Origin of the sequence: Nonomuraea sp. NPDC049695 (assembly GCF_040674955.1) — a bacterium.
In the GTDB taxonomy this organism is placed as follows: Bacteria; Actinomycetota; Actinomycetes; order Streptosporangiales; family Streptosporangiaceae; genus Nonomuraea; species Nonomuraea helvata.
Window position 1 is genome coordinate 57,672 of the sequence record NZ_JBFANV010000027.1, and the last position, 55,527, is coordinate 113,198.

Sequence of the window (55,527 nt, forward strand, 5' to 3'; positions counted from 1 at the left end):
CGTCCGGCCCGCTCGCGCCCGGCGCGTACACGGTCGTGGCCACCGCGGCCGGGTACACCCCTGCCGCCATGACGGCCATCGCCACCGGATCCGGTGCCGCCGAACTGGGCACGGTGGTGCTGGCCCGGCAGGGCGGCGCCGACCTCCCCCCGCCCGGCGTCTGGACGCTCGACCCCGCCCACTGCACGATCGCGGCGACGGCCCAGCACCTGGGGCTCAGCACGGTCCGGGGGCGGTTCACCGAGTTCGGCGGGCGGATCGAGATCGGCTCGACCCCGGAGAGCTCCGCGGTGGCCGCCGACATCGTGGCCGCGTCGATCGACACGGGGAACGGCATGCGGGACGACCATCTGCGTTCGCCCGACTTCCTGAACGTCGCCGCGTACCGGATGATCTCCTACCGCAGCACCGGGCTCACCCCCGCGGGCACCGACCGGTGGATCGTGCACGGGACGCTGACACTCGCCGGGGTCGCGCGGCCGGTCGATCTCGACCTGGCGTACCTGGGGACCGGCCCGGACCCGTGGGGCGGCCTGCGGGCGGCGTTCCGGGCCGAGACCGAGCTGCGCCGCGAGGACTTCGCGATGACGTACAACCAGGTGGTGCGGGCCGGGGTCAACCTGATCGGCGCGACGCTCAAGGTGGAGCTGGACATCCAGGCCGTACAGGGCGCGTCCCTGCCCTAACGGCACACAGTCGACAGCCGACTACCGATTGCTACGCTTTGCCGGTGACCACCGGCAGTTCACGGGGGCTGCGCGCCGACGCGGCCCGCAACTCCGAAAGGATCCTGCGCGCCGCCCGGCAGGTCTGGGCCGAACACGGCCCCGACGCGCACCTCGAAGAGATCGCGCGCCGCGCCGGCGTGGGCATCGCCACGCTCTACCGCCGCTTCCCGGACAAGGCGGGGCTGGTACGCGCCGCCCTCGACCAGAGCATCTCCGAGGACATCGCTCCCGCCATCGAGCAGGCGCTGAACGACGACGACCCGAGGCGTGGCCTGGTCACCGTGCTGGAGGCGGCCCTGTCCATGGCGGCCCGCGAACACAACACCCTGGCCGCCGCGCGCAACTCCGGCGCCATGACGGCGCAGGCCGGTACCCCGTTCTTCGACTCGCTGACGCTGCTGGCCCGCCGGGCGCAGGAGGCCGGTCTCGTCCGCGCCGACCTCGTCCCCGACGACATGCCCAGGATCATGGTCATGCTCCTGGGCGTGCTGTGGACCATGGACCCCCGAAGCGACGGCTGGCGGCGCTACCTCACGTTCGTGCTCGACGCGCTGTCTACGGAGACGCCCACTCCGCTGCCGCCCGTGGTGCCGCTCCAGCAGCCGGGCGACTGTTCCACGTGACATCCCGGTACGACACGGGCGCCCGTCCGTGGACGGGCGCCCGTTGCCGGTTACGGCTGTACGGCGGGCAGCTTCCCGAAGCCGACCTGGTCGGCCTCCTGGGCGCCGCTGCGGTCGTCCAGGGTGACGACCAGCCAGCCCTTCGCCGGCGTGGTGGCCAGTCTCGCCTGGTCGACCGTGAGCCGGACGGTGGCGGACGCGCCGGGCTCGAGCGGTGTGTACGCCCCCGTGGAGAGCGCCGGAGCGAAGGCGTCGAACGCCGCCGCCTCGGTCTCGTCCACGAGCCCGTCGGGAACCTTCGAGAACCCGGTCACCGCGTACGTGAAGCGCGAGGCGCCCTCGGCCAGCCCCACCTCGGAGGCGAGCACCGGCATCAGCAGCGTGCCGCCGTTCATGGGAGCCGTGGCGACCCACGCGTCCACCATGGACCCGTCGGCCTTGAAGACGAACGTGGCGAACCGCCCGTCGAAGTCGCCCGTGGTGACCAGGCCGTAGTCCGCGCCGACCAGGAAGTAGTCGGGCGATCCGTCGTTCGTGGTGTCGATCGACAGGTCGAACTCGTTGGCCGCGGCGTTGGACCAGCGGCCGGAGGTGTTGACCGCGAAGACCAGCGCCCGGTCGGTGTCGGCGCCGCCGAGCGCCGAGCCCGGGAGCGTCTGCACCCCGACCGTGCGGATGTCCATCGAGTCCTCGGCGCCCTTGACGTCGTCGGCGTCCGTGATGCCCCAGGCGTAGACGTCCGCGGCGCCGGAGTGGGCGCCGTCGTTGCGGACGCCGACGGAGGTCACGAGGCCGCCTTCGCCGGGCGTGTACGTACCCGGCCTCGACGAGCGCACCCGGGACTCGGCGTCGGGCACGAGCAGGAACGCCGACCGCAGCGGGTAGACGCCCTCGGCGGCCTTGCGCGGCGTGGCGGTCACCGCGCCCTGGATGTGGACGACCGTGCCGAAGTTGGACGTCTCGGCGGCGGGCAGCGCGGCCACGGCCTGAGCGCTGAGCGACAGCGTGACCTGGACGGTGCGGCTGCTCTCCCGGCCCACGGTCACGGTCGCGGGAGAGACCGAGACCTTCGCGCCGTAGGACTGACCGGTGAAGGCGGCGGCCAGGTCGTAGGTGACCGGGGTCTTGCCCTTGTTGTGGAGGGTGAGGCTCTCGCTCCGCCGGTAGGGGCCGTTCAGTTCCTTCAGGCCGAACGACAGGTTGGGGGAGCCGTCCCTCGCCTCACTGATCACCGAGGCGCCGACCGCCTGCCGTGCGGCCACCACACCGGAGCCGGCGACCCTGGCGGTGTAGTCCTTGATCTTGGACGTGGCGTCGGCGGTGCTGACGATCGCGGCCTTGATCTGGCCGGGACGCCAGCGGGGATGCGCCTGCTTCACGAGCGCCGCCACACCGGCGACCATCGGCGAGGCCATCGACGTTCCCGAGATCGTCGCGGGGCCGGAGCCGGTGCCCACCCCGGTCGAGACGACGGCGACGCCGGGCGCGGTCACGTCCGGCTTCAGGGAGCTGCTGACGTTCGCCGGGCCGCCGGAGGAGAACGAGGCGAGCGCGGCGTAGCTGGGGTTGGGCACGGTCAGCGCCGCCAGCGTGGTGGTCTTGCCGTCCAGCGCCGCGGCCGCGGCGCTGTCGGTGCTCCTGATGCCGAGGAACGGAATGGTGACCGTGTACGGCTCACCGGTGTCCGGGTCGGCCGTGATCGGTCCTTCCAGGGGCGGGAACGCGGCATCCGTGTTGATCATCGCGACCGCGGCGGCACCGGCCTGCTGGCCCAGGATGGCCCGCTTCACCCGCGCGCAGGAGCCGCGCAGGGTGATCACGAGCTTGCCGGTCACGCCGCCCGGATAGGCCGCGTAGTCGGCGGGGTCGCAGCCCAGCGAGAGCGCGCCGGACGGGTAACTCGTGCGGAGCACCGCGATCGGCAGGGCACCGGAGGGCAGGGCCGCCTCGTTGGAGTTCTGCGCGATGATCTCGGTGCCGTTCGCCGAGATCTTCGCCGCGGGCAGCTGCGCGCGGGCCGCGTCGAGGGCGGCGACGGCGATGGCCGTGGGGGCGATGGCGGGCGCTCCGACCAGGTAGGCGTTCTGCCCGGAGTTGCCGGCGGAGGTGACCACGGTCACGCCCGCGCGGGTCAGCGTCCGCACGGCCTGCGCCGAGGGCTCCTCGATGCGGCCGAAGGGCGAGCCGAGCGACATGTTGACGACGTCGGCGCCGTCCTTCAGCGCCCGCTCCATGGCCGAGACGATGACGTCCTCGCTGGCCGAGCCCTCACAGCCGAAGACGCGGTAGGCCAGCAGCGAGGCGGCCGGCGCCACACCCGGTCCGACCTTGAAGGTCCTGGTGTGCGTGGTGGTGTCGTACGGGCCGGTGTAGGTCTTGCCGTCCGCGGTCACGCCGGAGCCGGCCGAGCTGCCCGCCACGTGGGAGCCGTGGCCGTTGCAGTCAAGCGGGTCGGGGTCGGGCTTGGGCGTCGAGGCGGGGTCGTTGGCGTCGTAGTCGTCGCCCACGAAGTCGTAACCGCCGATCACTTTGGCGGTCGGGAACGTACCCGGCTCGATCACGGCGCCGTTGTTGTTCTTGAAGTCGGCCGGGTTGCCCGAACCGCCGAAGTTCGCGTGCGTGTAGTCGATCCCGGTGTCGATGACCGCCACCTTCACGCCTGCGCCGGTCTTCCCGAGGTCCTGCCAGGCCTGCGGGGCTCCGATGTAGGGGATGGCCGCGGTGTTGTCGGGCCGGAACGTACGCATCGGGTGCACGGAGAGCACTCCGGGAGCCTGCTGGATCGCCGGCAGGCTGCCGCGCGGGATCGAGGCGGCGATGCCGTTGAAGGCGTCGGTATAGGTGGTGAGGACCTTTCCGCCCTCGGCCTTCACCTTCTCCTCGACGCTCTGCTGTTTGTCGTGGAGCGCGGAACGTAAGGTCGGCCGGTCGACCGTCTTGCCGGCCTCGGCGGCATCGGCGGCGGCGTCGCCGACCGGCGTGCCGTCGACCTGGATGAGAACCTTGACCTGACGGGCCTGGTCGAGCGCGGCCGGCTTGAAGCCGGCGTAGCCGAACGCGCCGTCCAGATGCTGGAAGCGATCCGGACGGGCAGGTTCGGCGTTCGCCGTTGACGGCATCACGGTCAGCGGAAGCGCAATGCTCGTGGACGCGAGGACTGCGAGCAGCAGACGCCTCTTCAATGATCACCTCGGGGGTGCGTGGGACAGGGCTGATCAAAGAGTGAACCCGCCACAAACGCTTCAGATCGCACTTAGGTAACAAATGGAACACAGGATCTACAAAGCGATCAGCAGCTCAGATTCGGGCAGTTCAGCGCCAGCACCAGGCGGTCGCTCCCGTACGCGCCGGCATAGTCCCCGCGGAACTCGTTGACCAGCCACACCTCGCCGCTCGCCGGCCAATACGAGACGTTCTGAGCGTTGGCGGGAACGGTCGTCAGGTAGTGGACGTCGAGCGTGCCGCGGTCGGCGGAGATCGTGACGCGGTGCAGGCAGGACTTGCGGTAGTCGCCTGAGATGTTCGCCGTACCGCCCGGCATGTAGCTCACCGCGGGCGCGCCGTCGGGGCACAACCCCACGAGGATGCCGTTGCCGCCGGTGAACACGCCGCCCTGGAGTTCCCAGACCGGGCTGGTCCAGCCCTCGGTGGGGTGGACCAGCCCGTCGGAGCCGGTCTTGAGCAGCGCGGTGAGCGAGTCCAGGGGCCAGCGGAGGATCTTCCCGCCGGAGGCGCCCCTCTTGTATTCGACAGTGGTGAGATGGTCGGCGCCGCTGCGATCGAGCGAGACGCCGTTGAAGCAGGGCCTCGCCAGGTCGAGGCTGACGCACACCGACGGTGGGCCGAGCCGGTAGTAGCCGATCTGCGGCAGGGCGAAGCTCGAGTACGCGGCCGAGCAGACGCCGCCGGCGCAGCCGACGTTCCCCGACGTGGTGGAGTTCATTCTCCAGAAGTGGGTGAGGTCGAAGACCCGGATCAGCCGGTCGCCGCCGGACACGTCCGGGTCGCCGCCTGTAACGACGAAGAGCTTGTTGCCGTACCACGAGATGCCGTCGGCATGGGTGGCGATCTCGTGGAAGCCCTCGGCGCTTCCGTCGGGCTCGACCAGGACGACATGCCGGTACGGCGCCCCCGCCGTTCCGCCGGTGACGTCGACGAAGGTGACCCTGGCCAGCCGGTTGGCCCCGTACTCGTGGGAGGCGCCGCTGCGCCAGCTCACCGCCACGATCTTCCGGCCCGCGCAGCCGTCGCAGGGCGGGTAGAGCACGGAGCCGTTCATGCCGTCGCCGCTGCCCGTGATGCCCTGCGGGAACCAGTTCGCGGTCGTGTCGTCGGTGCTGTCCCAGCAGAATCCGTTGACCTGGACCGAGACGTGGAGGTCGGTGGGGTGGCAGATCGCGCGGGTGGAGTAGCCGCCGGCTATGACGGCGTCCATCCTCACCTTGGTCACCGGCAGGGTGGCGGCCACCGCGTCACGTTCCTGCATGGTCGAGGTGAAGGCCAGCGGCCGGACCTGGGCCAGTTGCGCGGCCGTCAACGCCTGGCCGGTGGCGGCGCCGGCGGGCAGGGGGACGGTCAACCAGGCGGCGAGGAGCAGGATCAGGGCGGCTAATCGCAGGATCACGTGGTTCTCCCGGCGTAATTACGAAGGTCTCCTTCATTAGCTACCTCAGGCGGGCGGGGAGATCAACAGGTCAGCACATGCATCAGGCCGACGAGCGGCTGCCGACTCCTAGGGCAAGAGCTGTCCTAGGTTGTCCGTAACGTGGCTTTTCCACACCAGTGCCACCACAACGGGACCGAACAGGGAGACGTGCTCGATGACCAACCGTTCCACCGCGATGGCGGGGCTGTCCTGGCCCGATGTATGGGGCCGACGGCTCGACCGGCATGGGCTGTCCGCCCCGATACGCGACGGCCGACCGGCGGATGCCGTTGCCGCCATGTGCGGGGCGCATGCTCAGGTGCTCTCCGCCGCCGAGGTGTCCATCGGGCTGCGCTCCGCCGGCCTCACCCGCAACGACGTCCGGTACGCGCTGTGGGAGGAACGCAGCCTGGTCAAGACGTTCGGGCCACGCGGCACCGTGCACCTGCTACCGACGCATGAACTGCCACTGTGGACCGGCGCGCTCGGCGCATTGCCCTCGACTTCGAACAGCATGCCCGCCGACGCGCGGCTGACCCCGGAGCAGACCCACGAGGTCGTCGCGGCCATCGCAGAGGCACTGGCCGACACGGAGCTCACCGTTGAGGAACTCACCGCGGCGGTGGCCACCCGCACCGGTCCGTGGGCCACCGACCCGGTGGTACCGGGGTTCGGGAGCATGCGGCCACGCTGGCTACAGGCGATCCACCTTGCCGCACACCGCGGGGTCCTGTGCTTCGGCCCGAACCGCGGGCGAAAGGTCACCTACACCAGCCCGCAACGATGGCTCCCAGGATTCCGGCCCTCCCCGGCACCTGACGCGCTCGCCGGCCTGGTCCGGCGCTACCTGCACGCGTACGGCCCGGCCACACCGCAGCAGTTCGCGCAATGGCTGTCCGCGCCCCGCCGCTGGGCGGCCGAACTGTTCGACTCCCTCGCCGATCAACTGGAGCAGGTCGAGGTCGCTGGGGCTGTTGCCTGGGTCCTGGCGGGCGACACCGCCCTGGCAACCGTGCAGGCACGCGGGGTGCGGCTCCTGCCGTACTTCGACGCCTACACCGTGGGCTGCCACCCGCGTGAGCGGCTTTTCCCCGCAGCTGCCGCGCAACGCGCGCTCTCCGGCGGTCAAGCCGGCAACTTTCCTGTACTGCTCGTCGACGGCACTGTCGCCGGGATCTGGCACCACCGTCGCTCCGGCCGCAGGCTGGACATCACGGTCGAACTGCTGACCACACTCACCATCGACGAGCACCGTGAACTCGCCGACCAGGTGAAGCGCATCGGGGAGATCCTGGAGGGCGAACCACGGCTGACCATGGGCAAGGTCGCCGTGGGCGGCCACCTGTAGTCCGCCGGTGCAGGAGCTGCGGGCGGCCGGCTCCCGCTCGGTTCCGCTCCGGGCGGTGGCCGGGTGCCGGGGCGGGGCGCGAAGATCGTACAGTCCCGTATGTGGAGGTGTGATGATGCCGCAGTGGCTTGAGGCGGGGCTGTGGGGGTTGCTGGCCGGTGGGGCACTGGTCCTCGGGGCCGGGTTCGCCTGGCTGGAGCGGGTTCCGGGGCGGGTGATCGCCATGATCATGGCTTTCGGGGCCGGTGTCCTGATCTCGGCGCTCTCGTTCGAGCTGATGGACGAGGCCGAGCGCTCCGGCGGGCTCCTGCCGACCGCCGCCGGCTTCCTCGCGGGCGCCTGCGTCTACGTGGCGGCCAACGCGCTGCTGGCCCGGCGCGGCGCCCGGCACCGCAAGCGTTCGGGCGCTCAGCAGCCGAGCGAGGCCGACGTCCAGGGGAGCGGTGCGGCGATCGCCATCGGCGCCCTGCTCGACGGCATACCCGAGTCCGTGGTGCTCGGCGTGTCCCTCGTGGGCGGTGGGGAGATCGGGCTCGCCGTCGTCGCCGCGGTGTTCATCTCGAACGTCCCCGAAGGGCTCTCCAGCGCCGCCGGGATGAAGCGGGCGGGCCGCGGCGCGCGCTACGTGTTCGGCATCTGGGGAGGCATCGCGCTGGCCAGCGGCGTGGCGGCGCTGCTCGGCAACCTGTCCATGCAGTCCGCCTCGCCGGCGGTCACCTCCGTCATCATGGGGCTAGCGGCGGGCGCGATCCTCGCCATGGTGGCCGACACGATGATCCCCGAGGCCTTCGAGCGCGCGCACACCCTCACGGGGCTCATCGCCACGATCGGTTTCCTGTCGGCCTTCGCCATCGAGCGCCTGGCCGAGTGATCTCGTCCTGAGGAGGGAACCGCGGGCGTCGGCCCGCTGGCCGGTCCCTGCTCTTGATCTACCGCCGTGCGCGCACCAGCATGGTCAACGGCAGCCGACGACAAGGGAGACGTGCCGGCGTGAACGACCACAGCGGGGACGCGCGCAAGGTCCGGCGCCCGGCCGCACACGAGACCTGCCCGGTCAGGCACGCCGATGACGGCACGTGGGAGGTCCGCGGTTACGCGCAGGCCCGCGCCGTGCTGCGCGGCGACGGCACCCTCCAGGCCGGGCTGGGCGTCGAGACCGTGGAGAAGCTGCCCGCCAGGATCCGGCGTCCCGTCCTCTACCGGGACGGGCCCGAGCACCGCGAGCACCGCCGGCAGACCGCGAAGTACTTCACGCCCCGCCGGGTGGACGAGGCATATCGCCCTCTGATGGCGGAGACCGCCGAAAGGCAGCTCGCCAGGCTGCGGGAAGCGGGCGAGGCGCAGCTCTCCGAGCTGAGCTTCGGGATGGCGATCGAGGTGGCGAGCGCGATCATCGGCCTCACCTCGAGCAGGCCGGGGATCCGCGGCAGACTGGAACGCTTCTTCCCGGAGAAGTTCGGCAGGCCAGGCCTGACCAGCCCGAGCGGGATCTACTGGCTGGTCAGGCAGAACGTCAACTGGCTGCGCGTCTACCTGGCCGACGTCCGTCCGGCGATCCGCGACCACCGCCGCGACCCGCGCGACGACCTCATCTCGCACCTGATCTCCGAGGGGTGCACGGCCGCCGAGATCCTCGGCGAGTGCCTGACCTTCGCCGCGGCCGGCATGGTGACCACGCGCGAGTTCATCTGCGTCGCGGCCTGGCACCTGTTCACCGATGACGCGCTGCTGGAGCGCTACCGCGCGGCCGACGAGCCCGGCCGCCTCGCCGTCCTGCACGAGATCCTGCGGCTCGAACCCGTCGTGGCGCGGCTGCGCCGGCGCACCACGGCCCCGCTCGAACTGCCCGGCACCGACGGGCCGGTCACGGTGCCGCCGGGCGCGCTGATCGACGTGTTCGTCGACGCGGCGAACACCGATCCCCAAGCCGTGGGCTCGCAGCCGCTGTCGATGTGCCCCGGCCGCGCCATCGACGGCGGCGGTACGGGCGCCGCGGCCCTGTCCTTCGGCGACGGCCCGCACCGGTGTCCCGGAGCGGGCATCGCCGTCCTGGAGGCCGACGTCTTCCTCAGCCGCCTGTTCGCCATGGACGGCGTCCGGATGGCGTCGGCGCCCCGGGTGAGCTTCAACAACGACATCGGCGGATACGAGATCCGCGGGCTGACGGTCAGAACGGGGTCGTGAGCACGGTCCGCCTAGTTCCAGATCCCCGGGGCCTGGTACGGCACGTCGTCCGCGACCTCCTCCCGGTCGATCACATCTCCCCGCAGCGGCAGGAGAACGGTGACCTGACGGCCCCAGTCCGAGTACCGGCTGCTCGACTCGATGTGGACGGAGCCCTTGGCGCGGGGCAGGACGGCCTTGGCGTACAGGCGCTCGACCAGGCCGGTCGGGCCGAGCCGCAGGGTGTAGGAGATCTTGCCGTCGCGGCCGCTCTTGAAGCGCGTCCCGAAGCGCGAGGCGAAGGAAGAGGAGACCGCGGCGAGCTTGCTGGTCCTGATCGATCCCTTCAGCACCCCGTCGCGGTAGGAGGTCCGGTGGGTCAGGAGCGTCTTGAGCGTGGCGGGCTCCAGAACCTCGAGCAGCAGATTGCTCGCCGGCAGCTTGGTCCGCCCGTAGCGCACCCAGCTCGTGCCCTGGGGCAGCGCGGCGTCGACCACCGGACCGGAGACGTAGCTCGCGTCCTCGGAGGAGATCATCCTGATCGGCCCTTCCTGCAGGGCCTCGGTCTCCTCCGGGTTCGCCCTCATCAAGTTGCGGAGCAGCTTCTTGCTGTACCGCAGGGTCTGGGCCACATCGGACGCGGTCGCGCCCCGAGAGCCGAACCCGATCGTGCCCTCCAGGTCGGAGGTGGTGACGAGGTCGCGCGCGAAGGTCACCTTCACGGTGGACCGGACGTTGACGGCCCTGCCGGGGGCTAACTCGGACGTGAGCGCCTTGACCGGGTCGATCTTGGTTGCCGCCTGCGCGGGCGTGGTGGCGAGCTGCACCATGCCCGCGACCACGACGACACCGACGATGGTTCGCTTCATTGGCTTCCTTGGGAACGGTCCTGAAAGACGCGAACAATCTGGTGCATCGAAGATCGTCCGTCAAGCCGTTCGCAGGGCCGTCCAAGGGCTGCGCCGGCCCGGAGGCGGGTCAGCGCAGGTGGGCCGCCGTCCAGCAGTCCACCGCGCCGGGCTTGCCGCACCTCACGAGAGCGTCGAGTGCCTTGCTCAGGCCGGCCGTTCTGGCGTTGCGCGGGTCGTTGGACTCCTCGCGTGGATCGGTGACGGTGTTGTAGTACTCGGGCGTCGGATCCCCCTTGTACTCGACATAGAGGTCCCCGGCGGTCCGCACGGCGTTGTAGGTGGGCGGACGGGAGTTGCCCTTCTTGAGGGCGTCCGCGTCGGGGTCGGGCTGGCCAGGCGCGTGCGGGGTCGGCTTGACGTGCTCGATCAGCGCCGCGTCGCGCCAGCCGGTGACCTTCTGGCCCTGGATGAGAGGGAGCAGGCTGCGGCCGTCGCGGCTGTCACGCGTCGCCTTGTCGACGCCGGCCATGTCGAGGAAGGTCGCGAACAGGTCCACGTTCTGGGCGATGGCGCTGGTCGCGAAGTCGCCGCGCGGCCCGGCGGTCGGACGCCTGACCAGGAGCGGCACCCGTACGTCGTGGTCGTAGGCGGTGGCCTTGCCGCGCACCAGGCGGTGCTGGCCGAGGTGGAAGCCGTTGTCGCTGGTGAAGACGATGTACGTGTTCTGCTTGTCCTGCTCGGTCAGCGCGGACAGGACGCGCTGCACCATGTCGTCGATCGACTGCACCATGCGGATCCGGTCGCGGAAGTCCTCGCGGAGCTGGTTGACGGTCTTCGGGCCGAGCGGCGCCCGCCGTACCCAGGAGGGCTTGTCGGCGGTGTCCTCGTTGAACGTGGGCAGGGAGGCCACGTCGATGCTGTTGCAGTCGGGACCCCCGCAGTCGCCGTGGGGGAACTCCCCGCCGGGGAAGCGGTCCTTCGGCCGGTCGCGCTCCGCGGGCGGGAAGCGCGGCTCCGTGTCGCCGGGCTTGACGTTGACCCGGTTGTGCGGCGAGAAGGGGGAGACCTGGAGGAAGAACGGCTCGCCCGGGGCGTACTTGCGGGAGCGCTCGATGAAGCCGACCGCCCGCTGCCCCAGCTCGTCCACCAGGTACTTGCCCCCAGAGGGATCGGTCGTCCGCCTGCTGCCCGATTCCTCCTTGATGTAGTGGGTGAGCCGGTACTTGTACTCGTTGTAGCCGCCGGCCGCGCTCACATGCCACTCGTCCCAGCCCGGCGGCACCTGGTAGCCGCGGCCGGCGGGATACTCGTTGATGTACTTGCCGAGGTAGCCCGTACGGTATCCGGCCTGGTGCAGGGAGACGGCGTACGTCCTGCCCTCATGCTTCCTGAACGCCGGGTAGCCGCCGTGATCGTAACCCTGGTTGGTGCGCACGCCGGTGTTGTGCGGGAACTCGCCGGTGAACATGGTCGCCCGGGACGGGCAGCAGAGCGAGTCGGCCACGTAGTAGTCGCCGAACGTGGTGCCGTCGTGGGCGAGGCTCTTGACGGTGTCCATGTACTGGAGCAGTTCGGCCGACATGTCGTCGACGAGGAAGAAGATGATGTTCGGCCGCTTGGGCGCGGACGCGGTGCCGGCGGACGCCGGGGACGCCATGGCCAAGGCAAGGACGATGGCGACCACCACTGCCCAGCTTTTCCTGATATTTCGGGACATCGCCATGACAAGCCTCTTTGGCACAGATAGGAGGGGTTGGGGGGCGCCGATGCACAGTAATTCATGACAAACCGCACAAACAACTCAATGTCGCCCAAAGAGGTATATTTCGCCGCATGTGGGGTTCGGTGCCGCCGTGAACGGCGGGCCGGCAGTGACGAGAGTGACCTCGCCGTCGGCGGCCGGCTCGAGGTCCCGGTCTCGGTCGGCCCGGCAGGCCCGCTCGCCGGCCTCGAAGGCGCCGGACCAGGCTTGATATCTCTTCCGTAATCGCTGGGCGATCTATATCAATATTGGACGAACCATGATCTGTTCTGGTCTGCTGGGCGGGCATTGACGTCCATCACGGCCGAGATCGCCGCCAGGTCCCCGGCCGGGAAAGCAGGTGTTCGCCCATGTCCTTCGGGCAGTCCGGACCGTCCCGCCGCGGCTTGCTGGGCGCCGCGGCCCTCCTACCGCTGATGGCGCGCCCGGCCGAGGCGTCAGCGGCCACCCCCAAGCAAGCGCAGGACTACTACGACCGCGCCGCCCGGCTGGCCGGTGCCGACCCGGTCCTGGGGGCCCTGGTCAAGGCGCTCGCACCTGGCCTGAAGACGCCGAACATCAGGCCCCTCGCACCGCTGAAGATCTTCGACGACGTCGCGGTGCTGGGCACCAGCTTCGTCCAGGCCACGGCGCTGCTCACCTCCCGGGGCATCATCCTCATCGACGCGCTCGGATCACCCGACGACGCTGAGAAGATCATCGTGCCGGGGCTGCAGGCCGTGGGAGCGGACCCAGCACAGATCAAATACGTGGTGGCCGCCCACGGCCACTCCGATCACTTCGGCGGTGCCCAGTTCCTCGCCGACCGGTACGGCGCCCGCGTCATGATGAGCCGGGCCGACTGGGACTTCATCGCCGCCGAACGCCCCGCCCACGCCCCCAAACGCGATCTGGAGATCGCCGACGGCCAGAAGCTGGTCCTCGGGGACACCACCGTCGCCTTCCACCACACCCCCGGGCACACACCGGGCACGGTCTCGCCGATCTTCCCGGTGCGCTGGAAGGGCCGGCGGCACACCGCGATGCTGTGGGGCGGAACGAACCCGCCCACCGCGACCGCGGACAAGCGCACCAACCTGTCCTCCGTGCTCGCCTTCGCCGCCACGATGCGGCGAGCAGGGGTGGACGTCGAGCTGAACAACCATGGCGGCGCCGACTACGGCCTGGCCCGCATCGAGGAGTTGCGCGCCGGGTCCGTGGGAGCCGAGAACCCGTTCGTCATCGGCCGGGCCCGGGCGCAGCGCTTCATGAAGGTCATGGAGGTCATGCTGCGCGGCCGTATCGTCCAGGACCAGGAGGCAGGCACCGGTGCCGCCGGAGCCGCCGCGGTGCCCGCACCCGGACGCTCGTCTCACAACTGCTGCTGATGAACGGCCGGGGACCCGGCAGGGCGCCGCACGGGGGCGTTCATGACGGACGCCCGGCTCGCGATGGCCGCCGCCGGCCGCCTCCGCCGCCTGCGTGACAGCGGTCGCGGCTGCCTGGTCGGCGCGGTCTTCGCGACGCTACGCGCGATGGCCGTGGTCGCGCCGGGCGCGCGTGACGAGGCCGAGGGCCTGATGGAGGCCCTGCTGCCCGTCCGTGACGTGCTGCCGGGGCCGCCCCACTCCCTCGCGCTGCGCCCGGTGGCGGCTCACTCCGGCTCGTTGTCGGCCGAGCCGCCCACGGTGAAGCGGGTGGTGACCCCCTCGTACATCAGGTGGGTGACGAGCCCCTGGGAGGCGTGGGGCAGGTTGTGGCAGTGGTCCATCCAGACGCCGGGGTTGTCGGCGACGAACGCGATCTCGTACGACTCGCCGGCCGCGACCTCGAGGGAGTCCACCCACCAGGGGCTGCCGGTGGCGGGCACGCCGTCGCGGCTGAGGACCACCGCGTGATGGCCGTGCAGGTGCATGGGATGGGGCTCACCGCTGTTGTTGGCGATACGCATCCGCACCACGTCGCCCTCGGCCACGTGGAACATGGGCACGTCGGGGTAGAGGTGGCCGTTGATCGTCCACCACAGCCCCGGCACCCCGTCGAGGAAGGCGGGACGGCGCCCCATGTCGTACTCGAACCGCCGGTCGGGCCTGCCGGGGTCGAAGCCGAGCCGCGCAGGGGTGCCGTACGTGAGCAGGTCGAGCGTCGCGGCCGGCCGGGGCACCGGGGCAGCGTCGTACGACGCCGAGCCGAGCACGACGCCGGTGGGGCCACCGAGGTGGATCCGGACGGGGGAGCCGTTCGCGGGCATGGTCACCTCGATGTCGGCGCGTCCTCCGGCGGCGACCCCCAGGGCCTTGCCCGTGACCGGCGCGGGCCCGTTGACCTCCGTGCCGTCGACGGCCACCAGCCGGTACGGGGCGCCGGCGACCCAGGCCGGCATGACGCCGTACTCGGTGTTGACGACCCGCACCCGCGCCCGTGCGCCCGGCTCGGCCTCGACGTGGACGTCGCCCTCGAGCCCGTTGACGGTGCGGACCCCGTTGTACAGGTGCACCAGCGCCACGGCGTCGGTGACCTCGCCCTTGCCCGGCCCCGGCTCGACCACCAGCGCCCCGAGCAGCCCCCCTCGGACCTGCTCGTGCGACATCTGGTGAGAGTGGTACCAGAAGGTGCCCGCGCGAGCGGCGACGAACCGGTAGGTGAACTCCTTGCCGATGCCGACCGCGTCCTGCGTGACGCCGGCGACCCCGTCCTCGGCGTTGGGCACGTCCACGCCGTGCCAGTGCAGCGTGATGCCCCCCGGCACCGACTCGTTGATCAGCCGCACCTGCACCAGCTGCCCCTTGGCCGCCTTGATGACGGGTCCGGGGGACTGGCCGTTGAGCGTGAAGCCGTCGAACGCGCGGCCGGAGGGCAGCCGGAAGGGCTGCTTGCGGGCGACCATGGTCACCGAGACGTCGGCCGGGCGGCCGGCGTCGGCGATCAGCTGCGTCACGTCGCGCCCGGCCCCCGGCCCATGGCCCCCATGGGCCGAGGCACCTCCCGCCGCATGCGTCTCGTGCCCTGAGGAGCCGTGCGGGCCGCCCCCGTGGTCGGCGTACCCCATGTCCATGACCGAGTACGCCTCCGGCAGCAGGCTGTCCTGCCAGAGCCAGACCAGCGGCCCGAGGACGGCCACCGTCGCGACGCCCGCGACGATGCGACGGACGCGGCCGCCGCCCGGGGACAGTCGAACCATCGGACCCGCCGTCAGCCCTGAGCCGCGGGCTGCACGGCGACCGGCCCGTTCACGGCCGCGCCACGACGCGCCGCGTAGATCGCCGAGCCGAACAGCAGCAGCGCGTTGATGCCGTGCACGGCGCCCACCAGCGGGATGTCGTGACCGAAGAGACCGAACGTGACCTGAAGGACGACGAGCACGAGCACCAGCCCGGCCGCCTTCACGGCTCCGGGGACCTTCGCCCAGAACGAGGTGATCAGCAGGAGCAGCGCGAGAGGCGGGATGACGAACATCCCGTTCATGCCGTGGATGACGACCCCCATGAACTCGGGGAACGGCGCCTGCCCGCTCTCGACGAGCGTCTTGTCGATGACGCCGCCCTCCCCGACCCACTTGCCGAGCCCGGCGTCGAACCAGACCACCATCGAGGCCTGTACGGCCACCTCGATCGCGATCAGATAGGCCAGGACCGTGTAGACCTGTCTCATGGATCCCCTCCCCTTGCGAGACCGGCCGCCGAGGGCCGGTGCCCTCACCGTAGGGAGCGCCAGTTGCAGGGGAATGGTGGACGACTTGGCGCGCACTTGGCGGAGGCCGGCCCCGGCCGGTGCCCCCGCCGGGCACACGGGCCGGCCGGCCGGCGCCCGCGCCGGTGCCTAGGCCACCACCGCGCCGGAGCTGGGCAGCCCCGCCTGGTCGGGGACGACGCGGGGCAGCCCGCGCAGCCATCCCTCCAGGTCAGCGGGCCACCACCGACCCGCCGTCAGCCGGCCCAGCTCCTCGGCGACGGCCGCCGCCGAGGCGTGCACCGGCACGACCCGTACGGGCGCGGCCCCGCCCAGCACCCCGAGCCACCAGTGCCGCCACGTCTCGGTCATCCCGTCGGCATCCAGCACCAGGTAGTAGTCGGGAAGCACCAGCCGGTCGGCCCGCAACTCGCTCAGCGCGGCCTCGACGGCCACCTCCAGGGCGCCGACCACCCCAGTGCCGTCGAAGAACTCCGTCCACGCCGCGGCCACGTCGGCCAGCGGATCGGCATCGTGGACCACGTACGTCGCCGCCGACCGCCCCGCGATCTCCATCACCTCGGCCGGCCGGCGCTCACCCCGGAGGATCGCCCGTACGTTGTGCAGCCTGTCGAGTCCGGCGACCACATCCGCGGCCCCGCCCCCCGCCACCACGACCACCGTACTGCTCAACCGCCGCATACCGGACAGCCTAATCCAGACGCCGAATGTTGCCCTGACGTCAGTGTCAGGGTTCTACGATCCGCTCCGTCCCTCGGAACGAGCAGAAGGAAACAGACGATGAAGTTCGGAGTCAGCTACAGCACGCCTCATCAAGGGGTCGATCCGGACAAGATCGTGGCCTTCGCCCGGCACGCGGAGGAGTGCGGCTTCGAATCGCTCTACCTGCCCGAGCACATCGTGCTGTACCCCGGTGCCGCGGTGGGGCCGTACGAGCTGCCGCCCACGCTGCCCTACGTCGATCCGCTCGACTGCCTGAGCTTCGTCGCCGCGGCCACGGAACGGATCCTGCTCGGCACCGGCGTGCTGCTGCTGCCGTACCACCATCCGGTGATCCTCGCCAAGCGCCTGGCCACCATCGACGTGCTGTCCAAGGGCAGGATGCGGCTGCTGACCGTGGGGCTGGGCGCGCTCCCGGGTGAGGCCCGGGCGGTCGGAGTGGAGTACGCCACCCGCGGCCGCCGCGCCGACGAGGCGATCGACGTGCTGCGCCTGCTGTGGGCCGGCGGCGAGGACGGTGTCAGCTACGCCGGCGAGTTCTTCTCCTTCGAGAACCTGGTCAGCTTCCCCAAGCCCCACGAGGTCGCCCAGCTGCCCGTGCACATCGGGGGGTCGAGCCGGGCGGCCGCGCGCCGGGCGGGGCGGCGCGGCGACGGCTACTTCCCCGGCGGGGCGCTGGACGCGCGGGAGCGGGCCGTCCAGTGGGAGCTCGCGCGCTCCAGCGCCGCCGAGGCCGGCCGTGACCCGGACGCGCTGGAGTACACCCGCATGGGCTCGATCGACATGCCCGTCGAACGGGTCGAGGAGCTCGCCGCCCAAGGGGTCACCCGCCTCGTCGTCAGCATCGCCGCCACCGAACCGGAACAGCAGCGCGACGAACTGGCCGCGTTCGCCAAGAGATTCGGCCTCCCCCAGTAGTACGTCCCCATTGGAGATCTCATGTCGCAAGCACCATCTGACGCGGAGCTGGCGCGTTCGCTGGAGGGCGGGTTCGTCAGCAGCCATGCCGACGTCAACGGCGTCCGCCTGCACTATGTGATCGGCGGCCGGGGCGAGCCGCTGGTCCTGCTGGGCGGGTGGCCCCAGACCTGGTGGGAGTTCCACAAGATCATGCCGCCGCTGGCCGAGCGCCATCGCGTGATCGCCGTTGACCTGCGGGGGATGGGCGGCTCGGACAAGCCCGCCTCCGGCTATGACAAGAAGACCATGGCGGGCGACATCCACGCGCTGACGCGTCATCTCGGCTACGACGCGGTCGACATCGCCGGGCACGACATCGGCGGGATGGTCGCCTACGCCTTCGCGGCCAACCACCCCGAGAGCACGCGGCGGATCGCGCTGCTGGACATCGCGCACCCTGACGACCGTTTCTACGACTACTCCCTGCTGCCGCGGCCCGGGCGCCAGCAGATCGACGGCGACATCCATGCGGGTCCCGGGCGTTTCCTGTGGTGGTTCGCGTTCAACCAGGTCCCCGGCCTGCCCGAACGCCTGCTCGCCGGCCGGTCACGCCTGCTGGTCGACTGGATGTGCGACTACCTGATCGAAGATCCCACCGCCATCGGCGACCGCGACCGGGACATCTACGCCCACGCCTACTCCACCCCGGACGCGGTCCGGGCCGGCAACGCCTGGTACCGGGCCTTCGGGCAGGACATCGCCGATGAGAAGACGTACGGCCCGGTGGCCGCGCCGATCCTGGCCCTGGGCGGCGGCGAGGGCGGCTATCGGCTGCTGCGGCACGTGCTCGCGGACAAGGGGACCGACGTCGAGGTGGTCGAGGTGCCGGGCAGCGGCCACTACATCCCCGAAGAACAACCCGAAACGGTCGTCAAGCAGCTGACGCGTTTCTTCACCTGACACGGCCCGGTTCGCCCCGTGTTGACCTGGAGTGCGCTCCAGCGGGCAGGGTGTTCTCATGCACAAAGCCATGAGAACGCGCACCATCGGAAACCGCCAGGTCGGAGTCATCGGGCTCGGTGCCATGCCCATGTCGGTGGCCGGGCACATGCCCGACGAGGACCAGTCGATCCGTACGATTCTCGCGGCCCTGGACGCCGGCATCACCCTGATCGACACAGCCGACGCCTACACCCCCTCGCACGACGACGTCGGCCACAACGAGCGCCTGGTGGCCCGGGCCCTGTCGCTGTGGGGCGGAGACGCCGACACCGTGCTCGTCGCGACCAAGGGCGGGCACACCCGCACGTCCGGCGGCGGCTGGTCCGTCAACGGCCGCCCGTCGCACCTCAAGCAGGCCTGCGACCGCTCGCTGAAGGCCCTCGGCGTGGACAGCATCGGTCTCTACCAGCACCACCGGCCCGACCCGGCGGTGCCGTACGAGGAGACCATGGGCGCGCTCAAGGAGCTGCACGACGCCGGCAAGATCCAGATGGCCGGCATCTCGAACGCCGACCCGGCGCAGATCAGGCTCGCCCACACCATCCTCGGCAGCGGCCTGGTGAGCGTCCAGAACGAGTACTCGCCGCGCTTCCGCTCCAGCGAGCCCGAGATCGACGTCTGTGCCGAGCTCGGCCTCGCCTTCCTTCCCTGGTCTCCGCTGGGAGGCATCGGCCGTACCGGGGAGCTGAGCGGGCTGAACGCCGCCTTCACCGAGATCGCCGCGGCGCGCGGCGTCTCCCCCCAGCAGGTCTGCCTCGCCTGGGAGCTGGCCCGCAGCCCCGTCGTGATCCCCATCCCCGGCGCCAGCCGCCCGGAGACCATCGTCGACTCGGCCGCGGCCGCCGACCTGGAACTCAGCGAGGAGGAACTGTCCCGCCTCGGCTGACGCGCGGCCCGGTAAGCGGCCCGCCACCGGCCCGCCACCGGGCCGCCACCGGGCCGCCACTGGGCTCATGCGTACTGCTTGAGCGCCACCACGTCCTCGGCCACCTCCACCGGCGGCTCGGTGGGCGGCTGGAGGAACCAGCGGGCCGCGGCCCGGCCGTGCCGCTGGTTGCGCTCGACGTAGTCGCGCAGGTGGCGTTCGTACGCGGCGAAGGCGGTGGTGTGGTCAGGGGCCTCGGCCAGCTCGCCCGCCAGCACGTACGCGCCGATCAACGCCTGGGAGGTGCCGCGCCCGGAGGTGGGGGCGGCGCAGTGGGCGGCGTCGCCCACGAGCGCGACCCGGCCGGCCGACCAGGAGTCCATCACCACCTGGCCGGAGGAGTCGAAGAAGAACTCCTCGGCCTCGCGCATCGCCTCCAGCAGCCGGGGCACCTCCCAGCCCGCGCCGGCGAAGTGCTTGGCCACCAGGTCCTCCTGCTGCCGGCGGTCGTGCCGGTCGTAGTCCAGGTGGTCGGCCCCGAACGACAGACCGACGCGTAGCTCGGCGTTGTCGCGGGCGGCGAAGGCCAGCGCGTTGCGGCCCGCGGTGTTGTACATCAGGCCCGCGCGGTCGAGGCCGAGGAGGTTGGGCGTCGTGCACAGCGCGCCGTAGATGCCCAGGTGGCGGACGTAGCGGGACTCGGGGCCGAAGGCGAGCCGGCGCACGGCCGAGTGCAGCCCGTCGGCGCCGATCACCAGGTCGAACGTACGGGGCCGGCTGCGCTCGAACGTCACGTGGACGCCGGAGCCGTCCTGGTCGAGCGCGGTGATCGTGTCGTCGAACAGGTACTCCGTGGTGTCCCGGGTGGCCTCGTACAGGATGGCCGTCACGTCGGACTTGAGCACCTCCAGGTCGCCGGAGATGGCGGTGGCCGGCAGCGTGGCTATGGCGGCGCCGGCGTCGTCGACCAGCGTCATTTCGGTCATCCCCGTCTCGTGCCCGCGCATCTCCTCCAGCAGGCCCATCCACTCCAGCACCTGCAGCGCGGAGCCGCGGAAGTCGATGGCGGCGCCGCCGCCGCGCACGACCGGCGCCCGCTCCACCAGCGTCGGCCGGTGGCCGTGACGGTGCAGCCAGTAAGCCAGAGCGGGGCCGGCGACGCTGCCGCCGGAGATCAGGATCCGCATGGGAGGTCCTCCTCGGTAGGTGAGGACGCCACCGTACGACGGATTTGCGCAAATGCGCAAGACGAATGTCTCATGCGTACGTGCTAGGCTTGCCTGCCATGGGAAACCGTGAGGACCTGCTGGCCGGGGCGCGGCGCTGCCTGGTGGAGAAGGGCTGGGCGCGCACCACCGTCCGCGACATCTCGGCGGCGTCCGGGGTCAGCATGGCCGCGATCGGCTATCACTTCGGCTCGCGCGAGGCGCTGCTCAACGCGGCGCTGGTGGAGGCGATGCGCGAGTGGGGAGACCAGGTCGGCGCGGCGATGGCGGCCGCGGACGACGCCGAGGCCGCGCCCGCCGAACGCTTCGAGGCGCTCTGGGAGCAGCTGATCGCGTCGATCGGCGAGCAGCGCACGCTCTGGCTGGCCAACCTGGAAGCCCTGGTGCAGGCCGAGCACTCGCCGGAGCTGCGTGACCAGCTCGTGGCCGGGCAGCGCGAGGGCCGCCGCGGCATGGCCGCCCACCTGGCGGACGGGGACGAGGCCGACGAGGCCGACCTGGCCGAGCGCGAGGTGCGCACGGTCGGCTCGGTGCATCTCGCCCTGCTGCTGGGGGTGATGGTGCAGTGGCTCAACGACCCCGACCAGGCCCCGACGGCAGCGGAGGTCCTGGCGGGCCTGCGCACGTTGGGCGCCCGCTTCGAAGACCCCGTCGCCTGATTCCGGTACGGGTGGGACACCGGCGACCATGAGGATTGATCAAATCCTGATTTATCCGCTCAAATCGGGAAGTGGTCACCCGGTGGCGGAGGCGGTCGTCCACCCGTGGGGCCTGGACGGGGACCGCCGGTGGGCGGTCGTCGACGAGCACGGCGACAACCTGTGGCTGGGTGAGTTCCCGCGCCTGGCCTCCGTCACCGCACGGCCCACGTCCGAGGGCGGCCTGCGGCTCACGGCGCGCGGGATGGAGGACGTGACCGTGCCGCCCGCCACGGGCGCCACGACGCCGGTCGGCTTCACCGGCCTGGACAGGGCGGTGCTCGCCGACGACGCGGCGCACGCGTGGTTCACGGAGCTGCTGGGGCGCCCGGCCAGGCTGGTATGGCTGGACGACCCCGGGCGCAGGTCGATCGATCCTGCGCACGGCGGGTTACCCGGTGAGGTGGTGAGCTTCGCGTGGGACGCGCCGCTGCTGCTCGTCTCCGAGTCGTCCGCACGCGTCCTGGACGGGTGGCTGGCCGAGGAGGCGGCCACGTGCGGCGAGGACGCGCCGGGGCCGCTGTCGCGGCTGCGGTTCCGTCCCAGTGTGATCGTCGAGGGCGGTGAGGCGTTCGCGGAGGACGGCTGGCGCGAGGTGCGGATCGGCTCGGTGCCCTTCCGCGTCTCGGAGCTCTGCGATCGTTGCGCGGTGACCACGATCGATCCGGAGACCCAGGTGAAGGGCAAGGAACCGCTGCGGACCCTGGCCAGGCACCGCAAATGGGACGGCAAGACCTGGTTCGGCATCCGCCTCGTGCCCCGCGAGCCAGGCCGGATCCGGGTGGGCGACCCGGTCAGCGCCCGGTAAGTCCCCGGCGTCGCCAAGTCACAGCCTCTCCCTGGGATGCCTGGCCCGGCGATGGGCGCGCATGATGTCCGTCATGATGAGCGCGATCACCACGCCGATGACCGCTGTGAGCAGGGGAGTTCCGGCGGACACGCTCAGGACCAGCAGCCCGGCCGAGATGATCAGCGCGATCGAGCCCAGCATGATGTGCACCGCCTCGGCCGGAGTCTCGCTCGCCGTCGGCGCCTGTGTGCGCGAACGCCTGCCGGGCCACCAGTGCCCGGCGCGTCCACCCGGAGACATCTCGCCCTCGCCGGTTACCCGCTCATCACGGGCTGTTTCTGCTCCTCGATGCACGACTTCAGCCGCAGCAGGTCCTCCTTGAGCCTGGTCCCCGGGTCGGCGCCCAGCAGCCGCGCGATCGCGTGGCCCGCGGCGCCCGCCACGGGGTTGTAGGTCAGCTGCACCTGCAGCCGCGTCCTGCCGCCCTGCTCGGGCGCCAGCCGTACCTCCCCGGTGTGGGCGATCAGCTGGCCCTCGGCGGACTTCCACGTGATGTGGCTGCCCTCCTGCCGGCTGGTCTCGACGGCGTCGAAGCGGATCGGCCGGCCCATGGGACCGCGGATCTCCCAGTGCGACCTCCTGCCGTCAACGGATCGCCGGACCTCGCGGACGTCGGGCATGATCCTCGCGAAGATGGAGTAGTCGCTCAGCAGCTCCCAGATCTGCTCAGGGGGCGCCGCGATCGTGACCGCGCGGGTGACGTCGACGGCGCGGCGGCCGGCGTTGATGCCCGTCAGCCGGCGCAGCGGCAGGTTGGTGGCGGAGCGCGCCCCGAGCATGATGGCGGCGCCGCGCAGCGGCCAGGCCACGGCCCGCGGGAACCGGCCGGCGAAGATCCACAGGGCGGCGGCGCCCGTACCGGCCAGGAACCTGGCCGAGGGAGCCCAGTGCTGCTGGAACAGTTCGGGGACGGGCGAGCGGACGCGGCCCGTGCCCTGGAACCGGGGCACCTCGGACGGGTCGCGGTGAACGTGCCACCTGGCTTCGACGGACCTGATCCCGGGGATGCGGCGGACCGCCCGCACCGCGCGCCGGTCCTCACCGGTGAGCACGTCGCCGTTCAGCAGCGCCACTCCGTCCTCGACCTTGACCTCCACGGCGTGGGGATGGGCCAGGTAGCGGCCGATCTGCGCGCGTACGCGCTCGTACAGGATCCGATCGTCCGCGGAGCGGCCGGTCAGCCGGAAGCGGGTCCCCGCGGCGAGGCCGCGAGAGCGGTTCCGCAGATCACGGCTCAGGCGGCCGACCCCGTAGGTCAGCTCGTGTGTGGCGTGCGAAGCCTGGTCGCGTACCTTGGCCCGGCGGCTCCGGCCGCGGTCCGGATCGAACAGGTACTCCACGGCGGCGCCCATGGCGGCGCCGCCGGCCACGGCCGCGATCCTGGCTTGCGGACCGCGGGTGTCTCTCGGTACTTCAGAGTCGCTTCGGCGCGTGCGCATGATCTACCGCACCTCCCCTCCTCGCCTATCAGCGCGGCTACCCCAGGCCATGAGCCGCTAACAGCGCTGCCACCTGGTTTGGTGACGGCCTGCCGGGGGTAATCGCGGCGGATCCTCCCAGGTCAGGAGCCGATAGATGGCGAAATTTCGGGATAGGGGGGGTCAGGAGGGAGGGGAGGCGACGACGCGACATGGCACGCACCAACGACGACGTGGCCGCCATACTGGAGGAGTACGCCGACCTGCTGGCCATCACCGGCGGCCCGGACTTCAAGATCCGCGTCTACCAGAAGGCGGCCCGCTCCATCGGCGCCCACGTGACGGACATCGCCGGCTACGACACCACCGAGCTGCGGCAGATCCCCAACGTGGGCGAGTCGATCGCCAAGAAGGTGGCCGAATACCTGCGCTCGGGCACCGTGCCGCAGCTCGAGGAGCTGCGCGGCCGCATCCCCGCCGGGGTCCGCGCGCTGACCCGCATCCCCGCGCTGGGGCCCAAACGGGCGATGGCGCTGCACCAGCGTCTGGGCGTGGACTCGCCGGAGAGCCTGGAGGCGGCGATCCACGCCGGAGCCCTGCACGGCCTGCCGGGGTTCGGCGAGAAGACCGAGGAGAACCTGCTGCACGGCATCGCCCTGCTGCGCGACGCCGGCGAACGGGTCCACCTGGGCGTGGCGATGCCGCTCGCCGAGGACATCGTGACGGTGCTGCGAGCGGTGGAGGGCTGCCACCGCTGCGGGTACGCGGGCTCGCTGCGCCGGATGAAGGACACCATCGGCGACATCGACATCCTGGCCACCTCCAACCGCCCGAAGGTGCTCATGTCCGCGTTCGTCGGCCTCCCGCAGGTGATCGAGGTGATCCTGCACGGCGACACCAAGACGTCTGTCAGGACCGGCCAAGGGCTGCAGGTGGACCTGCGCGTGGTGCCGCCGGACGCGTGGGGCGCGGCCATGCAGTACTTCACCGGCGCCAAGGCGCACAACATCCGCACCCGCGAGATCGCCGTGCACCGCAAGCTCAAGCTTTCTGAGTACGGCCTGTTCGACGCCGTCACCGACGAGCTGATCGTCTCCAAGACCGAGGAGGAGGTCTACCAGCGGCTCGGCCTGCCGTGGATCCCGCCGACGCTGCGCGAGGACATCGGCGAGATCGAGGCCGCCCTGGCCGGGGAGCTGCCCGACCTGGTCACCGAAGAGGACGTGCGCGGCGACCTGCACACCCACACCGAGCTCACCGACGGCCTCGCCTCGCTGGAGGAGATGGTCGCCGCCGCGGCCGGGCGCGGGTACGCGTACTACGCCGTCACCGACCACGGGCCCAAGCTCTACATGCAGCAGATGACCCTGGACAAGGCCCTCGCGCAGCGCGAGCGCGTCCGCGAGCTCGACGGCACGGGCGGGCTCCGGCTGCTGCACGGCGTCGAGCTGAACATCGACCCGGACGGCGACGTGGACTGGCCGCCCGACGTGCTGGCCGGGTTCGACGTGTGCGTCGCCTCGGTGCACTCCCACTTCGACCTGCCTCAGGACAGGACGACGAGGCGGCTGGTCCGCGCCGCCGAGCACCCGTGCGTCAACATCATCGGCCATCCCAGCGCCCGGCTGATCGGCCGCAGGCCGCCGATCGACGCCGACTGGGACGAGGTCTTCCAGGCATGCGCGCGCTCCGGGACCGCGCTGGAGATCAATGCCTTCCCCGACCGCCTCGACCTGGCCGCCGAGCTCATCCGGCGGGCCCGTCGGCACGGGGTGAAGTTCGCCGTCGACAGCGACTCCCACGCGGTCGGCCACCTGGCCAACCTCCGCTACGGCATCGGCACGGCGCAGCGCGGCTGGCTCACGGCGGACGACGTGATCAACACCTGGCCGCTGGACCGCCTCACCGCCTTCCTGCGCAAGAAGGAGACGGCCGGTGTGTCACGGCCATGAATGCGTATTGTGCAATGCGCGACCGTAGTCGATCATAACGGCACCATCATCAGTCCTTTCTGGACAGCCCATCTCAGCATTCGAGATATCGGGCTGCCGGTGGGAGGGAGAGAGCGTGCGTCCCTTACGTATGATCGCGGTGCTGGCCGCGCTGGTGACGGCCGCGGCCACGCCCGGTGTCGCCGCCGCCGAGCCCCTGACCGGCCATGACCCCGGCGTCCTGGCCCGCGTGCACACCGCCGGCAGAGTCGAGGCCGGCGCGGACTCCGTCACCTACAGCTGGCCCGGTGTCTACTTCGAAGGACGGTTCCGCGGCACCGGAGTCGGGATCGTGCTCAACGACGCCGCCGCCGACTACGACATCCAGATAGACGGCACGACCGTCACCACCCTGGTGACCCCGGGACAGACCACGCACTGGGTCAACGGCCTCGCAAAGGGCCTGCACGGCGTCCGGGTCGTCAAGCGCTCGGAGAGCCCCTGGGCGACGAGCGAGTTCGGCGGGTTCGTCGCCGCCCCGCACGGCGCGATCCTGTCCGCGCCCCGTGCGCGGCACCGGCAGATCGAGTTCATCGGCGACTCCTACACCGCGGGCTACGGCAACCTCTCCGCCACGCGCGACTGCACCGGCGACGACGTCAACCGGACCACGAACGCGGACATCAGCTTCGGTGCCCTCACCGCGCGCCGCCTGAACGCCGACTACCAGATCAACGCCTATTCCGGCCGGGGAATGGTGCGCAACTACAACGGCAGTGAGCCCCAGGTCAACTACCGCACGTTCTACGACCGGGCGCTGCTGAGCGTCGAGGGCGACGTATGGAAGAACCCGGGCACGTGGCGGCCGCAGCTCGTGGTGATCGGCCTGGGCATCAACGACTTCTCGACGGCCATCAACCCCGGGGAGCAGTGGACGCCGGAGACCCTCGTCGCCGCCTACCGCACCGCCTACCACGCCTTCCTCGACAAGCTCCGGGACCGGTACGGCCGCGACACGATCATCGTGGTGAGCGCCACGTACATGTCCAACACCACGGTGTACGCCGAGACCGCCCGGCAGATCGTCCAGGAGCGCAACAGCCGGGGCGACGACCGGGTCCGCTTCTGGTACTACCCGGAGACCGGCCTGGACTACGGGGGCTGCCACTGGCACCCCTCGGCCCACGACCACCAGATCATCGCCGACCGGCTCGGCGAGTTCGTCGCCACCCTTCCGCTGCGCTGGTGACCCGTTCCCCGGGGACCGCCCGCGTGGGCGGTCCCCGGCCGGACGGTCAGGTGATGGTCGTCTCGCGGCAGTCCTTCTCCTCGCCTGCCTTGTAGAGGCACACCCGCACCGTCGGCGAGCTGACCGTGCCGGATCCGGTGGTGAAGGTGCCGCAGCGGTCGGCGTAGGCGCCGTCGTTGCCGGTCACGACCACGCTGCCACCGGAGCGCGCGCGTACGTAGGCGCGTACACCCCAGCCGTCCGCCTGGTTGTCGCAGACCCGCAGCTTGGAGCTGCTGTCGGCGTACACGGCGAGGTTGGCCCAGCCCTCGCGGGACGCCGCCCCGGCCAGGAGCGCCTTCGCCTTGGTGGCCGCGGTGGCGCGCGTCGTCACATTGGCCACCACCGGGTAGTGGTCCGAGGCGATGGTGGCGACGGTGTGGGCGTCGGTGACGTCGAAGCCGGGAGAGGCGTAGACATAGTCGATCCTGGCGTCGTCACCGTCCCCGGGATGGGTGATGACGTCGGCGCCGATGTTGGCGTTGACCTGGGTCCAGGCGTCGTACCAGCCGGCCTGGGCGAACCAGGGTCTGATCTCGTTGTCCGGCCGCACGTTGAGGTCGCCGGTGAGCAGCATCGGCGTGGGCATCAGCGACGCGTTCGACACCTTGTCGATCACGGCTCTGGCCTGCCTGTTGCGCCGCTCGGTGGCCTCGGTGCCGAGGCCGGGGGACAGGTGGGTCGTGTAGATCCGCACGTCGGTGCCGTTGACATTGATCTTGACGCCGCCGAGGCTGCGCAGCACGGCCGCGGTGTCGGCCGGGTACTGCGGCAGCTGGTACGTGAGCTTCTCGATGATGTCGTACTTGGAGAGGATGAGGTTTCCCGCCACCCCGCCGAAGGCGTTGGTGTCACCCTTGGCGAAATGCGCCTTGTAGGCGGGGAACCTGTTGACCAGCAGCTGCCACTGGTTGTCGCCGCCGACGGACGAGTTGTCGTGCAGCTCCTGGAGTGTGACGATGTCCGGGTTCTCGGCGGCGATGACGTCGATGATGCGGCCGAAGTCGTACCTGCCGTCCGTTCCCGTGCCGCCCTGGATGTTCCAGTCCAAGATCTTCAGGCTGGTCGCCGTGGCCGCGGCGGGCACGAAAGCGACCGTCTCCGGTCTCTCGCCGGCCGTTCCCGCCGCCATGGCCAGTACCACCGCCGCGGCCGTCAACGCCGTCCTTAAGCTGAGCTTCGCAAGCCCTGTCTCCTTCACGAGATCTTCACATCACACCAGCCGTCACAGGTCAAGATCCATCTGATGGATCGGCGAGGTCACCGGCCGAACACTCCGGACTCGGCGAGCATCGGCAGCACCTGGTTGCGGATCGCCGGTGCGAGACGAGGGATGTAGGAGTCCCGGCCGTCGGTCCAGCCCATGGCGGCCAGCTCGGCGGCGGGTGCCGGTGGGCCGTCGATCCGGGTCACGAACACCGTCAGCCGCATGGGGACGCCCTCCAGAACGGCCATGTCGTCAACGTGGCCGAGCAGGTCCATGTCGAGCGGGGAGACGCCGAGCTCCTCGTTCAGCTCACGTGCGAGGGTCTCCTCTGCGGACTCTCCCTCCTCGGGTTTTCCTCCTGGCAGGTAGAACACCTCGGGGGCGATGTTCTTGCTGACCACGAGCAGCCGTCCGTTCTCGACCACCGCGGCCGCCACCACCTGCATGACGTCGCTTCCGCGGCTTTTCAGGACGGCGTCGAAGACGTGCGCCAGCTCGACGGCGTCCTCGCCGGCGTGGTGCGTGTGCCGCAGGTCGGTGATCTTCAGTTGCTGTTTGATGACGGCCTTGCGTGAGCTGACCCACTCGCAGCCGGTCAGGCCCATCCAGTAACTGCGCAGGTCGAGGCCGGAGCCTGAGGCGTTGAAGGGACTCTTGCCGAGAAAGCGGACGAAGTACCAGTGCACGAACATCCCGTCGAAGACCGCCGGAGCGCCCAGGAAGACGGGGCGGCCGATCCGGCGCAGGCCGTTGATCCAGCGCGCGGCGGCGGCCATGGCCTCCTCGGCCGGGGGAGCCTCCCGTAGCAGGCGGTCGCGGTCGAGCCCGGAGACCGCCAGCGCCTCTGGTACGAAGTCGTCGGAGATGGGGCGGAGCTCGGTGTAGAAGGTCAGCTCGGGACGGCCGACGACGGCCATGCCGAGGGAGATCATGCTGTAGGGGCCCGGGATGGGCCCGTCCGCTTCCACGTCAACGGCCACGTACAGCTCGGGGAGCTTGGTCATGCGGGCCAAGCTAGACGGCCCGGATCTCCTGATCAACGGGATTACCGGCCACTGCGCGCGCGCCGTTCCTCAGTCGAGGAACGGCGCGGTCGTCGCCACGAACCGGCCGGCGTCGTCGACCCACGGGAAATGGCCCGCCTCCGGTTGAACGACGAACTCGGCATTCGGGAACAGCTTCGCGAACTCGGCCACGGCGCTCGGGATCGAGTTCAGGTCGACCTCTCCGGCGAGGACCAGCACCGGCGCGTCGAAGGCGGCGAGCGCCGCGCGGGTGGCCTCCGGATCGTAGGCGCCCTCACCGCCGTAGGCGGCCGCGGCCTCCTCGTTGCGCCGGCCGGCCTGGGCCGCGTGGTGGGCCTGTGCCGCCGCGTCCCATCGGCCGTAGAAGAAGGGGTCGATGGCCTTCCGGTTGTCGTCGGTCACGTTGCCGCCCACGATCTCCTCAAGAGCCGCGAACGCCGTACCGAACCAGGGCTCGTCCTTGCGGAGCCGCGCGAGCTCGAGCCGGTCCTCCCCGGTGGCCCAGATGCCGACGGCGAAGGTGCTCGGAGTGATCAGCGCGAGCCTGCCGACGCGGTCGGGATGGCGAGCGGCGTAGAGGACCGCGAGGTTCGCGCCGGCGCAGTGCGCGAGCAGGTCGAACCGGTCGAGGCCGAGGTGCTCGCGCAGGGCCTCGACGTCATCGACGAGCCGGTCACAGCGGTAGGAGGCGGCGTCCTGCGGTGTCGCGGACCGGCCGGTGCCCCGGGGATCAACCATGATCAGCTGTCGATGCGCCGGCAGGCCGCCGAGCTCCCCGAGGTAATCCGAGTCCTGCATGGGGCCGCCCGGCAGGCAGACCACCGGTGTGCCCTCCCCGTACACGTGGTATGCGAGGTTGGTTCCGTCGTGTGCTGAAAAGGAAGGCATGGCGGAGATCCTGGCAGCGGGTCCCGAACAAGGCAAACCTTTACTTTCGACAGGGGTACGGGGTGACGATCGGCGGATGCCCCTCCCGGCTCGTCGTTGCCAGGCTGCGCCCCATGAACACGGACTTTCCCGGGCGGTGGATCGGCGGCGTGACGCTCGTCCTTGGCCCGGTCGTCATGTGCGCCGGATACCTGCTGCGCCACCTGAGCACGATCACCGCCCTCACCCCGCAGCAGCAGGGCTGGGCCGAGGCCCAGCCGTTCGCCGCCTACGGCCAGCTCCTCGCCTACACCGCGCAGCCCGCCCTGCTCACCCTCGCCTACGCGGTCTTCGCGCTGGGCGCGCTGCTGCTCTTCCCCGCCTTCATCACCCTGGCCCAGCGGGTGGGTGGCGCCCTCGCCTTCTGGGGCGCCACTCTGCTGGTCGCCGGGCTGTTCGCCCGCCTGTACTTCGCCGGCGCCGACCAGACCGCCTTCCAGCTCACCGAGGTACTCGGGCTGGACCAGGCGACGAACGCGGTCATGAAGGAGTACGTGGACATCTCCTACGGGCCGTGGCGGGTGCCGGTCTGGGCCTCGGTCGGCCAGTACGCGGGCTCGCTCCTGCTGGCCGTCGCCGCATGGCGCTCGGGCCTGTTCGGCACCGCCCGGGCCGCGATGCTGCTGCTGGCGGGAGGCACCTGGATGGGCGTGCTGAAGGGCGCCTCGCTCCCCGACGTGCTGGTCACCGCGCTGCTCTGCGTGGCCCTGGTCCCGCTGGGCGTGCGGGTGCTGCGCGACCGGCCGCCGGCACCGGCCGGGCGGCCGAAGGCGCTGAGCTGGTGAGCGGTCAGTAAGGGGCGACCCAGGTCTTGAGCGCGATGACGGCCAGCCCGAGCGCGAGGTTGGCGGCCCCCGAGACGACCACGACCCGCGGCGAGGAACGGGCCTTGACGGCGGCCGCGACGGCCCAGGCGACCTGGCTCACCACCGCGACACCCAGCGCCACCCAGGTCGCGACCACGTCGGACAGGCCGAGCGTCGAGGCGAAGGCGGCGCCCACGGCGGGCGGGAACGAGGCCTGGGCCACCGGCCAGTCCTGGCGGCCGGCCGCGCGGAGCCGCTGCCAGGTCAGGGTGTGCGTGCCCTGAGTCACCACCGAGGCGTAGACGTGGGCGACCCAGAACACCACACCCGTGCAGAGCAGCACGACCACGAGGTGCCCCGCCGAGATCGGTGAGCCGTCCACCGCGGTGCCGGCCGCGACCGAGGCGGCCAGCAGCGAGCCGTAAACGGCTCCCGCGAACTCGGCCCGGTCCGGGGCTGCGTCGGTGTCACGCGTGCTCATGGCAGCAGTGTCGCCGGGAGCCTGCCGGGCCGGGCCGGTCGGCATGCGGGAGGATGCCTAGTCTTGGGCTGTTGGAGAGCCATCCGGCGTCATGTCATCGGCCGTGGAAAGGGACCCAGCTCCCCAGGTACGCCCGTACGGTGTGCTCGCGCGCCTGCTCGTCGCTGAGCTGCGGCCGGTCCGGCGTGACGGCCGCGCCGGGGCCGGTGTCGCGGTACTCGGCGAAGCGGCCCTCGCCCGCCCACGGATCGTCCTTGACGTGCGCGCCCAGCCACGATTCGCGGACCACGACGTCGCCGGACCGTCCCAGGGAGACGGCCTCGCTGCCCGAGCCGCCGACCGCCGTCTTCGCCTGCTCCGACGTCATGGCGCTCGGGGTGTACCAGGCGCTGGGGGAGCGCGGCCTGCGGGTGCCCGGCGACGTGAGCGTGGTCGGCTTCGACGACTCGCTGACGGCGCTGTACGCCGTGCCGGGGCTGACGACCGTCCGCCATTCCTGGCCGGAGCTGGGCGCGGCCGGGCTCACCGCCCTGCTCTCCGGCAGGCCGGCGGAACGGGTGCCAGAGAGGGTGGAGGTACCGACCACCCTGGTCGTCCGGGCGAGCACCGGCCCCGCGTGAAAGTTTCACGCGTGACCTCCGCTTTTCACGCCGGTTTAGTTTCATGAGTTGACATAAACCGGCGGGTGCTTCTTCCTCGGTGGCTACGAGGAAGGAGAACACGACATGGTCGTGCGCAAACGCACAGGCGTCGCCGTGCTCATGGCGACGGCGATCGTCTGCGGTGCACCGTCACCGGCCGCGCAGGCAGTCGCGGGGCCCGTGGCGGGCGGTGTCTACCAGCTCAAGGTGACCAAGAGCGGCCTGTGCCTGGACGTGGTGGGCGGCTCGCCGGACAACGGCGCGCTGCTGCAGCAGTGGGGGTGCACCCCGGACACCTGGCAGCAGTTCACCGTCGTGTCCGCCGGGTCGGACACCTACACCCTCCGCAACGTCAACAGCGGCCGGTGCCTCGACGTGCCGAACGGGGCGGCCACCAGCGGGCTGCGGCTGCAGCAGTGGGGCTGCGGCGACGGCACCAAGAGCAACCAGTTGTGGCGGTTCGCCGCCTCGGGCAGCGGGACGTACCAGGTCGTCAGCGCCGCGACCGGGCTGTGCATGAGCGACGAGGGCGCCTCCACCGCCTCCGGCGCCGCGGTCATCCAGGAGACCTGCACCGCCAACACCAACAAGCAGTGGGCCTTCACCCCCGTCTCGAGCGTCAAGCCCACCGTCGCGGCGGACGGCTCCGGCACCTACCGGACGGTGCAGGCCGCCGTCGACGCCGTGCCCGCGGGCAACGCGAGCCGGGTGACGATCACCATCGCGCCGGGGTCGTACCGCGAGATCGTCCGGATCCCCTCGACCAAGCCGTACATCACGCTGCAGGGCCTCGGCTCCTCGGCGGCCGGCGTCGTCATCGTCAACAACCACTCCGCGGGCCAGTACGGGACGTCCGGCAGCGCGACCGCGTTCGTCGACGGCCATGACTTCGTCGCCACGAACCTGACGATCTCCAACGACTTCGACGAGAGCACGGCCTCCAGCGGACAGCAGGCGGTGGCGCTCAACCTGAACGCCGACCGGGCCCGGCTGTCCAATGTGCGCCTGCTCGGCGACCAGGACACCTTCCTGGTCAACAACGCGGCCCGGGCCTACGTCTCGAACTCGTACGTGGAGGGCGCCGTCGACTTCATCTTCGGCGGCGGCACCATCGTCTTCGACAACTGCGACATCTACGAGAAGCGCGCCACCGGCGGCCCGCTCACCGCCGCCAGCACGGACGCCGCGAAGACCTACGGCTTCCTGTTCTACCGCTCCAGGATCTCCGGCGCGGCCGCGAACGGCACCACCAGCCTGGGCCGTCCCTGGCGCCCCGACGCCCAGGTGCTCTACCGGGAATCCACGCTCGGTTCCCTGATCAGCACCGCTCAGCCATGGACCGACATGTCCTCCAACTCCTGGAAGAACGCCCGCTTCCTCGAGTACCGCAACAGCGGCGCGGGAGCCGGGACGAACGCCAACCGGCCGCAGCTCACCGACGCCCAGGCCCCGAACTACACCCCGCAGAAGTACCTGGCCGGCTCCGACGGCTGGAACCCCATCGGCTGACGCCGCCCTCCCGGAAGGACAACCATGCGTTTCATGAACATCCGCACGCGTACGGCACTCGCCGTCCTCGCCGTGCTCACGCCGCTCGGGGCCGTGGCCTCTCCCGCCCGGGCGGACACGCCCGTGGCGGGCGGCGTCTACCAGCTCAAGGTGGCCAAGAGCGGCCTGTGCCTGGACGTGGTGGGCGGCTCGCCGGACAACGGCGCGCTGCTGCAGCAGTGGGGGTGCACGCCCGACACCTGGCAGCAGTTCACCCTGCGGTCCGCCGGCTCGGGCGTCTACAACCTGGTCAACGTCAACAGCGGGCGCTGCGTCGACGTCCCCAGCGGCTCCACCGCCTCCGGAGTGCGCCTGCAGCAGTGGGGTTGCGGTGACGGCACCAAGACCAACCAGCAGTGGCGCCTGACCGCCTCGGGCAGCGGGACGTACCAGGTCGTCAACGTGGCCAGCGGCCTGTGCATGAGCGATCAGGGCGCCTCCACCGCCTCCGGCGCCTCGATCATCCAGGAGACCTGCACCGCCAACACCAACAAGCAGTGGCTGTTCGCCCCCGTCGGCGGGCGCACCTGGTCCAACGCCGCCGACGGCTTCGCCGCCACCAGCGGCAACGGCCTGACGACCACCACCGGCGGCGCGGCCGGCGCCACGGTCACCGTCACCACCTACGCCGACCTGGTCAAGTACGCCACCGCCGGCCAGCCGTACGTCATCAAGGTCAACGGGGCGATCACCGTCACGCCGTACGGCACCGAGATCAAGGTCGCCTCCGACAAGACCATCGTCGGCGTCGGCACCAAGGGCCACATCGTCAACGGCGGCTTCTTCCTCGGCTCCGGCGTGAGCAACGTCATCATCCGCAACCTGACCATCCGCGACACCCGCATGGCGGACGACGACCCCGACGACAAGCTCTACGACTACGACGGGATCCAGATGGACACCGCCCACCATGTCTGGATCGACCACAACACCATCACCCGCATGAACGACGGGCTGATCGACAGCCGCAAGGACACCAGCTACCTCACCGTGTCCTGGAACGTCCTGTCGGAGAACAACAAGGCCTTCGGCATCGGCTGGACCGACAACGTCACGGCGCGGATGACGATCCACCACAACTGGATCCACGACACCAACCAGCGCAACCCCAGCACCGACAACGTCGCCTACGCGCACCTGTACAACAACTACCTGCAGAACGTCACCAGCTACGGCAACTACTCGCGCGGCGCCACCAAGATGGTGATCGAGAACAGCTACTACGACACGGTCAAGGACCCCTACTACCCCGACTCCACCGCCCAGCTCCGCCAGAGCGGCAGCATCCTGGTCAACTGCACCGGCAAGCAGACCGCCAGCGGCTCGGCGTTCACGCCGGGCTCGTTCTACTCCTACAGCCTCGACCCCGCCGCCGACGTGCCGTCCCTGCTCAGGACGTACGCCGGCCCCCAGGCCAACATCGGCGCCTGAAGGGGTGGCGGCCGGCACCCCACCTCCGCGCAGGTGGGGCGCCGGCTCCAGTACTGTGATCGCGTGACCGGAGTATTCAGCGTGTTCCCCGCCTCTCCCGCCGACGGGGACGTGGTGGGTGAGATCCACGCGGAGTCATGGAAAGCCGCTTATACCGGGTTCTTCACCCCGGAGTTCGGTGATGGAGCGGTGAGCCATCGGCGTGGCAAATGGCATGGTGTGCTCGCCGAGGGCAAGGACACCGTCCTGCTGGCCGCGCTGGACGGCCGGCCGCTGGCCTTCTCCTACTTCGGCTCCTCGCCGGCGCGGCCGGACTCCGCGGAGATCTTCGGCTTCTACGGCCACCCGGACGGCTGGGGGAGCGGGGTCGCGCAGGCCCTGATGGCCGCCTCGCTGGACGCGATCCGCGAGAAGGGCTTCGAGCGGGTGCATCTGTGGACGCTTCGCGACACGCCGCAGTCTCGCCGTTTCTACGCCAAGAGCGGCTTCACGGAGTCCGGTGAGATCCGCGACCACGACTTCGGCGACGGCAATCCGATCGCGCAGGTCGAGTACGAGCTGATCTTCCACTGAACCGCCCTGGACCGAGTATCTCCGCGCGCGCCGGGGAATTACCGGGTATGGGTGGAACCATGATCCTTTTGAGACGGGCGATCCCAGTCGCCGTGCTCACTGCTCTGGTCATCCCGTTCACCGCGGCCCCGCCCGCGACAGCCGACGCGCGAAAACGGTCAGAGGCCGAGGCCGGCGCCCTGGCCCGCCGGATGCTGAGCCAGCTGAAAGTCGCCAGGCCGTTATCGATCCGTGGCTACAGCCACGAACGGTTCATGCCTCGATGGGCTCATCACCAAGGCAAGTGCGACACCCGAGAGATCGTCCTGGCCCGCCAGGGGCGGGGCGTGCGCAAGAACGCGGCCTGCCACCCGGTCAAGGGCGTCTGGTACAGCCCGTACGACGGCAAGCGGCTGACGAGCGAGAAGCAGGTCGACGTCGACCACCTGGTGCCGCTGTCGTACGCCTGGCGCTCCGGCGCCAGCAAGTGGAGCCAGACCCGACGGCGTCACTTCGCCAACGACCTCACCCGCCCGGAACTGCTCGTGGTCAGCCACTCCGCCAACGTCGCCAAGGGCGGCAGGGGGCCGCAGAGCTGGCGCCCGCAGCGCCGCGCCTACTGGTGCCGCTACGCGACCTCGTGGATCACCGTGAAGCGGCACTACCGGCTCTTCGTGACCAAGAAGGAGAAGGTCGCCCTGCTCAACATGCTCCGCACCTGCCGGTAGGGCCGAACGCCGCGCCGCACCCGCCTCTCGACGTCATTGACGGCAGCGCCTTCAGGTGGTCATGTCGTTTGTAACACCCTACGAGAGGCAGGTGCACGCGTATGTCCCAGCCGAAGGATCAGGGCAAGAAGCAACCTCGCAGGATCCACGAGAAGAAGGTCAGGACCCGCGGCGAGGAGACGACCTGGCACAAGCCCGACTACCAGGTCGTCGAGGCGTCGATGGAGATGTCGGCGTACTTCCTGGCCACCAGGTAGGCCGGGATCGCCGTGCGACTGCAGGTGCTCGGCACCGCGGCCGGTGGCGGCGTGCCCCAGTGGAACTGCGCGTGCCCCGGATGCTCCGGGGCGCGCGCCCACCCGGGCCGGCGGCGCCGCCACGCGAGCCTCGCCGTTCAGCGGGCCGACAGCTGCTACGTCGTCAACGCCACGCCCGACATCGCCGACCAGATCGAGGCGTGCGCCTGGCTCCGCCCCGGCCCCGGCCCGCGGCAGTCACCGCTGAAGGGCGTGATCCTCACCGACGCCGAGCTCGACCACACGATCGGCCTGCTGCGGCTGAGAGAGGCCGACACGCTGGAGGTGCACTCGACCCCGGTGGTACGGCAGGCGCTGCGGCCCTTCGCCGACCTGCTCCGGCCCTACCTCCAGATCGCCTGGGCCGACGCCGACGCCATTCCGATCTCGGGCAAGCGGCCCCGCTACGCCGCCGACGCCCCCGACTCCCCGGGCTGGGTGTCCGCGCTGCGCCTCACTGACGGCGCCGCCACGCTGATCTACGCTCCCGCCATGGGGGTGTGGCCCGACGAACTGGACGAGGCGTTCGCCGCGGCCGACTGCGTGATCGTCGACGGCACGTTCTGGGACGACGACGAACCCCGGCGCACCGGCATCTCCGCCAGAACCGCCACCCAGATGGGCCATCTGCCCATCACGGCCACCATGGAGCGCCTGTCCCGGCTGCCGGGCCGCTGTCTCTACACCCACCTCAACAACACCAACCCCCTCGTGGACCCGGCGGCCGGCCAGCACAAGGCGCTGGCCGAGCTGGGCGTCGAGGTGGCCGCCGACGGGATGGTGATCGAGCTTTGAACGACTTCGAGGCGGAGCTGCGTGCCGTACCGGAGCGGCGTTACCACCACCTGCACCCGTTCAACCTGCGCATGCACGCGGGCGAGCTGAGCCGCGACGAGCTGAGGGGCTGGATACTCAACCGCTTCCACTACCAGCGGCACATCCCGGTCAAGGACGCGTTCATCCTCGCCAAGCTGGCCACGCCCGAGCTGCGCCGGATGTGGCTGCGCCGCATCCAGGACCACGACGGCACCGGACCGGGGGAGGGCGGCATCGAGCGGTGGCTGCGCCTCGGCGAGGCCGCCGGGCTGGATCGCGACGAGCTGCTGTCGGGCGAGGGCGTGCTGCCGGGTGTGCGGCTGGCGGTCGACGGCTACGTGAACCTCTGCCGCAACGGCTCCGTGCTCGAGGCCGTGGCCGCCTCGCTGACCGAGCTGTTCGCGCCCGACCTGATGCGTACGAGGATCGCCGCCTTCGAGAAGCACTACCCGTGGATCGACCAGGAAGGGCTCCGCTACTTCCAGGTACGCGTCTCGCAGGGCCGCCAGGACAGCCGCGAGGCACTGGGCCTGGTCCTCGACTGGGCGCGGAGCCGTACCGACCAGGAAAGGGCCGTCGCGGCGCTCGGCTACAAGTGCGACGTGCTGTGGGCGCTGCTCGACGCGGTGGACGGAGCGTACCGATGATCTGGCGGCCCGCTCTCTCCCGCTCGGCCATCCTCCGCCACGATCCGGTACGGGGAGCGGACCTGCTCATCGTGCCCGAGCGGATCGTCGTGCTGAACGAGGAGGCGGCGGCCATCGTCGGGCTCTGCGACGGGCGGCGGACGGTCGATGAGATCGTCGCGGAGTTCCCCGAGGGGGTCGAGGCCGACGTGGTGGACTTCCTCGACCGGGTGCGCACCGAGGGCTGGCTGCGGTGAACCCGCCGTGGGCCATGCTGGCCGAGCTCACGCACGCGTGCCCGCTGCGCTGCCCGTACTGCTCGAACCCGACCGAGCTCGCGGCCAGGTCGAGTGAGCTGAGCACGGGGGAGTGGCAGCGGATCATCGAGGAGGCGGCGGCGCTCGGCGTGGTGCACGCCCACCTGTCCGGCGGCGAGCCGCTGCTCAGGCGCGACCTGGCGCGGATCGTGGCGACGGCCGACCGGGAAGGCGTCTACACGCAGCTCGTCACCAGCGGTGTCGGGCTGACCGGGCGCCGGCTCGCGGAGCTGGCCGAAGCCGGGCTGCGCAGCGTGCAGCTGTCGGTCCAGTCGGCCGGCGAGCGGGAGTCGGACGAGATCGCCGGGGTCAGGTCGTTCGCGCGGAAGGAGCGGGCGGCCGCCGTCGTGACGGCCGCCGGGCTGCCGCTCGGGCTCAACGTCGTGCTGCACCGCGCGAACCTCGACGCCGTGGGCGAGATCATCGAGCTCGGGCTGGCGTGGGGCGCGGAGCGCATCGAGCTGGCCAACACCCAGTTCTACGGGTGGGGGCTGCGCAACAGGGCCGCGTTGCTGCCGACCAGGGAGCAGCTCGCCCGCGCGGAGGCGGTCGTACGGAAATATCGCGAAAAGACGGATGTCGAGCTGATCTGGGTGATTCCTGATTACTTCGACGGCGTGCCCAAGCCCTGCATGGGCGGATGGGGCGCGATCTCGATCACCGTCGCGCCCGACGGCCGGGTGCTGCCCTGCCCGGCCGCCTACGATCTGCCGTTGGAGCTGCCGAACGCCCGTGACCGCTCGCTCGCCTGGATCTGGGAGCACTCGCCCGCCTTCAACGCCTATCGGGGGACCGCCTGGATGAGCGGGCCCTGTGCCGGCTGTCCGCGCAGGGAGGTCGACTTCGGCGGCTGCCGCTGCCAGGCGTACGCGATCACGGGGGACGCCGGGCGTACCGACCCGGCCTGCGCGCTGTCGCCGGACCACCACCTGATCACCGAGCTGGCCGGCGGCGGCGCCTGGACGTATCGGGGGGCGGCCCCTTCGGCGGGCAAACCCCGCGCAATCCCAGGTAAGTCCACTTGACAGATATATGACGATTTGCGGCCTGGTGCTTGACGGGTCGTTCACGTAGCCGTCATGGCCGCTTCATAGCCTCCAGGGGATGGCAAAGCTGACACAAGCCGCCGGTCCGGGCCTGCTCGCCGCCCTCACCTTGGCAGCCTGCACCGCCGGCCTGAGCGGGACCGCTTTCTTGACCCACGACGACGAGCCCAGGACCCCTCCGGTCACGGCGTCGATCTCGGGCTCGGGCTCGAGCGCGCAGAAGGGCGCGATGGACGCCTGGCGTGCCGACTTCCAGCGGATGTACCCCGACCTGCGGGTGGACTACCGGGCCAACGGATCGGGTGCCGGGATCCGGGAGTTCATCGAGGGGAAGACCGCGTTCGCCGGCTCCGACGTCGCGATGAGCCCCTGCGAACAGGCGCGGGCCGACAGGCGCTGCGGTGGCAAGGCGGTGCACCTGCCCATGGTGGTCGGCCCCATCGCGGTGGCCTACAACCAGCCGTCCGTGCCGGGACTGAAGCTTTCGCCCGCCACCATGACCGGCATCTTCAGCGGGCGGATCACCCGATGGGACGCCCCGGAGATAGCCGCCGACAACCGCGGCACCCGCCTGCCGCACACCGGCATCCGCGTCTTCCACCGCTCCGACGAATCGGGCACGACCCACAACTTCACCAGCTACCTCAAGGCGGCGGGCCGCTGGCCGTACCAGCCGTCGAGGAAATGGGCCGGCTCGGGGCAGGGCGCCGTGGGGTCCACAGGTATCACCGAGGCCGTCCAGCACACCAGGGACTCCATCGGGTACGTGGAGTACGGGTTCGCCAGCAACGCCAGCCTGCCCACCGCCAAGGTCCGCAACGCCTCGGGGCGGTTCGTCGCGCTTTCGCCCCAGAGCGCCACCGACGCCCTGGCGGACGCCCGGACCGCCGGCCAAAAAGACGGCGTGGTGGTGAAGTTCGACTACCTGACGAGGAGCAGGGACGCCTACCCCATCGTCCTGGTCACCTACGAGATCACCTGCTCGGAGAAGATCGACCCCGCGGCGCGGACCTTCCTGACCTACACCGCGGGCAACGCCGGCCAGTCCTCCCTCGCCCTGTACGGCTACGCCCCCCTCCCGCCCGGCCTCCTCGCCAAGGTGCGCGCCCAGCTCGGCACCGCCGGCTGAACGGCATGCGCGACATTGTTTAACCGTTTACAGGAATGCGCGAGGAATGCGACCGGTACGCGTGCCGTATCGACCCTCCTTGCTCCCCCCGCCAGGGAATTTGACGTGCTCGATCGCATGGGAAATCATCCGTTCAAGCGGTTACATGAACGTGAGGAGGTCGGATGCCTCGCCGGGCCACGCCCGAAGACGGACGGCCTCGCCCCTCGACGATCCGGGACGTGGCCAGACACGCCGGCGTCTCGGTCGCCACCGTCTCCCGCATCCTCTCCGGCACCTATCCCAGCGCGCCCGCCACGCGCGGCAAGGTCATGCGCGCGGTACGCGAGCTCGACTACGTGGCCAACGCCCACGCCCGCGGCCTGGCGGGGGTGCGCCCCAAGAGCGTGGCCATCGTGGTCACCTCCGTCGTCTCTCCGCACTACGCCCACGTCGCGCAGGGAGTGCAGGACCAGGCCGCGCGCGAAGGCAGGCTGTGCATCGTCGGCACCACCGGCGGAGACCCCCAGCGGGAGCTCGCCACGGTCCGGCTGCTGCGCGAGGAGCACGCCGAAGCCGTCATCCTGGTCGGCAACATGCCGGCCGACGACGCCTACCGCGAGCGCATGGCGGACTACGCCCGCGCGCTGGCCGTGGCAGGATCGCGGCTCGTGCTCTGCGGCCGGCCCCCGCTGGGCGACGACGTGCCCGCCGTCGTGGTCGAGTACGACAACACCGGCGGCGCCCACGCCATCACCAGCCACCTGCTCTCGGCGGGCCACAAGCGCATCCTCTTCCTCGGGCGGCGGACCGGATACACCACGCCCGAGAGCCGGATCGCCGGCTACCGCGCGGCGCTGGCCGCGCACCGCGTCCCGCACGACCCCGCCCTGGAGGTCGACAGCGTGGTCATGGACCGGCGCGACGGCCACCGCATGATGCGCGAGCGGCTCGACGCCGGGCCGCGCGACTTCACCGCCGTCTTCGCCGGGAACGACCTGATCGCCGCGGGTGCGCGCGCGGCACTGCGCGAACGCGGCCTGAGCGTGCCCGGCGACGTCTCGCTGGTCGGCTTCGACGATCTTCCCCCGGCGGACGACATCGACCTCACCACCGTCCACGTGCCGCACGAGGAGCTGGGCCGCACCGCCGTACGGCTGGCCCTGGACACCGACACGCCGGGCACCTCCCAGCACGTGATGCTCGGCACGCACATCGTCGTCCGCGATTCCGTCCGCCCCCACCTGGAAGAGCCGCCGTCACCGTGACACCGCCGCCCACCGACCCCCGCCTGTCTCCTCACACCGGCTGGACCCGCGCTCATTGGGAGAGCATGGCGGACCACCTGCTGGAGTCCGTGGTGCCCTACGCCACGGACGACTTCGCCCAGTTCCGCCTGCCCGGTCCGGCGAGCCGGTCAGGCCCGGTGAGCGACGGGCTGGAAGGGTTCGCCCGCACGTTCCTGCTGGCGGGCTTCCGCATCGCCGGGGCGCTCGGCGCCGTGCCGCCGGCCCTGCTGGAGCGCTATGCCGCCGGGCTGGTGGCCGGTACCGACCCCGCGCACCCGTACGCCTGGCCGCCCCTGGCCGACATGTCCCAGCCGCTCGTCGAAGCCGCCTCGGTGGCGCTCGCCCTGCACGAGACCCGCCCCTGGTTGTACGACCGGCTCTCCCCGGCGCAGCAGGAACGCGTGGTGGCGTGGCTGGCCGGGTTCGTCGGGCGGCGCACGCCGGCGAACAACTGGATCCTCTTCCAGGTGGTCGTGGAGCAGTTCCTGGCCGAGGTGGGCGGGCCGCACGACCCCGCCGAGATCACCGGCGGGCTGGAGCGGATCGAGGACTGGTACGTCGGCGACGGCTGGTACTCCGACGGCAAGGGCAAGAACTTCGACTACTACTCCGGCTGGGCGATGCACCTGTATCCGTCGCTGTGGGCCAGAATGGCCGGCGACACCGCCCGGCAGCGGCTCTACGCGGACCGCCTGCACCGGTTCCTGGAGCAGTACCAGCACTTCTTCGCCGCCGACGGCGGGCCGGTGCACCAAGGACGCTCGCTGATCTACCGCTTCGCCACGGTCGCCCCGCTCTGGCTGGGGGCGCTGACCGGCGCCTCGCCCCTTCCGCCGGGGCGCACCAGGCGGATCGCGAGCGGCGTGCTGCGCCACTTCGCCGAGCGCGGCGCCCCCGACAGCCGCGGCCTGCTCACCTGCGGCTGGTACGACGACTTCCCGCCCGGCAAGCAGGACTACTCCGGCCCCGCCTCGCCGTACTGGGCCAGCAAGGCCTTCCTCGGCCTGCTGCTGCCGCCGGAGCACCCGGTCTGGACGGATGCCGAGGAGGCCGCACCCGTCGACCTCGCCGACCAGGTCGTGGCGATGCCCGCGCCCGGCTGGCTGCTGCACGCCACCCGCGAGGACGGCGTCGTCCGCGTCGTCAACCACGGCAGCGACCGCGACCGCGTCCAGGACCCTCAGGGCTCGCCGGACCCTCACTACCTCAGGCTCGCCTACACCAGCCACACCGGCCCCGACATCGGCGACGAGGCGATCGACGGGCAGCTCGCCGTCATCTCACCGCAGGGAGCCGTCTCCCGGCGCCGCCGCATCGAGCCCGTCACCGTGGGGGAGCGCTTCGCCGCCTCGGCGTACCAGGACGGTCCCGTCCGCGTGGTGACCGCCTCCGTGGTCGACGGCGCGGCCGAGGTCCGCGTCCACCAGGTCACCGCGCCCGCCGGGCACCAGGTGCGGGACGGCGGCCACGCGCTCGCCGATCGGCGACCGCCGGCGACCGAGTCCGGGGACACCTGGGCGCTGGCCCGGCGCGCGGACGGCCTGGCCGGCGTGGTGCGCGGGCTGCACGGCTACACCGGCGCGGGCGTGGCGACCGCGCAGGGCGTGAACGCCTTCGGACGGCACTCCGCCACGCCGTACCTGACCTGCGACCACCATCCGGGCGGCACCGCCGTGTACGTCAGCCTGGTCCTGCTCACGGGAGCCGGGCAGGAGCCGCCCACGCCGGAGATCCAGGTGGACGGCGAGGAGGTCACGGTGACGCTCTCCGGCGGCGAGCCGGTCAAGATCTCTCTCGGCGACGCCGCCACCCCGCGATGAACACGACAGCGGAGTGGTACAGGAGCTTCGGGGCCATGGAGGCACGCGGGCAGTCCGCGACCTACGACCTGCTGGCCGGCCGGATCGCCGAGGACGCCGAGCTGCTGGCCCTGATCGAGCAGCTGCCCGAACCGAAGCGGCAGCCGAACCTGCTCTTCGGGGTGGTGCGGTTGCTCGGTGGACCGGTCGAGGACTACGAGGCGTTCCGTACGTGGACGTCGGCCGAGTGGGACCGGGTGCGGCAGGCCATGGCCGAGCGCCGTACCCAGACGAACGAGCCGGGCCGGTGCGCCGTGCTGCTGCCGGTCCTCGCCGCCCTGCCGCAGCCCCTGGCGCTGATCGAGGTCGGCGCGTCGGCCGGGCTGTGCCTGTATCCGGACCGCTACCGGTACCGCTACGGCGGCGGGCATGTGGTCGGGCCCGCCGACAGCCCGGTCGTGCTCGAGTGCCGCGAGGACGGGCCGGTTCCGCTGCCCGCGGAGGTGCCCAGGGTGGTCTGGCGGGCCGGCGTGGACCTCAATCCTCTCGATGTGCGCAGCGCGGAGGACATGCGATGGCTGGAGTGCCTGGTCTGGCCGGAGCAGCACGAGAGGCTGCCGCGGCTGCGGGGCGCCGTCAGCATCGCCCGGGAGGAGCCGCCACACCTGGTACGCGGGGACCTCAACGAGGTGATCGGGGACCTGGTCGCGCAGGCCCCCGCGAATGCCACGCCGGTGGTCTTCCACACCGCTGTGCTGGCTTATCTGTCTGTCGAGGGGCGGGAGGCGTTCGCCGAGAAGATGCGGGACCTGCCCTGCCGCTGGGTCTCCAATGAAGCGGTCGGCGTCCTGCCGTCCGTGGACCGCCGCCTTCCCCGGCCCGCGCCTGATGACCGCCTGGTCTGCGTCGTGGCTTTGGACGGCCGGCCGCTGGCCTTCTCGGCTCCCCACGGTCAATCCCTGGAATGGTTCGGTCGTCCGCACAAATCAGCGGCGGGGCGGCCGTAGCGCGAAGGCGGCGTGCGGGTTGGCGGTCAGCGCCGACTTGGCCGTCTCGCCGAGCCCCGCCGCCTCCAGCCGCGGCACGAACCGCTCCAGCAGGTACGTCAGCCCCGGCCCGCCGCCCAGCCCGGGCCAGTACGAGCGCCGGGCCAGGTCCATGCCGAACAGCAGCCGATGCCCCAGCCCGCGTCCGGCCAGTTCGGCGACGAGCGCGACGATCTCGCTGTCCGGTCCGTACTTGATCCGCCCCGGGCGGTCGAAGGCCAGGTACGCCCCTCTCTCCGCCAACGAGGTGAGATATCCGGCGTCGGGGTTGTGGTCGATGTGCCCGAGCACCACCCGATCGGCCTCCACGCCGCAGGCCGACAGCGCGTCCAGCAGCTCGTGCCCCATCGTGCCCTTGTCGCAGTGGGTGACGACCGGCACGCCGGTGCGGAGAGCGGCGGCGGCCACGGCGGCCACCAGCCGCTCCACGCCGCGCCCGAACGCGTGGTACGCCGTCGCGATCTTGATGGCTCCCGCGCGGGCCGACGACCGCCGTACCAGGGGCCCGACCAGCCCGTACTCGTCCATGCCGAGCTCGATCTCGGCCACCAGCAGCTCGGTGATCTCGTCGGGGGAGTAGCGGTGCAGCCAGTGCGCGTCGCTGTAGTACGTGCTCTTGTGGAAGCCGGTCACCGCGATCACGTGCAGCCCGGTGCGCTCGGCCAGCGCCTTCATCAGCGACGGGCTGCGGCCGAACCCCAGCGGCGTCATCTCGACCACCGCCGACAGCCCGAGCCGCTGGGCCGCCGCCACCTCGGTGACGGCCGCGTCCAGGGAGTCCAGCCGGTAGTCGGGTTCGTTGCGGACGGGCCAGTCACCGGTCATGAAGAGGTGCTCATGCGCATAGGTGACGCCGATCTCCTCGACGTCCCCCAGAACCGTACGGAACATCACAGCAACGCTCCTTCCTCACGCAGCCGGCCGCGCAGCAGCTCCACGTCCACCGCCGCCGGCTCCACCCCGGCCTGTACGGCCAGCGCCGCGGCCGTCCCGGCCGCCTGCCCCATCGCCATGCACTGCCCCATCGACCGGGCCGAGGCGTGGGCGTCGTGCGTGGCCGACAGGCACCGTCCCGCCACGATCAGCCCGCCGATCTCGACCGGCAGCAGGCACCGGTACGGGATCCCGTAGGTCCCGAAGTCGTGCACGTACTCCCACCGGGTGGCCGACCCCGCGGCGTGGTCCTCGATGGGCGCGCCGCACCGGGCGATCGTGTCGGGAAAATCCCTCCCAGCCAATACATCATCAGAAGTCAGGACATATTGCCCGACGAGCCGCCGCGACTCCCGCACACCGATCCGCACGGACGTGCTCAGCAGCACCGCCGACTCGTACCCGGGCACCTTGGAGCGCAGGAAGCGGACGTACTCGCTCACCTGCGCACGTCCTTCGCGCTCGGCACGCGACAGCTCGAACGGGTCGGTCGGGTCGAGCCCGCTCACCCGGGTCAGATTGGTGTGCACGATCCCGTCGTTGACGGTCCTGTGCACCGAGCCCTCGCGCCTGGGCAGGTCGGAGTCGGCCATCAGCGCGTGCAGCTCCGCCGTACTGGTGGCCGACAGGTCCACCCCGCCCAGCCGGAACGTGGCCGTCATCGGCTGCGACCGCATGCCGGGGCGCTCCAGCGTGGCGCCGGCCCGCCACGCCACCTCGCCGTCGCCCGTCGCGTCCACCACCACGCGGGCCTTGACCAGGAACCGGCCCGCCACGGTCTCCACCTCGACCCCGGCGCCCGGCACGTACGCGCACACCCTCGCGTGCAGCAGCACGTCCGCGTCCGAGGTGAGCGAGTCCCACACGAGCTTCAGCTCCTCCGGCTCGTACGTGACGCCGGTGCCGGCCCCGTACGTGTTGGGCCGCTCGAAGGCGGCCCCGGCGGAGAAGAGCCGTTCGCACACCTCCCAGCCGATCCCGCCGACCACCCTCCGCGAGACCGGGCCGGGAGCGTAGAAGCCGTAGAACGTGTCGAGCACAGCGGCACCGGTGCCGCCGAGAAAGCCCGCCGGCTCCACCAGCAGGCACGTCGCGCCGGCACGCACCGCCGCGACGGCCGCCGCGCAGCCGGCGCTGCCGCCGCCCGCGACGACCACGTCGCCTTCCCACAGGACGTTCACCGCAGATGCCACCCTCCGTCGACGGGAATGACCGCGCCCGTGGTGCGCCCCGACTGCGGGGAGAGCAGCCAGAGCACGGCCTGCGCGATCTCCTCCGGCCGGCAGGGCGACGCGCCGAGCGGCATCAGCGACGGCAGCCTGGCCTGGACGGAAGCGGACGTACGCGCTCGAAGGCTCATCGGCGTGGCCACGAGACCGGCCGAGACCAGGTTGACCCGCACGCCGCGCGGCGCGGCCTCGCGGGCGGCGGTCCTGATCAGCGGGATCAGCGCGCCCTTGGCCGAGGCGTAGGCCACCGTGCGGAAGTCGTCGTCGATCGACGTGCCGAGCGCCGAGCCGATCACGACGACCGACCCGCCCTCGGGCAGCGCGGGGATCGCCGCGCGCAGCAGCCGGAACACCGACTCGTGGTTGACCCTGTGCACCTCCTGCCAGGCCTCGTCCGTGCACTCGGCCACGCCGCCGTCGCCGAGCCGCCTGCCGGACATGCCGACCGCGTGAACGACGCCGGCGATCCCGCCGTGCCGGGCCTGCGCCTCGGCCACAGCCTTCTCGGCCCCGCCCGGCGCGGTGATGTCGACGCCGCCGGAGAGGTCCACGCCGTACGCGCTCGTGCCGGACGCCTCGACCGCCTCCACGCAGGCGCGGCCGATACCGCCGTCCGCTCCGGCCACCAGCACCGCGCTCATGGCTTCCTGAGCACGGCGGCGGCACGGCGGGCGTGTTCGAGATAGGCGGCCTCGAACAGCTCCTCGGAGCGGGGACCGCCGACGAGCTTGGCGCTGGAGATGACCGGTGGCGTCCAGCCGCCCGCGACGAGCAGCTCGGCCGTGCGGACCTTGATCTCGTTGACCACGGAGACGGCGGCCAGCGTGCTGCCCGGCCCGACCGGCTCGGCCAGCCCCTCGACCTGGCAGAGCGCGTCGCCCACCGGAGTGCACAGGTCGATCACCACGTCGGCGTGGTCGGCGAGCCGGGTCCCGCTGGGGTGTCCCGGATCGACGGCCGTGGTCTCGTTCATCGAGGTCACGGCCACGACGGGCAGGCCCGCCTTGCGCAGGCCCATCGCCATCTCGATGGGCACGGCGTTGAGCCCGCTGACGCTGAACACGATCGCCGCGTCGCTCGGCCGCAACTCGTAGTTGGCGAGGATGGCGTCGGCCAGCCCTTCGACGCGTTCGATGAACATGGCCTGCCGCATCCCGTTCGAGCCGGCCACCTGGGTGTAGAACGTCGTGGACAGCTCGACGATGGGGTGGAAGCCGGGGTAGGAGCCGTACCGGGGGAACATCTCCTCCACACCCATCCGCGAATGTCCGGTGCCGAACGTGTGCACCACTCCGCCGCCGAGGATGGCCTTGGAGGCGATCCGAGCGGCTTCGGCAAGGGCCTCCTCCTGTGTCCGTTCGATCGCACCGAGCAGCTCTATGGCGCGGCTTATCCACTTCATCCAGATCTCCTCCCGTAAAGTGCGGCGCCGATCGCCCCAGCCAGCGGGCCGAGTACGGCGGGCAGCACCGCGATGTCGCCGATCAACGGTCGTCTCCGTGCAAGCTGGGCATGCAGGGCGGATCGCATGAGATCGAGCGCGCCGGAGACGCCGCCGCCCACGACCACCGAGCCGACGCCGAAGACCGAGGCCGCGTCGCCCAGCGCCACGCCGAGCGCCCATCCGGCCCGCTCGAACGCCTTGGCCGCCCGCCCGTCACCCGCCCTGGCCGCCTCGGCGACCTCCTCCACCGTGAGCTGCTGCGCGGTGACCTTCGCCGCCGTTCCCGAGGAGAAGCCCCGCACGATGCCGGGCCCCGCCGCGAACGTCTCCACGCAGCCCCTGTTGCCGCAGCAGCACGCCTGCCCCCACGGGGCGACCGTGACGTGCCCGATCTCGCCGAGGTTGTCGCGCGGCCCGACGAGGACGGCGCCGCCCAGTGCCACGGCCCCGCCCACGCCGGTGCCGAGCACGGCGAACAGCACGTCGGCCAGCCCGCGCGCGGCGCCCAGCTCCAGCTCGGCGAGCGCGAACGCGCGGGCGTCGTTCACGACGGAGACCGGGACCCCGGCCAGCGCCCGCAGCCGGACGCCCAGCGGATAGCCGTCCCAGTCGCCCGGCGGATTCGGGACGAACAGGGCGGTTCCGGTGGCGCGGTCCACGTGCCCCGGGAGCCCGATCCCGATGGACTCGGCGTCCGGAGCCAGCTCCGAAGCCAGCCAGGCAGCGAGCTCCACCGTCTCGTCCGGGCCGGGCGGCGTGGGAACGGTGCCCGAGCCGACGACCGCGTCCCCCTCCAGCGCCACCCACTTGGTACGGGTGCCGCCGACGTCGATCCCGAGCCGGGTCACGGCCCGACCTCCAGCACCCGGGAGGCGAAGCGGGCGCCGCCGCGCGGCCGCCGGAACGGCTCGACCCCGAGCAGCCGCAGGTAGGCCAGCAGCGGCTGGGAGTGGCTGTGCAGATTCGCGACCGGGTACGCCTGCATGGCGACCCCCACGTCGGCGAGGTCCCACGTCCGCCCGGGACGGCCGGTCTCGGGCGCCAGGTACGCGTCGGGGCCCGACAGCGTGCCTTCCCAGACGTCCGGGTACGCCTCCGTGTGCGCGGCCAGCGTCATCCGCCGCCACCAGTCCCAGGCCAGCTCGGGAAGGTGCTCGGCGGCGGCCCAGACGAGCGTCATGTTGACCGCGTACCAGATCGTGCCGACCCCGCCGGGGCCGTACGCGTCGCGCGCGGGCCAGCGCAGCCGGGCGCCCAAAGGGGAATCGGCGGCGGCAGTGCGCTCGATCGTGCGCAGCAGCTCCACGGCCCGCTCAGGCGGGGCGGCCCCGCACAGAACGGCCCAAGGCTGCACCTCCAGCCACAGATCGTCGTCGCCGACGACCGCTCCCGGGCCGTACGCGCGGCGGTACCAGCGCCCGTTCCACTCGCCCGCGACCAGCTCGCGCAGCTCCTCGCCCAGCTTGCGGGCCTCGGCGGCGGTCGCGGCGTCGCCGAGCCGCTCGGCCAGCGTCGCGTAGCGCGGCAGGACCCAGGCGGCCATGGCGGAGTTCAGGACGGACTCGCCCTGGGCGATCATCACCTCGCGGGGCACGCCGCTCTCGGTGATGGCCATGTCGTTCCAGTCGGCGTTGAGTATGCGGAGGTGTCCGTGCTCGCCCCGTCCGACCGTGTCGGTGAGGAACCTGAACTGCCTGCGCAGGTTCTCCTGCAGCGGCACCTCGGGAGCCCCGTGGATCGGGTGGTACGGCACCTTCGCGTGGAAGGCGGCCTCGTCGCCCGTCGCGCTCAGGTACTCGGCGGCCAGCCACAGGGCCCACAGGTTCTGGTCCGACGGGCGGAACAGGTCGGTCCAGGGCTGTTTGCCCGGTCCGAGCGCATAGGGCAGGTCGCCGTCGGGTCCGCCCCATGCGCACGTGTTGCGCAGCACGGACAGCGCCAGGTCGGGCTCGATGTGGACGAGGGGGAGGGCGTGCTGGAGCGGGTCGCGGGCGGCGCCGTTGAACCCGTGCCTGAAGGAGTAGCAGGAGCCCTGGTCGAGGGTGTGCCCGCCGAGCACGCCGTCGGCGCAGGCCGCGCCGGTGAGCAGGGCGGCGTGCCAGGGGATCTCCCGCTCGGCCTCCGGAGCCCGCGTGGCGGACGCGCTGGGCAGCCGGGCGCGCAGGGCTGCCAGGCTGCTCTCCACCGACGCGGTCCCGGGTGGGGAGTCGAGCAGGCCGTAGCGGAAGTCGAGCACCCGCTCCGCTCCCGCCTCCAGCTCCAGCGGTACTCGCAACAGCCCGGACCGCGTCCTGACCTCGCCCAGCAACTCCAGCTCGAGCCCGGGATCGTCCGTGTCCACGGCGCCGGTGATGAGCTCGATCCTGGCCGCCCTGGCCGCCCATTCCTCGGTCAGCTCCAGCCGTACGGGCGAATCGAGCAGGTTGCGCACCCGCAGGCGGATCAGCACCCACGGCTGTTCGCCCTCCGGGCAGAGGACCGTGCGTTCGAGGGCCACCTGGTCGTCGGCCACCCGGACGACGGCGAAGGTCGGCCCGAAAACCCGCTCAGATCCCGAAATATCAGTGGAAAGCCCGCCGACCCTGGTCACGCCGGTTCCCCGGGTGAGCCACAGCAGGCCTGTGTGCTCGTCGAACAGGTCGCTCAGCCCGTAGTTGTCCGACACCAGCGTGATCCGCCGGTTGCCCACGTGCGCGAAGTGCCGCCGCGTGGGCGGGTCGAGCACGGGGTCCCACTCGGCGCGGGGGTCCCGCTCCTGGTCCGCCGTGTACGCGAACGCCGGCAGTCCGTACGCCGTCGTCCACTCCCCGAACGAGCTCATTTCCGCAACCCTCCCAGCGTCAGCCCCGCGACGTAGTAGCGCTGCAGCAGGAACATCAGCGCCAGCGGGGGCACCGCCGTGATCAGCGCGGCGGTGCTGACCAGGCCGATGCTGAAGTCGTACTCGGTCTGGAGCTGCGACAGCCCCACGGGCAGCGGCCACAGCCCGGGATCGTTGGCCACGATGAGCGGCCAGAGCAGGTTGTCCCACTGCGCGAGGAACTGCAGCAGGAAGAGCGTCAGCAGCGCGGGCCGCAGCAGGGGGACCCCGATGCGGACGAAGATGCGCAGCTCGCCCGCCCCGTCCACCCGCGCCGACAGCAGCAGCTCGCGGGGCAGCGCCAGGGCGAACTGGCGGACCAGGAACACCCCGAAGGCGCTCATCATGAACGGCACGATCATGCCCTGGAAGGTGTCGATCCAGCCCAGCGCCTTGACGACGAGGTACATCGGCACCAGCACCACGATCGGCGACAGCGACAGCGTCCCCACGATCACCGCGAACAGCGCGCGGCTGCCGGGGAAGCGGAGCTGAGCGAGCGCGTACCCGGCGGCGCCGGACAGGATCACCTCGAGCACCGCGACGCCGAGCGCGAGTACCAGGCTGTTGCGCAGGTAGAGCGGGAAGCCGCCCTGGCCGAACAGCTGCGCCACGTGCGCGCCGAGCTGGGAGACGTCGAACGTCAGCCCGCCCAGATCGTTCGCGTCCGAGGCCGAGGAGACGGCGATCATCGCGTACACCGGCAGCAGCATCACCGCCACGACCAGCGTGAGCACGGCCTTCATGCGTCATCGCCTCCCCGCAGCACGCGGAACTGCGCGAGCGAGAGCGCCAGCATGGCCACGAGCAGCACCATCGCGATCGCCGACGCGTAGCCCATGCGCTCGAACGTGAAGCCGGTCGCCCACAGATAGAGCGGCAGCACCTCGGTCGCGCCCGCCGGGCCGCCCTTGGTCAGCAGGAAGGCGGGCACGAACGACTGCATCGCCCCGACCACCGCGATGACCAGCACGAACAGCAGCGTGCGGCGCAGCAGCGGCAGCGTGATGCGGGAGAAGATCCGTAAAGGTCCCGCACCGTCGAGCGCGGCGGCCTCGAAGACGGCCGGCGGCAGCCCCTGGAGTCCCGCGGTGAGGATGATCACGAACAGGCCGAGGTGCTTCCACGTGGTCATGATCACCAGGGCCCAGAGCGCTAGCCCCTCGTCGGTCAGCCACGGCTTCGGCTCTGCGCCGGCCAGCCCGATCAGTGTGTTCGCCAGGCCGTTGTCGGCGAAGATCACCGACCAGGTCATCGAGGAGGCCACCAGCGGCATCGCGGCCGGGATCATGATCAGGCCGCGGAGAAAGGCGTTGTAGCGGCCCGGCTTGCTCAGCGGCACGGCCAGCGCCAGGCCGAACACGATCGACGGCACCACGGAGGCGACGGTGTAGACGGCGGTGACCTTCGCCGAGTTCCAGAAGCCGGGGTCGGCCAGCATCCTGCGGTAGTTCGCCAGGCCCGTCCACTCCGGCGTCCCGGCCAGGTCGTAGCTGGTGAAGCTGAGGTAGACGGCCGCCACGAACGGCACGAGCCAGAAGATCAGGAAGTACAGGGCGGCCGGGAGCGCCAGCAGGCCGCCGGTGCGTGCCTCCGCCCACCGCTGCCCCTTGCCCGACGCCCGGGCGACGCCCGGCGCGATCGCCGGCGACAGCGTCATAGGGCTCATAGGGCGATCCGCATCGCCTGGTCGAAGTCGGCCGCGGCCTGCTCGGGCGTCTTCTTGCCGAACGCCACCGCGTCGGCGGCATCGGTCAGCGCCTTGGCCATCTCGTTCCAGACCGGTGTCTGCGGGCCGAAGTCGGCATGTGGGGCCGAGTCGGCCATGATCTCGATGGCCTTCTGGTCGGCTCCCGGCAGCTTCTCCCAGCCCTTGACCGGCGTGAGCAGGCCGGCGTCCTTGAGCTGCGTGGCGGCGACGTCCTCGCGCTGGAGGTAGTCGATGAAGTGCCAGGCGGTGTACTGGAGCCGGGACTTCTTGGCGACCGCCCAGCCCCAGGTGTAGGCGGGCGCGACGGGCGGGCCCGACTCCCAGCGGGGCATCGGTGCGATGTCGAAGACCTTGCCGAACGTCAGCTTGGGGTTCAGCGTCGGGAACAGGTCCATCGCGAAGAGCCCGGACACCAGCATGGCCGCCTCACCGGTGGCGAACAACCCGAAACCGGATAACGGGTTCGACAGCTTGGGGTTGCCCAGGCTGCCGTAGTAGCGCAGCGCCTCGATCCCGGGGTCCGTGGCGAGGGTGGCCTTGGTGGCGTCGGGGCTGAGTATCGCGCCGCCCTTGCCCTTGACCAGGGCGAGCAGCTGCATGAGCGTCCACTGCGGGTTGCCCAGGATCCACTGCAGGCCCACCTTCTTGCCGTCGGCCGAGGTCAGCCGCTTGCTGTACTCGGCGACCTCCTCCCAGGTGGTGGGCGGCTTGTCCGGATCGAGCCCGGCTTCTGCGAACCTGTCCCTGCGGTAGTAGAGGTAGCAGATCGTGTAGTCGATGGGGACGCCGTAGAGCTTGCCGTCGTACGACAGCGAGCCGATCGCATGCTCGTCGTACTTCTGCACCAGCGCCTTCTCGTCGGCCACGCCCATGGCCTTGGGCATGATCGGGGCCAGCCTGCCCTTGCGCGCGTGGCCGGGGACGGTCCACCCGCCGATCTTGAACAGGTCAGGCGGGACGTCGCCGGCGAACGCGGTCAGCAGCTTGGCGTCGAGCTTGTCGACCGGCACGTACAGGGGAGTCACGTCCACGCCGCCGAACTCCTGCACGTAACTGTGGAGCAGCGGGTTGAACACCTTGTCGTACGCCTTGGTCTGGTGCAGCCAGACGGAGAGCTTCCCCCGCGGCACGCCATCGGCGGGGACCGCGGGGGCCGGGTCCGAGCCGCAGGCGGCGAGCAGGCCGGATGCCGTCGCGAGTGTGGCGGTTCTGAGCAGGGCACGGCGGGACAACCTGGTCATGCGCGACCTCCCGGTATGGGGGCTACTGGCCCATCAGCGCGTTCTTGGCGTCGTTGAGCTCCACGGAGAACACGGTGAGGTCGCCGCGAGCGTGGCGGATGGTGTATTCGAGCGCGATCCCGCTCTCGGTGGACGTGCTGCGCGCGGTGGCCAGCAGGGCCGCGGCCATGGGCACGCGCAGCAGCTCGGCGAGCCGGTAGTCGGCGTTGACCGCGCCGATCGTCTCCCGGCCGCTCGCGGGGGTCAGGCCGTACTTGGTGCGCAGCAGGTCGTACAGGGAGCCGGTGAGATCCTCGTCGAGGATGCCGGGGACCAGCTCGACGGGCAGGTGGGCGCTCTCCAGCATGCACGGCACGCCTTCGAGCAGGCGCAGCCGCTCGACGAAGACGACCTCCTGGCGCTCCCGCACGCCGAGCGCGACGGCGACGTCGGGCCCGGCGTGCTGGAGACCGGCTCTGAGCACCTGCGTCGTGGGCTTGCGGCCCAGCCGCGCCATCGTCTCGGTGAACCCGACCGGCCGCGAGCCCAGCTCGGGGGCCACGGCCAGCGGCGCGGTGTAGGTCCCGCTCCCTTGCCGGGCCACCAGCAGGCCCTCCTGCACCAGGTCGCCGATCGCCCGGCGGGCCGTCGCCCTGCTCACGCCCGCGTAGGCCATGAGGTCCTTCTCGGCGGGGATCATCGTGTCGGGCTCGCAGTCGCGGATCGCCGCCCGCAGCCGCTCGCGCAGCTGGTAGTAGAGCGGCACCGCGGCGGACGGGTCGAGCGCGAGCCTGTGTTCCCAGTCGGTCATCCATCCCCGCCTAAGTTGTACGGACGACCGTATCTTTTACGCTCGGCGGGAAAGTGTCAAGAGTGGATCACTCCAGGGCCATGAGCGCCCAGGACTGCCCCGGAGCCAGGCCCGCCAGCTCGCGGCCGCACTCCTGGAGCGCCAGCGGGCTCGAGGTGATGTGCGCGGTGCCGGTGTGGACGTCCCTGAACAGCCGCTGGATCAGCCCGTCGCGCACGGCCGTCGTGCCGCCCGACGCGTAGACGAACCGGGCCACCTCGGCGACCGTCCACGTGACGTGGTTGAGCGCGAGCCGCACCATCGTGTCCTGGCGTACGTCGAGGTGGCGGCCCGCGTCCAGGGTGCGTTCCACGTCGTCCCACGTCTCGTGCACCAGGGCCTTCGCCGCGCGGAACGTCGCCTCGGCGCGGGCGAAGTCGGCGTGGAAGGCGTCGCTGCCGGCGATCTGCCCGGGCCGCCCGGTCCGCGCCACGACGTAGCCGGCCAGCTCGTCGAGCAGCCGGCGGCCGACGCCGAGCGCCCAGGCGGAGTGGCAGATCAGCGCCTGGTCGACCAGGCCGAGCCGGAAGATCGCGCCGCCGCGCAACGGCTCGTCCTGGTCGAAGACGTGCGTCTGGGACTCCGGTACGAAGGCGTCCTCGATGGCGTAGTCGATGCTGCCCGTGGCGCGCAGACCCAGGACGTCCCAGTTGCCGAGCATCTTGACGTCCTCGATCGGGGTGATGAAGATCCGGACCTCGTCGGTGCCCTCGATGGCGCCCAGGCTGTGGGCGTACTGGGCGTGCAGCATGCCGGAGGCGAAGCTCCACTGCCCGCTCAGGCGGAAACCGCCGTCCTCGCGTACGGCGGTGCCCGGCCGGGTGCCCTGGCCCGCGATGAGCGGCGTCCGCGTGCCCGTGAAGATCCGCTCGACGGCGTCGTCGCCCAGGTAGGCGCCAGCCGT

55 protein-coding genes (2 of these 55 running past the window's edge) are annotated in these 55,527 nt (G+C 71.3%); 28 read left to right on the forward strand and 27 right to left on the reverse strand.

What is annotated here, in order from left to right; genetic code table 11:
* Together AB0J64_RS23675 and AB0J64_RS23680 are read left to right on the forward strand one after the other, a co-directional pair.
* Positions 1-686 carry the 3' portion of a YceI family protein gene (locus AB0J64_RS23675; RefSeq protein WP_364030384.1) on the forward strand. It extends 190 nt beyond the left edge of the window, so the window shows 686 of its 876 coding nt (coding positions 191-876); its start codon lies beyond the left edge, outside the window; its stop codon occupies positions 684-686.
* A gap of 44 nt (positions 687-730) precedes the next feature.
* A complete protein-coding gene (locus tag AB0J64_RS23680) occupies positions 731-1,351 on the forward strand; it encodes a helix-turn-helix domain-containing protein (RefSeq protein ID WP_364030387.1) in 621 nt (206 codons plus the stop codon).
* A gap of 50 nt (positions 1,352-1,401) precedes the next feature.
* On the opposite strand, the gene AB0J64_RS23685 is transcribed toward AB0J64_RS23680, so the two are convergent.
* Entirely contained in the window at positions 1,402-4,470 is a 3,069-nt protein-coding gene (locus tag AB0J64_RS23685; protein ID WP_364030390.1) for a S8 family serine peptidase, read from the reverse strand.
* A gap of 170 nt (positions 4,471-4,640) precedes the next feature.
* Positions 4,641-5,975, reverse strand: coding sequence for a hypothetical protein (locus AB0J64_RS23690; RefSeq protein ID WP_364030393.1), 1,335 nt, complete (start codon positions 5,973-5,975; stop codon positions 4,641-4,643).
* Between the two features lie 196 nt (positions 5,976-6,171).
* Here AB0J64_RS23690 and AB0J64_RS23695 point away from each other — a divergent pair, with 196 nt between their 5' ends.
* The 3 genes from AB0J64_RS23695 to AB0J64_RS23705 all read left to right on the forward strand — a co-directional run bounded on the left by AB0J64_RS23695 (position 6,172) and on the right by AB0J64_RS23705 (position 9,528).
* On the forward strand, positions 6,172-7,344 hold the full coding sequence (locus AB0J64_RS23695) for a winged helix DNA-binding domain-containing protein (protein ID WP_364030396.1): 1,173 nt from the start codon (positions 6,172-6,174) through the stop codon (positions 7,342-7,344).
* A gap of 112 nt (positions 7,345-7,456) precedes the next feature.
* Positions 7,457-8,215 (forward strand): ZIP family zinc transporter, encoded by a 759-nt coding sequence (locus AB0J64_RS23700; RefSeq protein WP_364030399.1) that lies wholly within the window; start codon positions 7,457-7,459, stop codon positions 8,213-8,215.
* 119 nt (positions 8,216-8,334) lie between these two features.
* Positions 8,335-9,528 (forward strand): cytochrome P450, encoded by a 1,194-nt coding sequence (locus AB0J64_RS23705; RefSeq protein ID WP_364030402.1) that lies wholly within the window; start codon positions 8,335-8,337, stop codon positions 9,526-9,528.
* 11 nt (positions 9,529-9,539) lie between these two features.
* Here the strand turns inward: AB0J64_RS23705 and AB0J64_RS23710 are convergent, their stop codons facing one another.
* Positions 9,540-10,376 carry a hypothetical protein gene (locus AB0J64_RS23710; protein WP_364030405.1) on the reverse strand — a complete coding sequence of 279 codons (837 nt, stop codon included), beginning with the start codon at positions 10,374-10,376 and terminating at the stop codon, positions 9,540-9,542.
* 109 nt (positions 10,377-10,485) lie between these two features.
* Positions 10,486-12,081: a sulfatase gene (locus AB0J64_RS23715; RefSeq protein WP_364030408.1), complete on the reverse strand. Its 1,596-nt coding sequence runs from the start codon at positions 12,079-12,081 to the stop codon at positions 10,486-10,488.
* Positions 12,082-12,470: 389 nt separating this feature from the next.
* Here AB0J64_RS23715 and AB0J64_RS23720 point away from each other — a divergent pair, with 389 nt between their 5' ends.
* Entirely contained in the window at positions 12,471-13,487 is a 1,017-nt protein-coding gene (locus AB0J64_RS23720) for an MBL fold metallo-hydrolase (RefSeq protein ID WP_364030411.1), read from the forward strand.
* A gap of 138 nt (positions 13,488-13,625) precedes the next feature.
* Here the strand turns inward: AB0J64_RS23720 and AB0J64_RS23725 are convergent, their stop codons facing one another.
* The 4 genes from AB0J64_RS23725 to AB0J64_RS23740 all read right to left on the reverse strand — a co-directional run bounded on the left by AB0J64_RS23725 (position 13,626) and on the right by AB0J64_RS23740 (position 16,470).
* A complete protein-coding gene (locus tag AB0J64_RS23725; protein WP_364030414.1) occupies positions 13,626-13,757 on the reverse strand; it encodes a hypothetical protein in 132 nt (43 codons plus the stop codon).
* Positions 13,754-15,280, reverse strand: coding sequence for a multicopper oxidase family protein (locus AB0J64_RS23730; protein WP_364030417.1), 1,527 nt, complete (start codon positions 15,278-15,280; stop codon positions 13,754-13,756). Before AB0J64_RS23730 ends, AB0J64_RS23725 begins: the two co-directional genes overlap by 4 nt.
* Before the next feature lie 11 nt (positions 15,281-15,291).
* Complete coding sequence (locus tag AB0J64_RS23735) at positions 15,292-15,750, reverse strand: hypothetical protein (protein WP_364030420.1); 459 nt, start codon at positions 15,748-15,750, stop codon at positions 15,292-15,294.
* Positions 15,751-15,918: 168 nt separating this feature from the next.
* Complete coding sequence (locus AB0J64_RS23740; RefSeq protein ID WP_364030423.1) at positions 15,919-16,470, reverse strand: hypothetical protein; 552 nt, start codon at positions 16,468-16,470, stop codon at positions 15,919-15,921.
* Positions 16,471-16,569: 99 nt separating this feature from the next.
* Between AB0J64_RS23740 and AB0J64_RS23745 the strand changes: the two genes are divergently transcribed.
* The 3 genes from AB0J64_RS23745 to AB0J64_RS23755 all read left to right on the forward strand — a co-directional run bounded on the left by AB0J64_RS23745 (position 16,570) and on the right by AB0J64_RS23755 (position 19,297).
* A complete protein-coding gene (locus tag AB0J64_RS23745; RefSeq protein ID WP_364030426.1) occupies positions 16,570-17,427 on the forward strand; it encodes a TIGR03619 family F420-dependent LLM class oxidoreductase in 858 nt (285 codons plus the stop codon).
* 21 nt (positions 17,428-17,448) lie between these two features.
* Positions 17,449-18,369 (forward strand): alpha/beta hydrolase, encoded by a 921-nt coding sequence (locus AB0J64_RS23750; protein WP_364030429.1) that lies wholly within the window; start codon positions 17,449-17,451, stop codon positions 18,367-18,369.
* A 70-nt stretch (positions 18,370-18,439) separates the two neighbouring features.
* Entirely contained in the window at positions 18,440-19,297 is an 858-nt protein-coding gene (locus tag AB0J64_RS23755) for an aldo/keto reductase (RefSeq protein WP_364030432.1), read from the forward strand.
* 65 nt (positions 19,298-19,362) lie between these two features.
* On the opposite strand, the gene AB0J64_RS23760 is transcribed toward AB0J64_RS23755, so the two are convergent.
* Complete coding sequence (locus AB0J64_RS23760) at positions 19,363-20,463, reverse strand: FAD-dependent monooxygenase (RefSeq protein WP_364030435.1); 1,101 nt, start codon at positions 20,461-20,463, stop codon at positions 19,363-19,365.
* 98 nt (positions 20,464-20,561) lie between these two features.
* Here AB0J64_RS23760 and AB0J64_RS23765 point away from each other — a divergent pair, with 98 nt between their 5' ends.
* Complete coding sequence (locus AB0J64_RS23765) at positions 20,562-21,161, forward strand: helix-turn-helix domain-containing protein (protein WP_364030438.1); 600 nt, start codon at positions 20,562-20,564, stop codon at positions 21,159-21,161.
* 28 nt (positions 21,162-21,189) lie between these two features.
* Positions 21,190-22,008, forward strand: a complete 819-nt coding sequence (locus AB0J64_RS23770; RefSeq protein WP_364030441.1) for an MOSC N-terminal beta barrel domain-containing protein — start codon at positions 21,190-21,192, stop codon at positions 22,006-22,008.
* An 18-nt stretch (positions 22,009-22,026) separates the two neighbouring features.
* Here AB0J64_RS23770 and AB0J64_RS23775 read toward each other — a convergent pair whose 3' ends face one another.
* Together AB0J64_RS23775 and AB0J64_RS23780 are read right to left on the reverse strand one after the other, a co-directional pair.
* Entirely contained in the window at positions 22,027-22,290 is a 264-nt protein-coding gene (locus AB0J64_RS23775) for a hypothetical protein (RefSeq protein ID WP_364030444.1), read from the reverse strand.
* 14 nt (positions 22,291-22,304) lie between these two features.
* Complete coding sequence (locus AB0J64_RS23780; RefSeq protein WP_364030447.1) at positions 22,305-23,420, reverse strand: SRPBCC family protein; 1,116 nt, start codon at positions 23,418-23,420, stop codon at positions 22,305-22,307.
* Positions 23,421-23,680: 260 nt separating this feature from the next.
* Between AB0J64_RS23780 and polX the strand changes: the two genes are divergently transcribed.
* On the forward strand, positions 23,681-25,420 hold the full coding sequence (gene polX / locus AB0J64_RS23785) for a DNA polymerase/3'-5' exonuclease PolX (RefSeq protein WP_364030450.1): 1,740 nt from the start codon (positions 23,681-23,683) through the stop codon (positions 25,418-25,420).
* 115 nt (positions 25,421-25,535) lie between these two features.
* A complete protein-coding gene (locus AB0J64_RS23790) occupies positions 25,536-26,648 on the forward strand; it encodes an SGNH/GDSL hydrolase family protein (RefSeq protein WP_364030453.1) in 1,113 nt (370 codons plus the stop codon).
* Positions 26,649-26,694: 46 nt separating this feature from the next.
* Here AB0J64_RS23790 and AB0J64_RS23795 read toward each other — a convergent pair whose 3' ends face one another.
* The 3 genes from AB0J64_RS23795 to AB0J64_RS23805 all read right to left on the reverse strand — a co-directional run bounded on the left by AB0J64_RS23795 (position 26,695) and on the right by AB0J64_RS23805 (position 29,807).
* Positions 26,695-27,846 carry an endonuclease/exonuclease/phosphatase family protein gene (locus tag AB0J64_RS23795; protein ID WP_364030456.1) on the reverse strand — a complete coding sequence of 384 codons (1,152 nt, stop codon included), beginning with the start codon at positions 27,844-27,846 and terminating at the stop codon, positions 26,695-26,697.
* A gap of 101 nt (positions 27,847-27,947) precedes the next feature.
* A complete protein-coding gene (locus tag AB0J64_RS23800; protein ID WP_364030459.1) occupies positions 27,948-28,898 on the reverse strand; it encodes an NUDIX domain-containing protein in 951 nt (316 codons plus the stop codon).
* A 69-nt stretch (positions 28,899-28,967) separates the two neighbouring features.
* Positions 28,968-29,807: an alpha/beta hydrolase gene (locus AB0J64_RS23805; RefSeq protein WP_364030462.1), complete on the reverse strand. Its 840-nt coding sequence runs from the start codon at positions 29,805-29,807 to the stop codon at positions 28,968-28,970.
* 113 nt (positions 29,808-29,920) lie between these two features.
* Here AB0J64_RS23805 and AB0J64_RS23810 point away from each other — a divergent pair, with 113 nt between their 5' ends.
* On the forward strand, positions 29,921-30,631 hold the full coding sequence (locus AB0J64_RS23810) for a hypothetical protein (protein ID WP_364030465.1): 711 nt from the start codon (positions 29,921-29,923) through the stop codon (positions 30,629-30,631).
* 4 nt (positions 30,632-30,635) lie between these two features.
* On the opposite strand, the gene AB0J64_RS23815 is transcribed toward AB0J64_RS23810, so the two are convergent.
* Entirely contained in the window at positions 30,636-31,133 is a 498-nt protein-coding gene (locus tag AB0J64_RS23815) for a hypothetical protein (protein WP_364030468.1), read from the reverse strand.
* Positions 31,134-31,227: 94 nt separating this feature from the next.
* Positions 31,228-31,500, reverse strand: a complete 273-nt coding sequence (locus AB0J64_RS23820; RefSeq protein ID WP_364030471.1) for a hypothetical protein — start codon at positions 31,498-31,500, stop codon at positions 31,228-31,230.
* Here AB0J64_RS23820 and AB0J64_RS23825 point away from each other — a divergent pair.
* From AB0J64_RS23825 to AB0J64_RS23890, 14 genes are all read left to right on the forward strand, one after another.
* Positions 31,499-31,753, forward strand: coding sequence for a substrate-binding domain-containing protein (locus tag AB0J64_RS23825; RefSeq protein WP_364030474.1), 255 nt, complete (start codon positions 31,499-31,501; stop codon positions 31,751-31,753). The genes AB0J64_RS23820 and AB0J64_RS23825 overlap by 2 nt on opposite strands.
* Before the next feature lie 105 nt (positions 31,754-31,858).
* Complete coding sequence (locus AB0J64_RS23830) at positions 31,859-33,283, forward strand: pectinesterase family protein (RefSeq protein WP_364030477.1); 1,425 nt, start codon at positions 31,859-31,861, stop codon at positions 33,281-33,283.
* Positions 33,284-33,316: 33 nt separating this feature from the next.
* The gene (locus tag AB0J64_RS23835) at positions 33,317-34,753 is read left to right on the forward strand and encodes an RICIN domain-containing protein (protein ID WP_364030480.1); all 1,437 of its coding nucleotides are present in this window, start codon (positions 33,317-33,319) and stop codon (positions 34,751-34,753) included.
* A 63-nt stretch (positions 34,754-34,816) separates the two neighbouring features.
* The gene (locus AB0J64_RS23840) at positions 34,817-35,326 is read left to right on the forward strand and encodes a GNAT family N-acetyltransferase (protein ID WP_364030483.1); all 510 of its coding nucleotides are present in this window, start codon (positions 34,817-34,819) and stop codon (positions 35,324-35,326) included.
* Positions 35,327-35,385: 59 nt separating this feature from the next.
* Entirely contained in the window at positions 35,386-36,033 is a 648-nt protein-coding gene (locus AB0J64_RS23845; protein ID WP_364030486.1) for an HNH endonuclease family protein, read from the forward strand.
* Between the two features lie 101 nt (positions 36,034-36,134).
* Positions 36,135-36,290: a hypothetical protein gene (locus AB0J64_RS23850; RefSeq protein WP_344988122.1), complete on the forward strand. Its 156-nt coding sequence runs from the start codon at positions 36,135-36,137 to the stop codon at positions 36,288-36,290.
* A gap of 12 nt (positions 36,291-36,302) precedes the next feature.
* Complete coding sequence (locus tag AB0J64_RS23855; RefSeq protein ID WP_364030489.1) at positions 36,303-37,124, forward strand: MBL fold metallo-hydrolase; 822 nt, start codon at positions 36,303-36,305, stop codon at positions 37,122-37,124.
* Entirely contained in the window at positions 37,121-37,792 is a 672-nt protein-coding gene (gene pqqC, locus AB0J64_RS23860; protein ID WP_364030492.1) for a pyrroloquinoline-quinone synthase PqqC, read from the forward strand. The genes AB0J64_RS23855 and pqqC overlap by 4 nt, the downstream gene beginning before the upstream one ends.
* Positions 37,789-38,028, forward strand: a complete 240-nt coding sequence (gene pqqD / locus AB0J64_RS23865; RefSeq protein WP_364030495.1) for a pyrroloquinoline quinone biosynthesis peptide chaperone PqqD — start codon at positions 37,789-37,791, stop codon at positions 38,026-38,028. The genes pqqC and pqqD overlap by 4 nt, the downstream gene beginning before the upstream one ends.
* The gene (gene pqqE, locus AB0J64_RS23870; RefSeq protein WP_364030499.1) at positions 38,025-39,113 is read left to right on the forward strand and encodes a pyrroloquinoline quinone biosynthesis protein PqqE; all 1,089 of its coding nucleotides are present in this window, start codon (positions 38,025-38,027) and stop codon (positions 39,111-39,113) included. The genes pqqD and pqqE overlap by 4 nt, the downstream gene beginning before the upstream one ends.
* 79 nt (positions 39,114-39,192) lie before the next feature.
* Positions 39,193-40,263 carry a phosphate ABC transporter substrate-binding protein PstS gene (pstS, locus tag AB0J64_RS23875; RefSeq protein WP_364030502.1) on the forward strand — a complete coding sequence of 357 codons (1,071 nt, stop codon included), beginning with the start codon at positions 39,193-39,195 and terminating at the stop codon, positions 40,261-40,263.
* 221 nt (positions 40,264-40,484) lie between these two features.
* Complete coding sequence (locus tag AB0J64_RS23880; protein ID WP_364030505.1) at positions 40,485-41,510, forward strand: LacI family DNA-binding transcriptional regulator; 1,026 nt, start codon at positions 40,485-40,487, stop codon at positions 41,508-41,510.
* Positions 41,507-43,351: a DUF2264 domain-containing protein gene (locus AB0J64_RS23885; protein ID WP_364030508.1), complete on the forward strand. Its 1,845-nt coding sequence runs from the start codon at positions 41,507-41,509 to the stop codon at positions 43,349-43,351. The genes AB0J64_RS23880 and AB0J64_RS23885 overlap by 4 nt, the downstream gene beginning before the upstream one ends.
* On the forward strand, positions 43,348-44,337 hold the full coding sequence (locus AB0J64_RS23890; RefSeq protein WP_364030511.1) for a DUF2332 domain-containing protein: 990 nt from the start codon (positions 43,348-43,350) through the stop codon (positions 44,335-44,337). The genes AB0J64_RS23885 and AB0J64_RS23890 overlap by 4 nt, the downstream gene beginning before the upstream one ends.
* Here AB0J64_RS23890 and AB0J64_RS23895 read toward each other — a convergent pair.
* From AB0J64_RS23895 to AB0J64_RS23945, 11 genes are all read right to left on the reverse strand, one after another.
* Positions 44,317-45,267: a hypothetical protein gene (locus tag AB0J64_RS23895; protein WP_364030514.1), complete on the reverse strand. Its 951-nt coding sequence runs from the start codon at positions 45,265-45,267 to the stop codon at positions 44,317-44,319. The genes AB0J64_RS23890 and AB0J64_RS23895 overlap by 21 nt on opposite strands.
* Positions 45,267-46,490 carry an FAD-dependent oxidoreductase gene (locus tag AB0J64_RS23900; protein ID WP_364030517.1) on the reverse strand — a complete coding sequence of 408 codons (1,224 nt, stop codon included), beginning with the start codon at positions 46,488-46,490 and terminating at the stop codon, positions 45,267-45,269. The genes AB0J64_RS23895 and AB0J64_RS23900 overlap by 1 nt, the downstream gene beginning before the upstream one ends.
* Positions 46,487-47,179, reverse strand: coding sequence for an SDR family oxidoreductase (locus AB0J64_RS23905; protein ID WP_364030520.1), 693 nt, complete (start codon positions 47,177-47,179; stop codon positions 46,487-46,489). The genes AB0J64_RS23900 and AB0J64_RS23905 overlap by 4 nt, the downstream gene beginning before the upstream one ends.
* On the reverse strand, positions 47,176-47,940 hold the full coding sequence (locus tag AB0J64_RS23910; protein WP_364030523.1) for an SIS domain-containing protein: 765 nt from the start codon (positions 47,938-47,940) through the stop codon (positions 47,176-47,178). The genes AB0J64_RS23905 and AB0J64_RS23910 overlap by 4 nt, the downstream gene beginning before the upstream one ends.
* Positions 47,937-48,830: an ROK family protein gene (locus AB0J64_RS23915; protein ID WP_364030526.1), complete on the reverse strand. Its 894-nt coding sequence runs from the start codon at positions 48,828-48,830 to the stop codon at positions 47,937-47,939. The genes AB0J64_RS23910 and AB0J64_RS23915 overlap by 4 nt, the downstream gene beginning before the upstream one ends.
* Positions 48,827-50,803: a hypothetical protein gene (locus AB0J64_RS23920; protein WP_364030529.1), complete on the reverse strand. Its 1,977-nt coding sequence runs from the start codon at positions 50,801-50,803 to the stop codon at positions 48,827-48,829. Before AB0J64_RS23920 ends, AB0J64_RS23915 begins: the two co-directional genes overlap by 4 nt.
* A complete protein-coding gene (locus AB0J64_RS23925; RefSeq protein WP_364030532.1) occupies positions 50,800-51,588 on the reverse strand; it encodes a carbohydrate ABC transporter permease in 789 nt (262 codons plus the stop codon). The genes AB0J64_RS23920 and AB0J64_RS23925 overlap by 4 nt, the downstream gene beginning before the upstream one ends.
* A complete protein-coding gene (locus AB0J64_RS23930) occupies positions 51,585-52,511 on the reverse strand; it encodes a sugar ABC transporter permease (protein WP_364030535.1) in 927 nt (308 codons plus the stop codon). The genes AB0J64_RS23925 and AB0J64_RS23930 overlap by 4 nt, the downstream gene beginning before the upstream one ends.
* On the reverse strand, positions 52,508-53,794 hold the full coding sequence (locus AB0J64_RS23935) for an ABC transporter substrate-binding protein (RefSeq protein ID WP_364030538.1): 1,287 nt from the start codon (positions 53,792-53,794) through the stop codon (positions 52,508-52,510). Before AB0J64_RS23935 ends, AB0J64_RS23930 begins: the two co-directional genes overlap by 4 nt.
* A 22-nt stretch (positions 53,795-53,816) precedes the next feature.
* The gene (locus tag AB0J64_RS23940; RefSeq protein ID WP_364030541.1) at positions 53,817-54,584 is read right to left on the reverse strand and encodes a GntR family transcriptional regulator; all 768 of its coding nucleotides are present in this window, start codon (positions 54,582-54,584) and stop codon (positions 53,817-53,819) included.
* Positions 54,585-54,651: 67 nt separating this feature from the next.
* Positions 54,652-55,527, reverse strand: partial view of an acyl-CoA dehydrogenase family protein gene (locus tag AB0J64_RS23945; protein ID WP_364030544.1) — the 3' portion only. 288 nt of this gene lie beyond the right edge of the window; only the last 876 of its 1,164 coding nucleotides appear in the window; its start codon lies beyond the right edge, outside the window; it ends in the stop codon at positions 54,652-54,654.

Coding starts and splice junctions, on each gene's coding strand:
- AB0J64_RS23740 (WP_364030423.1), bottom strand. CDS start 16,470: ATGCGGCGGTTGAGCAGTACGGTGGTCGTGGTGGCGGGGGGCGGGGCC.
- AB0J64_RS23920 (WP_364030529.1), bottom strand. CDS start 50,803: ATGAGCTCGTTCGGGGAGTGGACGACGGCGTACGGACTGCCGGCGTTC.
- AB0J64_RS23835 (WP_364030480.1), top strand. CDS start 33,317: ATGAACATCCGCACGCGTACGGCACTCGCCGTCCTCGCCGTGCTCACG.
- AB0J64_RS23805 (WP_364030462.1), bottom strand. CDS start 29,807: ATGCCTTCCTTTTCAGCACACGACGGAACCAACCTCGCATACCACGTG.
- AB0J64_RS23685 (WP_364030390.1), bottom strand. CDS start 4,470: ATGCCGTCAACGGCGAACGCCGAACCTGCCCGTCCGGATCGCTTCCAG.
- pqqD (WP_364030495.1), top strand. CDS start 37,789: ATGATCTGGCGGCCCGCTCTCTCCCGCTCGGCCATCCTCCGCCACGAT.
- AB0J64_RS23815 (WP_364030468.1), bottom strand. CDS start 31,133: ATGAGCACGCGTGACACCGACGCAGCCCCGGACCGGGCCGAGTTCGCG.
- AB0J64_RS23830 (WP_364030477.1), top strand. CDS start 31,859: ATGGTCGTGCGCAAACGCACAGGCGTCGCCGTGCTCATGGCGACGGCG.
- AB0J64_RS23710 (WP_364030405.1), bottom strand. CDS start 10,376: ATGAAGCGAACCATCGTCGGTGTCGTCGTGGTCGCGGGCATGGTGCAG.
- AB0J64_RS23800 (WP_364030459.1), bottom strand. CDS start 28,898: ATGACCAAGCTCCCCGAGCTGTACGTGGCCGTTGACGTGGAAGCGGAC.
- AB0J64_RS23695 (WP_364030396.1), top strand. CDS start 6,172: ATGACCAACCGTTCCACCGCGATGGCGGGGCTGTCCTGGCCCGATGTA.
- AB0J64_RS23930 (WP_364030535.1), bottom strand. CDS start 52,511: ATGAGCCCTATGACGCTGTCGCCGGCGATCGCGCCGGGCGTCGCCCGG.
- AB0J64_RS23730 (WP_364030417.1), bottom strand. CDS start 15,280: ATGGTTCGACTGTCCCCGGGCGGCGGCCGCGTCCGTCGCATCGTCGCG.
- AB0J64_RS23845 (WP_364030486.1), top strand. CDS start 35,386: ATGATCCTTTTGAGACGGGCGATCCCAGTCGCCGTGCTCACTGCTCTG.
- AB0J64_RS23895 (WP_364030514.1), bottom strand. CDS start 45,267: ATGTTCCGTACGGTTCTGGGGGACGTCGAGGAGATCGGCGTCACCTAT.
- AB0J64_RS23935 (WP_364030538.1), bottom strand. CDS start 53,794: ATGACCAGGTTGTCCCGCCGTGCCCTGCTCAGAACCGCCACACTCGCG.
- polX (WP_364030450.1), top strand. CDS start 23,681: ATGGCACGCACCAACGACGACGTGGCCGCCATACTGGAGGAGTACGCC.
- pstS (WP_364030502.1), top strand. CDS start 39,193: ATGGCAAAGCTGACACAAGCCGCCGGTCCGGGCCTGCTCGCCGCCCTC.
- AB0J64_RS23890 (WP_364030511.1), top strand. CDS start 43,348: ATGAACACGACAGCGGAGTGGTACAGGAGCTTCGGGGCCATGGAGGCA.
- AB0J64_RS23810 (WP_364030465.1), top strand. CDS start 29,921: ATGAACACGGACTTTCCCGGGCGGTGGATCGGCGGCGTGACGCTCGTC.
- AB0J64_RS23760 (WP_364030435.1), bottom strand. CDS start 20,463: ATGCGGATCCTGATCTCCGGCGGCAGCGTCGCCGGCCCCGCTCTGGCT.
- AB0J64_RS23770 (WP_364030441.1), top strand. CDS start 21,190: ATGAGGATTGATCAAATCCTGATTTATCCGCTCAAATCGGGAAGTGGT.
- AB0J64_RS23755 (WP_364030432.1), top strand. CDS start 18,440: ATGAGAACGCGCACCATCGGAAACCGCCAGGTCGGAGTCATCGGGCTC.
- AB0J64_RS23820 (WP_364030471.1), bottom strand. CDS start 31,500: ATGACGTCGGAGCAGGCGAAGACGGCGGTCGGCGGCTCGGGCAGCGAG.
- AB0J64_RS23750 (WP_364030429.1), top strand. CDS start 17,449: ATGTCGCAAGCACCATCTGACGCGGAGCTGGCGCGTTCGCTGGAGGGC.
- AB0J64_RS23715 (WP_364030408.1), bottom strand. CDS start 12,081: ATGGCGATGTCCCGAAATATCAGGAAAAGCTGGGCAGTGGTGGTCGCC.
- AB0J64_RS23775 (WP_364030444.1), bottom strand. CDS start 22,290: ATGTCTCCGGGTGGACGCGCCGGGCACTGGTGGCCCGGCAGGCGTTCG.
- AB0J64_RS23735 (WP_364030420.1), bottom strand. CDS start 15,750: ATGAGACAGGTCTACACGGTCCTGGCCTATCTGATCGCGATCGAGGTG.
- AB0J64_RS23905 (WP_364030520.1), bottom strand. CDS start 47,179: ATGAGCGCGGTGCTGGTGGCCGGAGCGGACGGCGGTATCGGCCGCGCC.
- AB0J64_RS23720 (WP_364030411.1), top strand. CDS start 12,471: ATGTCCTTCGGGCAGTCCGGACCGTCCCGCCGCGGCTTGCTGGGCGCC.
- AB0J64_RS23850 (WP_344988122.1), top strand. CDS start 36,135: ATGTCCCAGCCGAAGGATCAGGGCAAGAAGCAACCTCGCAGGATCCAC.
- AB0J64_RS23700 (WP_364030399.1), top strand. CDS start 7,457: ATGATGCCGCAGTGGCTTGAGGCGGGGCTGTGGGGGTTGCTGGCCGGT.
- AB0J64_RS23925 (WP_364030532.1), bottom strand. CDS start 51,588: ATGAAGGCCGTGCTCACGCTGGTCGTGGCGGTGATGCTGCTGCCGGTG.
- AB0J64_RS23940 (WP_364030541.1), bottom strand. CDS start 54,584: ATGACCGACTGGGAACACAGGCTCGCGCTCGACCCGTCCGCCGCGGTG.
- AB0J64_RS23765 (WP_364030438.1), top strand. CDS start 20,562: ATGGGAAACCGTGAGGACCTGCTGGCCGGGGCGCGGCGCTGCCTGGTG.
- AB0J64_RS23825 (WP_364030474.1), top strand. CDS start 31,499: ATGGCGCTCGGGGTGTACCAGGCGCTGGGGGAGCGCGGCCTGCGGGTG.
- AB0J64_RS23910 (WP_364030523.1), bottom strand. CDS start 47,940: ATGAAGTGGATAAGCCGCGCCATAGAGCTGCTCGGTGCGATCGAACGG.
- AB0J64_RS23745 (WP_364030426.1), top strand. CDS start 16,570: ATGAAGTTCGGAGTCAGCTACAGCACGCCTCATCAAGGGGTCGATCCG.